The 42841-nt window shown below is 66.9% G+C and carries 36 protein-coding genes (1 of these 36 only partly in view); 20 read left to right on the top strand and 16 right to left on the bottom strand.

Annotated features, from left to right (window positions below; all coding sequences use genetic code 11):
* The 3 genes from AC5P56_RS19545 to AC5P56_RS19535 form a co-directional block, all read right to left on the bottom strand.
* Nucleotides 1–5313 (bottom strand): wall-associated protein (locus AC5P56_RS19545; protein WP_495231869.1); only part of this gene is annotated, 5313 nt, incomplete at its 3' end.
* 220 nt (nt 5314–5533) lie between these two features.
* Nucleotides 5534–6535: a 2-hydroxyacid dehydrogenase gene (locus tag AC5P56_RS19540; RefSeq protein ID WP_049404415.1), complete on the bottom strand. Its 1002-nt coding sequence runs from the start codon at nt 6533–6535 to the stop codon at nt 5534–5536.
* A gap of 97 nt (nt 6536–6632) precedes the next feature.
* Nucleotides 6633–9506 carry an autotransporter domain-containing protein gene (locus AC5P56_RS19535; RefSeq protein WP_495231868.1) on the bottom strand — a complete coding sequence of 958 codons (2874 nt, stop codon included), beginning with the start codon at nt 9504–9506 and terminating at the stop codon, nt 6633–6635.
* Nucleotides 9507–9738: 232 nt separating this feature from the next.
* Here AC5P56_RS19535 and AC5P56_RS19530 point away from each other — a divergent pair, with 232 nt between their 5' ends.
* The 5 genes from AC5P56_RS19530 to AC5P56_RS19510 are packed head-to-tail and all read left to right on the top strand — an operon-like array spanning nt 9739 to nt 15756.
* On the top strand, nt 9739–10272 hold the full coding sequence (locus tag AC5P56_RS19530) for an RNA polymerase sigma factor (RefSeq protein WP_075076110.1): 534 nt from the start codon (nt 9739–9741) through the stop codon (nt 10270–10272).
* On the top strand, nt 10269–11237 hold the full coding sequence (locus AC5P56_RS19525) for a FecR family protein (protein WP_014646384.1): 969 nt from the start codon (nt 10269–10271) through the stop codon (nt 11235–11237). The genes AC5P56_RS19530 and AC5P56_RS19525 overlap by 4 nt, the downstream gene beginning before the upstream one ends.
* A gap of 14 nt (nt 11238–11251) precedes the next feature.
* Complete coding sequence (locus AC5P56_RS19520) at nt 11252–14050, top strand: TonB-dependent receptor plug domain-containing protein (RefSeq protein ID WP_288495141.1); 2799 nt, start codon at nt 11252–11254, stop codon at nt 14048–14050.
* A gap of 45 nt (nt 14051–14095) precedes the next feature.
* Nucleotides 14096–15052, top strand: coding sequence for a hypothetical protein (locus tag AC5P56_RS19515; RefSeq protein ID WP_111206922.1), 957 nt, complete (start codon nt 14096–14098; stop codon nt 15050–15052).
* Nucleotides 15049–15756 (top strand): hypothetical protein, encoded by a 708-nt coding sequence (locus AC5P56_RS19510; RefSeq protein ID WP_197604545.1) that lies wholly within the window; start codon nt 15049–15051, stop codon nt 15754–15756. The genes AC5P56_RS19515 and AC5P56_RS19510 overlap by 4 nt, the downstream gene beginning before the upstream one ends.
* A gap of 59 nt (nt 15757–15815) precedes the next feature.
* Here AC5P56_RS19510 and AC5P56_RS19505 read toward each other — a convergent pair whose 3' ends face one another.
* The 7 genes from AC5P56_RS19505 to murJ all read right to left on the bottom strand — a co-directional run bounded on the left by AC5P56_RS19505 (nt 15816) and on the right by murJ (nt 25541).
* Nucleotides 15816–16505, bottom strand: a complete 690-nt coding sequence (locus tag AC5P56_RS19505) for a lysoplasmalogenase (protein WP_180835885.1) — start codon at nt 16503–16505, stop codon at nt 15816–15818.
* The gene (locus AC5P56_RS19500; protein ID WP_495231867.1) at nt 16502–18385 is read right to left on the bottom strand and encodes a M61 family metallopeptidase; all 1884 of its coding nucleotides are present in this window, start codon (nt 18383–18385) and stop codon (nt 16502–16504) included. The genes AC5P56_RS19505 and AC5P56_RS19500 overlap by 4 nt, the downstream gene beginning before the upstream one ends.
* 198 nt (nt 18386–18583) lie before the next feature.
* Nucleotides 18584–19534, bottom strand: a complete 951-nt coding sequence (ispH, locus tag AC5P56_RS19495; RefSeq protein ID WP_005408565.1) for a 4-hydroxy-3-methylbut-2-enyl diphosphate reductase — start codon at nt 19532–19534, stop codon at nt 18584–18586.
* A gap of 27 nt (nt 19535–19561) precedes the next feature.
* A complete protein-coding gene (gene lspA / locus AC5P56_RS19490) occupies nt 19562–20086 on the bottom strand; it encodes a signal peptidase II (protein WP_032956391.1) in 525 nt (174 codons plus the stop codon).
* Complete coding sequence (gene ileS, locus AC5P56_RS19485; RefSeq protein ID WP_100449617.1) at nt 20086–22917, bottom strand: isoleucine--tRNA ligase; 2832 nt, start codon at nt 22915–22917, stop codon at nt 20086–20088. The genes lspA and ileS overlap by 1 nt, the downstream gene beginning before the upstream one ends.
* Entirely contained in the window at nt 22914–23861 is a 948-nt protein-coding gene (locus tag AC5P56_RS19480) for a bifunctional riboflavin kinase/FAD synthetase (RefSeq protein ID WP_014646375.1), read from the bottom strand. The genes ileS and AC5P56_RS19480 overlap by 4 nt, the downstream gene beginning before the upstream one ends.
* 75 nt (nt 23862–23936) lie before the next feature.
* Nucleotides 23937–25541: a murein biosynthesis integral membrane protein MurJ gene (gene murJ / locus AC5P56_RS19475; RefSeq protein WP_126412567.1), complete on the bottom strand. Its 1605-nt coding sequence runs from the start codon at nt 25539–25541 to the stop codon at nt 23937–23939.
* Nucleotides 25542–25658: 117 nt separating this feature from the next.
* On the opposite strand from murJ, the gene rpsT reads away from it, so the two are divergent.
* Entirely contained in the window at nt 25659–25928 is a 270-nt protein-coding gene (gene rpsT, locus AC5P56_RS19470; protein WP_005408560.1) for a 30S ribosomal protein S20, read from the top strand.
* A gap of 166 nt (nt 25929–26094) precedes the next feature.
* Here the strand turns inward: rpsT and cgtA are convergent, their stop codons facing one another.
* The 3 genes from cgtA to rplU all read right to left on the bottom strand — a co-directional run bounded on the left by cgtA (nt 26095) and on the right by rplU (nt 27931).
* The gene (cgtA, locus tag AC5P56_RS19465; RefSeq protein WP_014646373.1) at nt 26095–27147 is read right to left on the bottom strand and encodes an Obg family GTPase CgtA; all 1053 of its coding nucleotides are present in this window, start codon (nt 27145–27147) and stop codon (nt 26095–26097) included.
* Between the two features lie 193 nt (nt 27148–27340).
* Nucleotides 27341–27604: a 50S ribosomal protein L27 gene (gene rpmA / locus AC5P56_RS19460; RefSeq protein WP_005408558.1), complete on the bottom strand. Its 264-nt coding sequence runs from the start codon at nt 27602–27604 to the stop codon at nt 27341–27343.
* An 18-nt stretch (nt 27605–27622) separates the two neighbouring features.
* The gene (gene rplU / locus AC5P56_RS19455; RefSeq protein WP_495231866.1) at nt 27623–27931 is read right to left on the bottom strand and encodes a 50S ribosomal protein L21; all 309 of its coding nucleotides are present in this window, start codon (nt 27929–27931) and stop codon (nt 27623–27625) included.
* Nucleotides 27932–28251: 320 nt separating this feature from the next.
* Here rplU and uvrA point away from each other — a divergent pair, with 320 nt between their 5' ends.
* The 3 genes from uvrA to AC5P56_RS19440 all read left to right on the top strand — a co-directional run bounded on the left by uvrA (nt 28252) and on the right by AC5P56_RS19440 (nt 32475).
* Entirely contained in the window at nt 28252–31245 is a 2994-nt protein-coding gene (gene uvrA, locus AC5P56_RS19450) for an excinuclease ABC subunit UvrA (protein WP_049441204.1), read from the top strand.
* Nucleotides 31245–31652, top strand: a complete 408-nt coding sequence (locus AC5P56_RS19445; protein ID WP_032956469.1) for an acyl-CoA thioesterase — start codon at nt 31245–31247, stop codon at nt 31650–31652. The genes uvrA and AC5P56_RS19445 overlap by 1 nt, the downstream gene beginning before the upstream one ends.
* Nucleotides 31653–31749: 97 nt before the next feature.
* A complete protein-coding gene (locus tag AC5P56_RS19440; RefSeq protein WP_014646370.1) occupies nt 31750–32475 on the top strand; it encodes a hypothetical protein in 726 nt (241 codons plus the stop codon).
* 72 nt (nt 32476–32547) lie between these two features.
* Here the strand turns inward: AC5P56_RS19440 and AC5P56_RS19435 are convergent, their stop codons facing one another.
* Nucleotides 32548–32994: a copper chaperone PCu(A)C gene (locus AC5P56_RS19435; protein WP_041863160.1), complete on the bottom strand. Its 447-nt coding sequence runs from the start codon at nt 32992–32994 to the stop codon at nt 32548–32550.
* A gap of 34 nt (nt 32995–33028) precedes the next feature.
* Here AC5P56_RS19435 and AC5P56_RS19430 point away from each other — a divergent pair, with 34 nt between their 5' ends.
* From AC5P56_RS19430 to AC5P56_RS19415, 4 genes are all read left to right on the top strand, one after another.
* A complete protein-coding gene (locus tag AC5P56_RS19430) occupies nt 33029–33805 on the top strand; it encodes an enoyl-CoA hydratase/isomerase family protein (protein WP_014646368.1) in 777 nt (258 codons plus the stop codon).
* 87 nt (nt 33806–33892) lie between these two features.
* Nucleotides 33893–34813, top strand: a complete 921-nt coding sequence (gene tesB, locus AC5P56_RS19425) for an acyl-CoA thioesterase II (protein ID WP_005408551.1) — start codon at nt 33893–33895, stop codon at nt 34811–34813.
* A 4-nt stretch (nt 34814–34817) separates the two neighbouring features.
* Nucleotides 34818–35327, top strand: coding sequence for a pathogenicity-like protein (locus AC5P56_RS19420; RefSeq protein ID WP_053494920.1), 510 nt, complete (start codon nt 34818–34820; stop codon nt 35325–35327).
* Between the two features lie 177 nt (nt 35328–35504).
* Nucleotides 35505–36722 carry an RNA polymerase sigma factor gene (locus AC5P56_RS19415; protein ID WP_111205857.1) on the top strand — a complete coding sequence of 406 codons (1218 nt, stop codon included), beginning with the start codon at nt 35505–35507 and terminating at the stop codon, nt 36720–36722.
* A gap of 51 nt (nt 36723–36773) precedes the next feature.
* Here AC5P56_RS19415 and AC5P56_RS19410 read toward each other — a convergent pair whose 3' ends face one another.
* Complete coding sequence (locus AC5P56_RS19410; RefSeq protein WP_014646365.1) at nt 36774–37334, bottom strand: EF-hand domain-containing protein; 561 nt, start codon at nt 37332–37334, stop codon at nt 36774–36776.
* A gap of 156 nt (nt 37335–37490) precedes the next feature.
* On the opposite strand from AC5P56_RS19410, the gene AC5P56_RS19405 reads away from it, so the two are divergent.
* Together AC5P56_RS19405 and AC5P56_RS19400 are read left to right on the top strand one after the other, a co-directional pair.
* Entirely contained in the window at nt 37491–38246 is a 756-nt protein-coding gene (locus AC5P56_RS19405; RefSeq protein WP_046429513.1) for an arginyltransferase, read from the top strand.
* Nucleotides 38247–38284: 38 nt separating this feature from the next.
* The gene (locus tag AC5P56_RS19400) at nt 38285–39499 is read left to right on the top strand and encodes an endonuclease/exonuclease/phosphatase family protein (protein ID WP_075076119.1); all 1215 of its coding nucleotides are present in this window, start codon (nt 38285–38287) and stop codon (nt 39497–39499) included.
* An 83-nt stretch (nt 39500–39582) separates the two neighbouring features.
* Here AC5P56_RS19400 and purT read toward each other — a convergent pair whose 3' ends face one another.
* Entirely contained in the window at nt 39583–40770 is a 1188-nt protein-coding gene (gene purT, locus AC5P56_RS19395) for a formate-dependent phosphoribosylglycinamide formyltransferase (RefSeq protein ID WP_014646362.1), read from the bottom strand.
* A 137-nt stretch (nt 40771–40907) separates the two neighbouring features.
* Here purT and AC5P56_RS19390 point away from each other — a divergent pair, with 137 nt between their 5' ends.
* The 5 genes in view from AC5P56_RS19390 to AC5P56_RS19370 are tightly spaced (at most 45 nt apart) and all read left to right on the top strand, a layout consistent with a single transcriptional unit that may run on beyond the window.
* On the top strand, nt 40908–41789 hold the full coding sequence (locus tag AC5P56_RS19390; protein WP_495231865.1) for an SPFH domain-containing protein: 882 nt from the start codon (nt 40908–40910) through the stop codon (nt 41787–41789).
* Between the two features lie 45 nt (nt 41790–41834).
* Nucleotides 41835–42014 (top strand): type II toxin-antitoxin system antitoxin, encoded by a 180-nt coding sequence (locus AC5P56_RS19385; RefSeq protein WP_014646360.1) that lies wholly within the window; start codon nt 41835–41837, stop codon nt 42012–42014.
* Entirely contained in the window at nt 42011–42190 is a 180-nt protein-coding gene (locus AC5P56_RS19380; RefSeq protein WP_495231864.1) for a DUF4177 domain-containing protein, read from the top strand. Before AC5P56_RS19385 ends, AC5P56_RS19380 begins: the two co-directional genes overlap by 4 nt.
* A 3-nt stretch (nt 42191–42193) precedes the next feature.
* Nucleotides 42194–42787, top strand: coding sequence for a PH domain-containing protein (locus tag AC5P56_RS19375; RefSeq protein ID WP_014646358.1), 594 nt, complete (start codon nt 42194–42196; stop codon nt 42785–42787).
* Between the two features lie 9 nt (nt 42788–42796).
* A protein-coding gene (locus tag AC5P56_RS19370) for a M15 family metallopeptidase (protein WP_140222747.1) crosses the window boundary here: on the top strand, nt 42797–42841 show its start. It continues 765 nt past the right edge of the window; only the first 45 of its 810 coding nucleotides appear in the window; its start codon is at nt 42797–42799; the stop codon falls past the right edge of the window.

Here is a 42841-nt window from a genome sequence, read left to right as displayed (position 1 = left end):
GTCGTAGCCGATGCCTTCTGCCCTATAGGTCGCGCCGCCGCTGCTTGAACGCATGTTGTAGTAGGTGGCACCCGGCGACGCATTCCAGATGACCGAGCAGATGTTGGGGCCGCTCTTTACGATCCTCACACCCGTAGGTACTGCCGGCGCACTGGAAATCGCAACCAGGCCAGCAGCAGAACTGGGGCTGCAGCCTGCGGGATTGCAGGCACGACCACGGTAGTAGAAGTTGCCTCCGCCGCCCTTATTCAGGGAAACGGTTCGATCCCCCGCAATCAGCGACCAGTTGGCGCCGTCAGTACTTTCGTCGATTTCATAGCGCGTCGCGTCCGCCACTTCCAGCAGGGAGATCGAGTAAGCCGCGCCGATTCCCACCCCATCCGGCACGCGCAGGACCGGGGTCGCCGGAGGACCAATCACGCGCACGCCCGCTACCGCTGACCACGGTCCGCAACCGGCGACATTGCAGCCACGCACCTGGTAGTCCCACTGCCCCGGCCAGCGACCGCCTCGGGCCACGGCGGTCGCGCCGTCTTCCTGGGCGAGTCCGAAGCCCCCGCCATTGAGCTGTTCCATCAGCTGGTAGCTCGTCGCTGCGGGGATTGCGCCCCACCACATGCTCACGGTTGAACTGTAGCTCACACCGCCGAGATTGATTCCCGTGGCTTGGACCGGTGGCAATGTCACGACGATCGCGCCTACGGCGCTTGACGCGCTGCACCCGGCGTCATTGCATGCAAAGGCACGATAGGCGTAACTGCCGGCGATTCGTCCACTAATGACCAGTTGATTCCCACTGATCCGGTTGATCTCAGTCCATGCCCCCCCGTTGAACTGTTCTTCAATGCGATAGCTGCTGGCCTGGGCCACGCTCGAAACAGAGACGGCGTAGCTGCCGTTGTAGCTCGCAGCGGGTACCGACAGTGCGGGTACGGATGGGGCATACAGCGCGGTAATCGCCGCTTCGGCCGAGTAGGCGCCGCAGCCCTGTGGATTGCATGCTTTGACCCGATAGCGATAGGTGCCTGCAGGCTTGCTGGTCACTTGATAGGTTCGGCCAGAGCCATCAAAGGCCACATTCCAACCACCACCCACGGCCTCCTCAAGCACAAAGCGGGCGGCCCCCTGCACCGCTGACCAGCTCAGGGAATAGGTTCCGTTGATACCTTGCGCCGGTGCAGTGATCACCGGCGCAGCGGTGGGAGCAAGCTCCACCTGGATGGAGGCTTCCACACCCCAAGCGCCGCAGACAGTGCCATTGCAGGCACGGCCACGATAGCGATAGACGCCGGAGCTTCGCCCGGCCAGCGAAACGTTCAGCGCAGGCCCTTGATAGACAGCCTGCCAGTCACCGCCACTCGACTCCTGCACCTCGTAACGCTGCGCACCGGCAACGGCTGTCCACTGCACCGCAAACGCACCGTCCGCGCTGTAACCCGGAACCGTTACGACCAATGCTGCAGGCGCGATATCCACGGCACGCTTGGCAACGAGGCTGCCGTTGAGCTGGATGTAGTCAAAGCCCTTGGCCTGGCGCTGGTCGTGCTGATAGCGCAGCACGCCATCCTGCCCATAGAGGGAACGAATGTTGCCATTGGTTGCGCTGGCCAAGGTACGACGGCCATGTGCATCGTACTGATAAGCCTCCTTGCCATCGACCTCGCGCAGGCGATTGCCGTAGTCGAACCGGAACGCGACGCCATTGCGGATCTTCAGGTTACCCTGGCTGTCATAGCCAAGCCCGGTCACGGTCGCACCACTGCCGACATCCCGCACGTTCGTCAACCGATTGTTGAAGTCGTACTCAAAGGACTGCCGCCGTGCACCAACGCTGGCGGTGACGATATTGTCCAGAACGTTGTACGCATAGCTTGCGTTTCCGAAGCTGGCCGCCGTCACCGTGGTCAGACGATCCAGGCCGTCGTAACGCATGTCGCGGTTTCCAGGGGCTGCCGGCAGGCCGTCACTGATGGCCGCCACATTGCCATTGGCATCGTAGTCGTAGCCGTCATCGATGACCTTGCCACCTGCACCACTGTCGGTGCTGCGATCGGGCAGGCCGCGCGCGTTCTGCGTCATCTGATGCACGACGCCGTTGCCATAGGTGAAGCCGCTCATGCCGCCGTTCGCGTAATAGCGCACGTTGGTGGCGAAGGCTCCGGCTCGCGTCGGCTGCCCCAGCGCATTCGGGCCGTAGTCGATCGTCAGGCCGGACGGCTGCACATGGGTTGCCAAGGCGCCGTTTGCATCGTAGCCATAGCCCAGCGCCCAGGCCTCGCCACCGTCGTAGGCCACGCTCTCGGACGTGGGCAGTCCACGCAGATTGTAGGTGTAGTCGTTAGTGGTGACGGCGCCGTTGTTGCGCGTCTGCACACGCTTGACTTTCCCGCCCGGCCAATAACTCCAGTCCTGATCACCCTGGCCATCAGAGAAACGCAGGGTCAGCAAGCGATTCATGCTGTCGTAGCTGCGGTCAGCCCGCGAAGGCGACGCATAGGCAGCGTCGCTGTCGCACTGAGGGCCCAGCAACGTCAGGCCCGAGGCAGACCAGAGCAGATTGCCTGCAGCGTCATAGCCCATGCCGGTCGCACCGGTCTCAGGCTCCATGCTCTTGCACAGCCGCTGGGCGCCGTCATAGACGTACTGGCGCCGTACACTGACGCTGCCATCGTAGTTGCGCCTCAGGATCGACAGCGGTTTGCCCAGCGTGTCGCGCTGAATCTCCGTCACTACCCCTTCCGCGTGGAGAATCCGGATGGGCGTGTCCTGGCTGGGCTTGCCGTACATCAAGTAGTCGGTGGTGGTGGCAATGCCGCGCGGATTGGTCACCCTTACGCTGCCTCCGCCGATCTGCTCGGTGGTCGTGACAAGCCGGCCCAGTTCGCTGTCCTGCTCGCTGCGATTGGGGCGCCCGAGCGCGTCATAGCCGGTATGGGTGCCGGGCAGCGCCGAGCGGAAGTCGGACGCCGCGCGCGTCGGATAGGAGGTAAAAACCAAGCGCCCATTGCTGTCATAACGGGTCACCGTCTGGCGCAATGTACCGCCACGGTCCGCAGCGTCGAACGACTCTTCCAATACTGGGCGCCACAACCCATCGTAGTACGTCACCGCGCGTGCGTTGCCGGTACTGGACTCGCGCTTCCAATGTCCCGCTTCCAGCCCGATCTCCGCTCCCGCCACCTGGAAGAATCGCGTTGTAGAAGGATTCCAGGCCACGCTGTCATTGGCGGCCTGGGTCGCCAGTACGATTCGGCCCATCCCGTCGTAGTCGAAGCTTCGGCTGGCACCATTGGGCTCCACCGCTGCGCGCACCCAGCCATTGTCATCGACCTGCAGCGAGGCACTGCTGCCGTCCGGGTACGCGACACTCTGCGGCAGGCCACGCTTCCAGCTGCCAAGCGCAATGGCATTGCCCTTGCCATCGGCCACGGAGGCGAGCGTGCCATCGGCGTGATAGCCCAGCGTCTGCTGCAACGCGCCGAAGGCGTAGGTACGTTGCGGGCGCGCCATCGAGTCGAACTCGGTGCGTTCGGTCTCAATCTCAACGCCGCCAACGCTCTGTGTGCTGCGCGCGACTTGGCTGAGTATCCAACGACCCGTGTCGTCGAAGTAGGTGGTTCTCAGCGTTCGCGCGCGCCCCAACGAGTTACTCTCGGTCTGCACCACCGGCCGCACATGCGCATCGAACTGATCGGTCGTATTGACGAAGTTGACGCCATCCTGGCTGAGCACAGATTGCTTCAGGGGACGAATCTTGACGGCGAAGGGATCATCGGCCGCGGTCATCGAACCGTAGCTGTCCGGGAACGGTCCGGCCTGGACCTCGTCCGAACTCATATAGGTATTGGTGATGACCTGGACGATCTGACCGTCCGGCGCACGCACCGCCTCCTGCAGCAACTGCCCCTCGTTCTCGTCGAGTTTTCGTCCGAACACACTGTGACGGCGCGTACCATCTGGCTCCACAATCGTCGACACTGCGGAGTTGGCCAGGCCCGAGTCATATCCGCCCGACTCGTACGTCCAGGTCAAACTGCCCAACCCGGGCCCCGTCAGCGTCTTGCTGGTGATCGCGAAGAGGTCGAACGCATTGGAGGCGCGTTGCGCGTAGCGCCCACCGCCCATGTCTGCGCAAGCGGTACTTTTTACACCCAGCCGGGTGCGGCGCAGGTACTTGAACTCAAACTGTCCACGCGTTCCTGATGGATGGGTCGCGATCAGGGTGAATCCAGACTGCTCGAACGTGGGCTTGATGCAGAGCTTCGGTTCACCATCCCAGCTCTGATACTCCGGGTTCAGGCCCCCGAATCCGCCGTCCTGCCAGCTGTACTCATAGCCGAAGCGAGCACCATCCGGCTGCTGCACGGCACGCAGCGCAGGCCAGCGTGCGAATCCCATTGCACCGGAGCCCTCGTTGTACTCATAGCTCCAGGTACGGCCATTGGCTGTTGCACTTGCAATACGGTCCCCGGCATAGGCAATGGAGATGGCGCGACCATCACTGCCGCGAATGCCAACCAGCTTGTCGCCCGAATAGTCATAGGCTACCCAGTTGCCGTGGCGATCTTCGACCCGACTGGCCATCAGCAGAACACGCACCAGTTTTGAACCTACGCCCTGGCCGAGATCCATGAAACCGGCTGTTCGTTCAATACCCACATTGAAGAAGTAGCGATTCCCCGATGCATCCACGCCCAGGAATCCCTCACCGGGATAGCCATTGGCCGTCGAGCCCAGGCAACTGAGGCGCATGTTGCCCCGAGTACCCCAGCGATAGGTTTCACCGTTGGTGGGTTTAGGGTTGGAGGCGTTGGCGATCAGCAGCATCTCCTGCTCGCCCTGGTCGGGGACACGCACCTGCACGCCGGTCCATATCTCGAAGGTGCCCACGCCGGTACGCGTCTTGGGGTAGAAGGTCTGCGAGCAACGCTGGGTGGCGCCATTACCCGACTCGTTCCACTTCCAGATGGAGTCGAAGGTGGCGTGCATGTAGGGGACTTCGATGTCCCAGCTGCCGAATCCCCCCAACGGCTGCCGGTCCTTGAAGGACTGCACAGCGAGACGACGCTGCAATCGCACCGGCAGCGCGTTGTTGCCTGGCAAGTCGATGTCGGTAACGACAAATTCGGTCGACCCCGAGCTGGGGCTGATGCTATCCCCGAACAGGCTCGAGGTCAGCGGTGCCAGCCCCTCGCTGTTCTTGATCTTTTTGTAGTACTCGGTATGCGGGGTGACCGGGCTATTCGCCCAGGTCCACCCGGATGACACGACCAATGCCGCGCCCAACAACGCCTGCCACTGCCAGATACGCATGGAACATCCCTTTGTCCAATTGCGTCGGCAATCACCAGACGATCGGTAATCCACCGACGTGTGCTGGCGTCATGTTCCGGCCAGAAAGCAGCTGCGCCGTCCCTTGCGCCCCCTGTACTTCAAGGGAGGACAAGCCCCCCTTCACGACAGCTTCATATGATATTCACCCAAAGTAAATACCCCAGGTGGGGACTGGGTGAGGCCCACTTCCGCAGCGTGTCTACGCTCCCACCCGGTTCGCACACACCCGCCCCTCCGCAAAATCGCGCAGGTTCCCCAACGTGATCGCCGAGATCTCCTGCAGCGCCTCCACGGTGAAGAAGCCCTGGTGGCCGGTCACCAGCACGTTGGGGAAGGTCATCAGGCGTTGGAAGGCCTCGTCGTCGATGATCTCGCCGGAAAGGTCCTGGAAGAACAGCGCGCTTTCCTGCTCGTAGACGTCGATGGCCAGATGACCCAGCCGCCGCGATTTCAGCGCGCGGATCACCGCATGGGTATCCACCAGCGCGCCGCGCGAGGTGTTGACCAGCATCGCGCCGGTCTTCATCCGCGCCAGCGAGGCGTCGTTGATCAGGTGCTGGGTATCGGGCGTCAGCGGGCAATGCAGCGATACGATGTCGGCCCGCGCCAGCAGTTCATCCAGACCAACCCTGTCGCCCACGCCGGCGAAGGCCGGCGACGGATACGGATCATGCCCCAGCACGGTGCAGCCCATGCCCTTGAAGATGCGCGCGGTGGCCAGGCCGATCTTGCCGGTGCCGACGATGCCGACCGTGCGCCCATGCAGGGTGCGCCCGAGCAGGCCATCGAGCATGAAGTTGCCCTCGCGCACGCGGTTGTAGGCGCGATGGGTCTGCCGGTTGAGCGTCATCACCAGCGCCAGCGCGTGCTCGGCCACGGCTTCGGGGGAATAGGCCGGCACCCGTGCGACGAACAGGTCCAGCGCTTTCGCGGCGGCCAGGTCCACATTGTTGAAGCCGGCACAGCGCAGCAGTACGGCGCGTACGCCCAGCGCATGCAGCGCGTGCAGTACCGGCGCGTCGAGGCGGTCATTGACGAACACGCAGACGGCGGCGCAGTCCTGTGCCAACGCAGCGGTATGCACGTCCAGCGCGGCATCGAAATACACGAATGCAAAGCCCTGCCCGGCCGCATCGCGCTGGTTGGCCTCGTCGAGGAAACGACGATCGTAGGGGCGGGCACTGAAGACGGCGATCTGCATGACGGGGCCTGGCGGGAGTTCCCTGCCGACCATACCGCAGCACCTGCCCTGATGGGATGGCCCCGGCGATACGCATATCGCCGGGGCCGGGTACCGCTTAGAACCGGTAGCCCAAGCCCAGCATCACGCCGTTCCGGATCTGCCCGTCGCGGCGCTCACCCACGTAGTCGGCCATGATCGACAGGCGCTCGCTGGCGCGACTGGTCACGCCCACGTTCCAAGCCAGCACCTGCTCGCCCACGGCCTGGCTGCTGGCACCAAACACCAGGTCCGGGGCCGCAGCAAAACCGGTGCTGTAGCGCGCCTGTGAATCGCCCAGCTCCTTCTGCCAGGCCACGCGGGCACGCGGGGTGATGCGCTCGCCGTTGTTGCCCTCGAAGGTCTTGAACAGCTGCAGGCCGGCACCCACGCGGATGCTCTCCAGGCTGCCGCTGCGCCCCACCAGCGCGCCAGCGCCCTGCTCTTCGTTGAAGCGGGTGGCCGAGGTCCGCGCGTAATCCACCACCGGCAGCAGCGGCTGGATCACCAGTCCCTTGCCGGTGGTGAAGGAGAACGCGTGTTCGACCCGCGCCGAGATCGCGTCGTTGCTGTATCGGGCGCGCAGCGGCTGTTGCAGGCCATCGATGGCCGAAAGGCTGCGGCGGGTATCGTGGCGCAGGTCGGTGTAGCGCACGGCCGCCGACAGGTAGCCACGCGAATAGGTCGCATCCAGGTAGCCTCCCACATCCAGCGCGCGCACGTCGCCACTGAAACCGGAGCCATCGCTGGCCTTGGTCGACATGTCCGCGGCGGCCACGCTGACGCCGAGGGTGACGCGGTCATCGGCCACGTGCGTGTCGGCACCGACCACGATGCCGCCGATGTTATGGCTCAGGCCGGCCACGCCACCGTCGGCGTCGATGCGGCCATGGCTGGCGAAACCGCGCGCCCACAGGCCACGGCTGCCACCCGCCGCGCGGCTGTCGCCAGCAGCCTCGCCGGCCGGCTCGACCAGATGCATGGCCAGCTGGTTGAACAGGCTGCCATGGCGCATGCCCGGCTGCGCCGACACCGACTGCGCCGCCTGCGAGGCCAGGCCATCGGCATCGCCGCCACTGCGCATCGCCGCCTGGTGCTGCTGCACCACGTTGCCGATGCTGCCCAGCAGTGCATTGTCGGCCAGGCGCAGGCTGGCGTGTGCATCACCGCGCAGGGCGCCGGCCTGCTGTGCGATCACATCGCGGTCGGCGAACTGCAGTGCGCCGAGCAGCGACTTCAGGCCGCTGTCCTGGCGATCCGATGCGGCTGCCAGCGCGCGCCCCAGTCCATCGCCGGAGGTGCCGTTGGCAAACAGGCCCAGCTGATCGAAGCCCGGGTTGGCGGTCAGCCACAGCCCGTCGGCCGTCTGGTTGACGTTGAAGCTGAGCAGCGAATTGTGGCGCGGGCGGAATACTTCGCCCGCGGTGATGCTGGCGCTGTAGCCGGTGTCGCCCAGTCGCACGGCATCCTGGAAACCGCCCTGGTAGATCGGCCCTTCCACCAGATCGCGGCGGTAGCCGCCGGCATAGAAGCCCTGGGCGACGTTCAACGCCAGGTGTGCGCCCTGCGCGATCACCAGCGCCCCCTCTTCGGCCCCGCCATCGTAGAAGCTGCCGACGCGCAGGCGGCCACTGCCGGTGCCCCCGGCCTCGGTAACATCGAACAGCACCTGCCCGCCGGGCATGATGTTGACGTAGCCGTGGGTCACCAGATCACCGCCACGCGGCATCAGCGTGCCGAACACGCGCAGTCGGTTGAAGCCGTCTTCGCGGTAGGACGGGCCGGTGCCATCCAGCAACGCATCACTGTCGGTGCCGACCGATGCGATATCGCCATGGCCAACCACCACGCTGCCCGGCATCACCCGCAGCTCGGGGGTACGCAGCGCGCCGCCCTCCAGCGCGATGGTGCCGTTGTCGACCAGCATGAAATCGGCGCCGGTGGTTTCGGCGGTGCGCCAGGTGGCGCCGTTGCTGACACGGATCACGCCCGCCGAACTTGCCAGGGTGGACGCATCCAGATCGGCCAGCCGCAACTGGCCGCGCAGCTCATCCTGGAGGTCGGGGTCGGCAAGCAGCTGCTGCAGCGACTGCGTGCCGATGCCGTTCGGCCCCCGCGTGGAGACGTTGTACAGGCTCACCGCGTAGTTGATGTAGGTGCTGGCCCAGTCGGTGTTCCAGCGCGCGAAATCGTCGTCGACGAAGGCCTGCAGCTGGCGCGCGGTGCGCAGGTAGCCCGGATTGATGTCGCCGCTGACGTTGCTGGTCACACGCAGGGTGTCGCCCGGATCGCGATAGCCTGCCGTGTTGATGATGTTGTTGCCGCGGATGTCCTGGCCCGGGAACGACTCCAGCTTGCTGCCGCTGCCATCCGGATCGAAGGTGACCGAGGTACCTGTGGTGCGCGCCGGGTCGCGGAACACCAGCAGGCCATTGGGCTGCACCACCTCATACATGGCCTTGTGCAGCAGGCCCGCATCCATGCCGCCGCCATAGTTGCCGGTGTAGATCTGGGTCATGCGCGGCGACGGTGCGTAGGTGATCCTGCCACCACTGCTGGCGGCATGGATCTGCACCGAATCGACCAGCGGCAGGTCGCCGCCGAGATAACGGTTGACGCCGCCGGACTGCATGATCGAGCAGGACGAAATGCAGTGGCCGGACACGATCGTGTCCAGGCCCTGGGTGCGGATCACCGCCTGCAGCCACTCGCCGGCGATCAGCGCGCCACCGTTGGACGTGCGCAGCACGACTTCGCGGATCGGGCGTCCTTCGGCCTGCGCCTTGGTCAGCAGCGCGGGCAGCGCCACCACATCGGCAACGGTTACGCCGCCGCTGAGGAAGACGCGATCGTCCTGCACGTGATAATTCATTGCCATGACGTCATCAACCGCCGCCATGGCGGTGATGCCCAGCAACGCTGCCAGGGCCAGGCTCAACTTCGAATGCTTCATGTGTTCTCTCTCTCCACCCGCAACGCACGGGTCGAAAGTTCAACGTCCGGACGGTGCGCCCTCCCCCAGTGCAGCGGCCCTCGAAACATGAACGCATTCACAATGGATTCGTGGGCCACGCACACTCTTCCCCATCCGGTCATCGTCGCGTAAAACTCGAAGACGTACCCGCCACCGACGTCCGAGGCCAGCCCTGTCCGCCCCCTCTCCTCTGATCCATCGCGCGCCGGACCTGTCCGCGCCGGCGGACGCGTTCATTGCGTTCGTGCGGGAGGAACGCGCGCCGTTGTGTGCGTTCCTGCGCACGCGCGGTGTCGGGCCGGAGGATGCGGAGGACATCGCGCAGGACTGCATGGAGCGGTTGATCCGCTATCGCGCGCACAGTGCCGACGAGCTGCGGCTGCTGCTGTATCGTATCGCCCGCAACCGCCTGGCAGACCGCGGCCGTTCGTCGCAGTCGCGGCCGCATCTTTCCCTCGCCGAACATGATGGCGGCAACGAGCCTTCCAGCACGTCGCCCGATCCATTGCGCCAGGCCGAGTCCGGGCAGATGCTGTCCCTGCTGCGGCAGGCCCTGTTCAAGCTGCCCGAGCGCGCGCGCGAGGTGTACCTGCTCAACCGGATCACCGGCATGAGCTATACGCAGATCGCGCGGCACTGTGGAATTACTGCCAAGACCGTGGAAAAACACATCGCCCGCGCCCTGCAGGGCCTGCGCCAGGAACTCGGAACGGATCCGCTGCACAACGACAGGGACAACGGATGAGTCACGCCAGGCCCAGGGAAGATACGCAGCTGTTCGAACGCGCCAGCGCCTGGGTGGCGCGGCTGGAGGCTCCGGACTGTACGCCGGGCGAGCGCGAGACGTTCGAGGACTGGTTGGCCGAGGACCCGGCCCATGTCACTGCCTGGATCCAGGCCGAGACCCTGTTCCAGCAGGGCGAGGAACTGGCCGCCGACCCGTGGCTGCGCACCGCCGCGGCACGTGCGGCACGGCCGGCGCCGCGTCGCTGGCTGCCGGCAGTGGCCGCTGCCGCAGGCGTCTGCCTGGCCATCGGGATCGGCTGGATGATTGCCGTCGACGGCAACCCCACGCCGCTGCGCTACGCCAACGATTCCCACCAGCCCCGGCTGCAGACGCTGGCCGATGGCAGCGTGGCCACGCTGGATGCGGGCACCACCCTGCACGCCCGTTTCGGTTGGCGCCATCGCAACCTGGTGCTGGAACGTGGCCGCCTGCAGCTGCAGGTCGCACCGTCGGGCAAGGCCCTGCAGCTACGCGCCGGCGACAGCACCATCCGCGACATCGGCACCACCTTCCAGGTGGAACGCCTGCATGATGGCCTGGTCGAAGTCGCACTGCTGGAAGGTGCGGTGGAAGTCAGCAGCGGGGGCACCCAGCACACCCTGGCGCCCGGCCAGCAACTGCAGGTACTGCCGAGTGGCCGCATCCAGCCCGGTCCGGCACTGTCGTCCAATGCCGCCGCTGAAGGCTGGCTGCAGGGACAGCTGGTGTTCGATGCCACACCGCTGTCGATCGTGGTCGAACGCATGAACCGCTACGGCCACACGCCGCTGGTGATCGCCGATCCGGAAATCGCCAGCCTGGCGGTAAGCGGCACCTTCCGTGCCGGCGACGCGCAGGAACTGCTGTCGGCACTGGAACTGGGCTGGTCGGTGGCTGGCCAGACGCGACCGGATGGCGCGCTGGAACTGCGCCGCACGTACTGAGGAGGCCTGCGGTGATGGCAGTACCGGGCGCGCTGCAGGGGGGGCTGCTGCTCCGCACCCTGTTCTGCCTCGCGTTGGGCATCCCCGCGCTGCCGTCTGCCGCTGCGGCCGAGCAAGCGGGCACCCTGGAGGTCGATGTTGGCTCAGGCCCGCTGGCGCCGGCCCTGCAGCAATGGGCGCGACAGAGCGGCATTGCCCTGCTGTTCGATGCGCGTGAGCTGGATGGCCTGCGCACGGCCGGCACTCATGGCCACCGCGATGCGGCCGCGGCCCTGAAGGAACTGGTCGCGGGCATGCCGGTGAACATCCTGCGTACGCCCGCTGGCGGATTCGTCGTACGCCGTACCCACCCCGCGCTCCCATCGCGACCTTCGGTCGCGGCACGCGCCACGCCCGCAGCACCTTCGCCACACAAATCCGCCGACGCGCCGCCGCAGGTGGAACTGGCGCCGATCCATGTCACCGGCAGCCGGCTGCCGCGCACCTCCGTGCAGACCACGCTGCCGGTCACCATCATCGACCGCGATGACATCCTGCGCAGCGGCTACGGCAGCCTGTTCGACCTGCTGCGGCACTTGCCGGGCATGAACGGCCACCCGGCGATGAGCACCTCGCGCAGTGGCGATTCGCAGTACCTGCCGGTGGGTGCGGCCACCACCACCAGCCTGGACGGCATGGGCCCGCGTGCGACCCTGTTCCTGGTCAATGGCCGTCGCCTGCCACGCTATCCCATGGTGTCGCTGGAACAGGGTGGGCTCACCGATCTTGGGGGAATTCCGCTCAGCTTCGTCGAACGCATCGAGCTGGTACGTGGCGGCGCCTCGGCCATCTATGGCGCCGACGCGATGTCCGGCGTGGTCAACATCATCCTGCGCGACCAGGCTGACGGCCCGGAAGCCATGCTGCAGACCGGCCTGAGCGGGCGCGGCGACGCTGGCCAGTATCGCGTGCAGGCGGCCACCGGCGGCGTGCGCGACGGAGGGGACCGCTGGTTCGCCGGCATCGACCTGCACCGCATCGACCACGTGGCCGGTGATCGCCGCCAATGGCATGCGGAAACCTCGCAGTACCTGATCGGCGCGTTCCGCGATGGACGCTACTGGCCGGCAGAACGCTGCGAAGGCCCATTGACGCGGCGCGATGGTGCCTGCTGGTTCGACAGCGCCCGACCACGCTCGCTGCAACCGGCCTCGGATACCGCCTCGGCCTACCTGCGCTACCGGCATGAGCGCGGCGAAGGTCGCTATGCCTACGCCGAGGCGCGGGCCAGCCACAACCGGCAACGCTTCGACCTTGGTCCAACCGCCGTTGCCATCGGCCTGTACGGGTTCACCTTCAACAGCGTGCTGCGCGAAGCTGGCAACGTGCGTCCGCATGTACGTGCCACCGACGCCGACGTCACCTTCGGCATTGGCCGCGACCAGGGCCGGCGCAGCTGGGATGCCGGCATCAGCGCACAGCGCAGCGATGTCAGCCTGTCCACGTCGGGCACCGTGCGCGCCGAGCCCCTGCTGCGGGTCGCCGAGACACTGGATTTCCTGCCCGGCTTCACCTCGTTGCCGGCGGGCGCGGCCGAGCAGTTGTTCCCGTCGATCCGCAATCGCGGGCGCACCGAGCAGTGGCAGGGCTGGTGGGGCATGCAGCGGGAGCTGATGCCATTGGCCGGCGGTGCTGCACAGCTGGCCACCGGCATCGACCTGCGCCAGGAGCGCTGGACCTCGCATCCCGACGCCCTGCTGAGCCAGGGTGACCTGGCGCTGGGCCTGCCGCAGGAGCAGCGCCACCTGGCGCGCCGCAGTGGCGGCGCCTACGCCGAACTCGGCCTGCCCCTGGCGCACACGCTGCGCATGGACCTGGCCGCACGCTGGGACCGCGATGGCGACTACCAGGCCTTTTCACCCCGTGTTGGCCTGCGCTGGAGCCCCACGCCCCGGTGGTCCTTCCTGCTTGCCAGCGGGCGCGGCTACCGTGCGCCCAGCCTGTTCGAGCAGCGGCGCCCCCCGGGCTATTTCGGTGCGATCGAGCTGCCGGCCTCCAGCGCCCTGCCCGACTGCGCGCAGAGCAGCGGCAACGGGCGCTGCAGCGTCACCGTGGACGTGGTGGAGAACGATGCGTTGAAGGCCGAGCGGTCGCGCAGCCATTCCCTGGCCGCGACCTGGACGCCGACCGATACGTTCTCGCTGTCACTCACCCACAACATCGTCGAACTGCGCAACGAGATCCTGGCCCTGCAACCGGCCGACGCGGTGTGGAACCCCGGCACCTGGGAGCTGGACGAGGACGGCCACCTGAGCAACCTGCGCCTGTCCTTCGACAACATCGGCCGCACCACCTCGCGCAACTTTGTACTGCGCGGGGAGTACCACATCGATACCGGCAGCACCGGCCAGTGGCTGTTCTCGCTCGATGCGCTGAAGCAGCAGGAACTGCGCCGCGAACGTGGCCATGATGCAACGGTGGACCTGCGCGGCCATGTCACGCCGACGATGGCCGCCGTGCTGAACGTGCAGTGGCAGAACAGCAACTGGGACATCGCCCTGCGCGGCAACCAGGTGGGGCGCACGCGCGCCTGGCTGCCCGGTGCGGAATGCCCGGAGGAACAGCGCGAGCAGAACCACTGCATGAACCCCCGGCAGCTGCGCTGGAACCTGCATCTCGCACGACGCCTGGGGCCGCGCGTGGTCGCCGCGCTGGACGTGCACAACGTGCTCGACACGCAACCGGTGAACTATCTGGTTGGCAACGGTGGCCAGATGCCGGGGCTCGACGATCCGCTCGGCCGCTACTTCCTGCTGACCCTGCAGATCCGCTGAGCGTAGTACCCTACGCGCCCTGTTCCATCGGTTCCCCACCACCCCATGAAGGCCTATCTCTGGTTCTGGGGCGCGTTCCTGCTGTTCTTCGCGTTGCCCTTCCCCTGCATCCTCTATGTCGGCACGTCGTGGCCGGTGCAACTGGCCGACCGCAGCGCGCCATGGCTGGCCCTGCTGCTGCTCGCGCTGTCGGTGATCCTGTGGCTGGCCCTGCTGCTCGCCTTCCTGCACTACCTGCTGCTGGGCCCGCCGCGCGCGCTGCATCGGGTGCGCACCATCCTGGCCGGCGGTGAGCCGCGCGACGCGTTGATCGAACAGGCCGAGCCGACCGGCGTGCACGTGCGCGGCTTCGCGCAGTGGAAGCTGCAACTGGGCTTCCAGAACCTGTCCGGCACGCCCATCAACGAACAGATGCTGGTGGTGGACAGCAAGCCGCAGCTGCAGCGTTTCGTGGCCGGCAAGCGTATCGAGGTACGCCTGAGCCGGATGCCGGGCGCGTTCCCCAACGTGGTGCTGGAGGGTGCCCAGCCTGAATTGGATGTCGCCAGCCTCTGGCGCCGTGGTGTCGGCGCAGCGATCGGCATCGTGGCGGTGGCCAGTGCCTATGTGGCCGCCTATCGGCTGCAGAGTGAGGGACTGGGCTGGACCTTCCTGTCGCTCGGTCATCCGCTGCTGGTGTGCCCGCTGGTGTTGTGCGGCTACGCGCTGGGCCTGCGCCTGCTCGGCCGGCTGCTGCAGGCCGACGCCCGCGGTGACGCGCTGAAGTATCGCGGCATCGGCGTGGATGCGAAGGTGCTGAAGCTGCGCCAGACCGGCACCTATCTCAACGAGCAGCCGCAGGTGGAGTTCCAGCTGGAATACATCGACCGCGAAGGTGGCGTGCAGCAGGTGAGCGTGCGCCGCTTCATCCCGTTGATCGAGCTGGCCAATCTTCCGCGCGAGCGGGTCACGCTGTTGTACGACCCGGAAGATCGCCGCAACGTTCGCCTGGAGGGTGTATGAAGCAGCCGCCCTCGACCCGGCTGGTGTTCTCCGTGGTGTTGCTGGTGCTGGCCGGCGTCGCCGTGGCAGGCGGAGCCCTGCAGACGCTGGGCGAAACACTGGGCCATTCGGTGCAGGCCGACAGCGCAAGCGCGCCGATCGCCATGCCGCCAGCGCGCGAGAGGCCCGCTTCGCTCGCGCCGATGACCGAGCCGCGGTTGCCGCCGGTGCCCGAACGCAACAACCGGTTGCTCGATGCGGACTACCTGCTGGCCGCCCGCCAGGCACTGGAACAGATGCCTGCGCTGGCCGGGCACCGGCTGACGGTATTCCACAGCATCCACTTCTACGACGATGGCCGGATCAATCTGGACCTGGTGGATCCGCAGCAGCCGTCACGCGTGGACAGCTACCACTTCGAACGCGGCCAGTGGCGCAAGGGCGACCCGGTCAATCCGCAGCGCTTCGCGCCCACCATCACCCTGCGCCGCAGCAGCACGGCGCTGGCCAACATCGATTTCGAGGCGGTGCCGCGCGTGGCCCAGGCACTGCAGGCACAGCGCAACGCATTGATGGGCACTCCCGGTGAAGTCGGCCACGTCTATGTGATCGTGCGCAAGGGTGGCACTCTGGTCTGGCTGCCGGACGAAGTCGCCGGTGATCGCCAGTCCGCACGCCTCTCTTTCGACGCACAAGGCCGTTCCGGCAACGCGACCCTCCGATAGTCAACGCGAAAAGGGGACGGAGGGGATTAAGTCGTTTGTGCCTTGGTGCCGTCTGCGACTTAATCCCCTCCGTCCCCTTTTTGCTGTTTCACGGAGCGGGCGATGGCGTACTGCGCGCCGTAGTACGTGGACAGCACCAGCAGGCTGGCCAGTGGCAGGCCGCCGGCGAAGCGGTCCCAGGCCAGCAGCGAGTCGCTGGCGACGAACAGCAGCGCACCGGCGGCCGCCCAGCGGGAGCTGCTGGCATCCATTGCATCGGTGTGCGGTCGCCGCCACTGGCGTGCGAGCGCCAGGACCGCCATCGAGGCCAGCACCACCACGTATGCCAGCACCGGAATGCGCATCGGTGCGGGCAGGTGCGGCCACAGACCAAGTACATTCAGTACAGCGAACGCGCCGAGCAGGACGCTGGCGGCAAGCAGGCCACGTCCGGCACGCAGGCCATCGCGGAAGGCGACGATGTAGCAGAGGTGCGCCAGCAGGAACGCGACCAGCCCCGGCACGAACGCATCCACCGGCAACATCAGCGCGATATCCCCCACGCACGACAGCAGCATGCCAGCCAGCACCGCGCGTCGGTAGAACGGCTGCGCTGGATCATGCACGCGCCAGGCGATGGCAGCGATCAGCAGCGTGGTGGTCGGCTTGGCCAGCCAATGCAGCCAGCGCCCGTCGCCGTGCAGGAACGCACCGAGGATGGCGAGGATCGCCATCAACAGGATCACGCCATCGCGGGCGCGCGGTTTCATCGTGCCTTCCACAGGTCCGCAAGGCGGTCAGGCTTGCCGGCGATACGCTCCAGCACCGGGTACTGCAGGCCACCGTGGTAGGCGATGTTCATCGTTTCGATGCGGTCGAACTGCTTCACCAGCAGCACGATCGGCGCCTTGTCCTTCGCCGCCGCAGCTACCGCATCCTTCAAGCGCTGGCTGCTGTACTCGCGCCCGCCAACGGCAATCACCTTCATGCCCGGCGCCAGGCCGGCATTGAACGCCGGGCTGTCCCAGATCACGTCGCCGACCACACCGCTGTCGAGCACGGTCGCACCCAGCGAGTACGCCAGCAGCGCCGCCTTGGCGCGTTTTTCCTGTGCCTTGTAGGCGTCGTTCGGCGTATCGCGGTAGACCAGCTTCCAGCCCGCCAGTTCCAGGCCGCCGGTCAACGAACCGTGGCCGTCCAGGCGCCCGCGCAGGAACGTCGCCCAGTCATACGGCGCTATGCCGTTCAAGGTCGCGACCACGTCGTTGAAGGTGTACGGGTTGACGTCCCAGTCGCCGTTGCCCACGCCGAAGAACGCACGTGCGAAGTCATCCAGACTACGCCGGTTGCCGCTCAGTTCGCGCAGCTTGCCCTCCACTTCCAGCCACAGCATCTGGCCGCCGGAGTAGTAGTCCTCGCTCATCTGATAGTTGCGGTAAGGCAGCGTGCGGCGCTGCGCGATGGTCGGGTCATTGGTGGTGTCCTGCAGCGGCCGCCAGGCCAGGCCCGGGCGACCACGGTCATAGGTCGCGGCCACGTTGGCCAGCATGTCGCGCGCCTGCGCGGTCGACCACAGCCCTGAACGCGCCGCCAGCACCTGGCCCCAGAACTGGGTCTGGCCTTCGTAGACCCACAGCAGGCTGTCGCCCATCGGCGTGTTGAAGTTGGCGGTGGCGAGATCCGCGCCGCGACGGTACTTGCCGTTCCAGGAATGGGTGTACTCGTGCGGCAGCAGATCGCGCATCCACGCGTTGTTGTCCCACTCGGTGAAGTAGCCCGGGTCGGCGCTGTTCTCACTGGAACGGTGATGCTCCAGGCCGATGCCGCCGAGGCGGTCCGTCAATGCCAGCAGGAACTCATAGTGGTTGTAGTGCCGCGCGCCGTAGAGCTTGTCAGCCTGCTGCACCAGCGCGCGGTGCATCGTGATCTGCGCCTCGCTCGGCTTCAGCGATTTGGCGTCGTCGGCAAACACGTTGAGGTGCACCGGCACCTTCGCGCCCGGATCGAGATCGATGCGCTGGTAGTGCTCGCCGGCAAACAAGGGCGAATCGACCAGATGGTCATAGGAGATCGGCTTGAACACCACGGTGTCACCGTCGCGGCGCGCGGTCTCCAATGCAGTGGCGAACGACCAGCCCTTGGGCAGGGTAACGCTGGCCTGCGCCTGCAGCTGGCGCGCGTCGATGCCGGCCGGATACAGCGAGTTGGCGTTCCACTGCAGGTTGAGCATTTCCGGGGTCATCACCACCCGGCCCTGGCTGCCGCCCTGCGAGGACAGGAAATCGAAGTGGGCGACGATCTCGCTCACGCCCTCCGGCACGTCCACCTTGAACGCATAGACGTTGTACTGGTCACGCTGCCAGGCCAGCGGCTTGCCGTTGGCGGTCACGCGCAGGCCGGCCAGCTTGTCGATCGGGCCGGTGGGCGAATGGTTGCCGGGAATCCACTGCGGGTACAGCAGGGTCATCGGGCCGGGCTTGGCCGGCACGGTGGCGGTCACCTTGAAGATGCGCCGGGCCAGATCGCGCGCGTCCACATCGATGCGCAGCAGTCCTGGGGCTGCCGCGTTGGCCGGTGGCGAGGTCTGCGCAAGTGCAGGCGTGGCCGCCAGCGCGAACAGCAACGACATTGCCAGGGCTCGGGTCTTCATCAGGCAGTTTCCAACAACGGGGAATCCTCCGATGCTAGGCCTGTGCCATGGCCGGCCCCATGGCCAAAGGTCATGGGCGGTGCGCCCACCCGGCCATGCCAAAGGCGTGCGAACCAAGGTTCGCACCCACCAGATCAGTTTCGGTTCGCACCCACACCGGGTAGTGGCGGGCCGTACCCTGCAGACGTCCTTCCGCGCTCAGTCGACCAGGCGCAGGCGCAGTTCCTTCGGCAGCGCGAACACCATCGATTCCGGTTCGCCGTCCAGCTCGCCCACGCCGGTGGCGCCCAGCTCGGCCAGGCGCGCCAGCACGCCATCGACCAGCACCTGCGGCGCCGAGGCGCCGGCGGTCACGCCGATGTGCTGCTTGCCTGCCACCCATGCCGGGTCGATCTCGTGCGCACCATCGATCAGATACGACTCCACGCCTTCGCGGCGGGCCAGCTCGCTCAGACGGTTGGAGTTGGAGCTGTTCGGCGAACCGACCACCAGCACCAGGTCGCAGCGCTTGGCCAGGTCGCGCACAGCATCCTGGCGGTTCTGCGTGGCGTAGCAGATGTCGTCGTTCTTCGGGCCCTGCATCGCAGGGAACCGCTCGCGCAGCGCATCGATGATGCCGCGCGTGTCATCCACCGACAGCGTGGTCTGGGTGGTGTAGGCGAAGTTTTCCGGCTGGTTGATCTGCAGCGTCGCGACCTGCTCGACATCCTCGACCAGGTAGATCTGCCCGGTCCCGGCTTCGCGGTTCCACTGGCCCATGGTGCCCTCCACTTCCGGGTGACCGGCGTGGCCGATCAGCACCACGTCACGGCCGGCACGGCAGTGGCGCGCGACCTCGAAGTGGACCTTGGTCACCAGCGGGCAGGTGGCGTCGAACACCTTCAGGCCACGGCGCTCGGCTTCCTGGCGCACGGCCTGGGACACGCCATGCGCGCTGAAGATCACGGTGTTGTTGTCCGGAACCTCGTCGAGCTCTTCGACGAAGATCGCGCCGCGCTGCTTCAGGTCGTCGACCACGAAGCGGTTGTGCACCACTTCATGGCGGACATAGATGGGCGCGCCCAGCGTTTCGATCGCGCGCTTGACGATCTCGATCGCACGATCGACACCGGCACAGAAACCACGCGGGTTGGCGAGCAGCACATCCATCAGTTCAGTCTCCCGGCGGCAGCCGGCTTACGGTTTCGGGTTGGCATTATCCGCCTTTTTGGCGGACTTGCCGTCAAACAGGCCAAACAGCGCGATGCCGACGGCACCCACCACGATGGCCGAGTCGGCGATGTTGAACGAGGGCCAGGTGTAGCTGCCCACGTACCACTGGATGAAGTCGACCACGTGGCCGTGCACCTGGCGGTCGATCACGTTGCCGATGGCGCCACCGATGATCAGCGCATACGGCACCGCGGCCTTCCAGTTGCCGCGGGCGGTGCCGCGCAGCCACCACGCCATCAGCCCGCTGATGGCGATCGCCAGCGCGGTGAAGAAGTACTTCTGCCAGCCACCGGCGTCGCTCAGGAAACTGAATGCCGCGCCGGTGTTGTAGGTGCGGTACCAGTTCCAGAAGCCGTCGATGACCACCACCGGCTGGAACTCCGGCAGGCTGGACAGCACCCAGGCCTTGGACCACTGGTCCAGGCCGATGATGGCCACCGACAGCAGCAGCCAGACCAGGGCGTTCGGATGCGGACGGGGCGCGGCCATCAGAACCAGCTCCGCACTTCGCCGGCGCCGGTCACGTTGCTCACGCAACGGCCGCACAGCTCGGGATGGTCGGCGTTGCTGCCGACGTCGGCGCGGTGGTGCCAGCAGCGCACGCACTTGGCCTTGGTGGTCGGCTGGGCGCTGACGAACACCTCGTCGGTGGTCGCCGGGCGCACCTGCACGTCGCCACTGATGAACAGGAAACGCAGTTCATCGGCCAGCGGCTGCCAGCGCGCGGCCTGTTCTTCGCTGGCGGCGATGGTGATCTCCGCTTCCAGCGCCGCACCGATCGCACCGTTGGCGCGCATCGGCTCGAGCACCTTGGCCACCTGCTCGCGCACGGCCAGCAGCTGGTCGAAGTCGGCGGCATTGAGCTGGGCATCGGCCGGCAACGGCGCCAGGCCGTCATACCAGGTGGTGAACAGCACGTGGCCGGCGCGTTCGCCCGGCAGGTAGCCCCACAGCTCGTCGGCGGTGAAGGTCAGGATCGGCGCCACCCAGCGGGTGAATGCTTCGGCGATGTGGTACATCGCGCTCTGGGCCGAACGGCGACCGTGCGAATCGGTCGGCATGGTGTACAGCCGGTCCTTGGTCACGTCCAGGTACAGCGAGCCCAGGTCCACGCTGCAGAAGTTCAGCAGCAGCTGCACGATCTCGGCCATGTTGTAGCCGTCGTAGGCCGCCTTGATCTTCTCCTGCAGCTCCCACGCGCGATGCACGATCCAGCGGTCCAGCGCGACCATCTGCTCGAGCGGCTGCAGGTGCTGCGCCGGGTCGAAACCGTCCAGGTTGCCGAGCAGGAAGCGTGCGGTGTTGCGCAGGCGACGGTAGGCGTCGGCGTTGCGCTTGAGGATCTCCTGCGACAGCGACATCTCGTTGCTGTAGTCGGCCGAGGCGATCCACAGGCGCAGGATGTCCGCGCCCAGCTTGTTCATGATGTCCTGCGGCTCGATGCCATTGCCCAGCGACTTGGACATCTTGCGGCCGTGCTCGTCCACGGTGAAGCCGTGGGTCAGGCACTGCTTGTACGGGGCGCGCTTGTCGATCGCCACGCCGGTCAGCAGCGAGGACTGGAACCAGCCGCGGTGCTGGTCGGACCCTTCCAGGTACAGGTCGGCCGGCTTGCCGAAGCCACGCGCGGCGAGCACGCCTTCATGGGTCACGCCCGAATCGAACCAGACGTCGAGGATGTCGGTGACCTTCTCGTAGTCGGCCGCGTCGGCACCGAGCAGTTCGGCGGCGTCCAGCGAATACCACACGTCGATGCCCTCGGCTTCGACGCGGTCGGCGACCTGCTGCATCAGCTCCACCGAACGCGGATGGATCTCGCCGGTCTGGCGGTGGGTGAACAGTGCGATCGGCACGCCCCAGGTGCGCTGGCGCGAGATGGTCCAGTCCGGGCGACCGTCGACCATGCTCTGGATGCGCGCCTTGCCCCAGGTCGGGAACCAGCCGACGGTGTCGATGGCGGCCAGCGCATCGTTGCGCAGGTTGGCCTTGTCCATCGAGATGAACCACTGCGGGGTGGCGCGGAACACCACCGGCGTCTTGTGGCGCCAGCAGTGCGGGTAGCTGTGGCGGATCGGATGGAACGCCAGCAGCGAACCGTTGTCGCGCAGCACGCCGACGATGGCCTCCTGCGCCTTCCACAGGTGCTGGCCAGCCAGCACCACGTCACCGGCCGGCGGGGTCGATTCCAGGTACACGCCGCGGCCGTCGATCGGAGTGACCTGGCCAGCGTTGTACTTGTCCAGCAGGCCGTACTTCTGGCTGACCACGAAGTCTTCCTGGCCGTGGCCGGGGGCGGTGTGCACCGCACCGGTACCGTCCTCGTCGGAGACGTGGTCGCCATTGAGCACCAGGATCTCGCGCTCCGGGTAGAACGGATGCGCCAGCAGCTGGTTTTCCAGCGCAGCGCCGGTGGTTTCACCATGCAGCACCACTTCGTCCACGCCATAGCGCTGCAGCGCGCGCTCGGCCAGGGCCGCGGCCAGCACCAGCCAGCGGCGCTTGCCGTTGTGGGCCGGGCCTTCGGCCAGCACATAGTTGATCTCCGCGCCCAGCGACACCGCCAGCGAGGCCGGCAGCGTCCACGGCGTGGTGGTCCAGATCGGTACGGCCACTTCGACGTCGACCGGCACGCTCACGCCGAACGCCTGGCCGATGGCCTGCGCATCGCGTGCAGCGTAGGCGACGTCGATCGCCGGCGATTCCTTTTCCTGGTACTCGATCTCGGCCTCGGCCAGCGCCGAGCCACAGTCGAAGCACCAGTACACCGGCTTGGCGCCGCGGACCAGGTGGCCGTTGGCCACGACCTTGGCCAGCGCGCGGATCTCGTTGGCTTCGAAATCGAAGCTCAGGGTCTTGTACGGGTTGTCCCAGTCACCGGTCACGCCCAGGCGCTTGAAGTCCACGCGCTGGATGTTGATCTGCTCTTCGGCGAACTCGCGGCACTTCTGGCGGAATTCGACGGCGTCAAGCTTGGTGCCGACCTTGCCCCACTTCTTCTCGACCGCGATCTCGATCGGCAGGCCATGGCAGTCCCAGCCCGGCACGTAGGGCGCATCGAAGCCGGCCAGGTAGCGCGACTTGACGATGATGTCCTTCAGGATCTTGTTGACCGCGTGGCCCAGGTGGATGCGGCCGTTGGCGTATGGCGGGCCGTCATGCAGCACGAACAGCGGGCGGCCGGCGGCGTTGTCGCGCAGCTGCTGGTAGAGCCCCTGCTCTTCCCACCGCGCCAGAATGCCCGGCTCGCGCTTGGGCAGGTCGCCGCGCATCGGGAATTCGGTGGCTGGCAGGTTCAGGGTGGTCTTGTAGTCCTGGCTCACGCAGTGGCTCGCAATCTATGTTCGGAAAGGATGGCGCGCGCCTGTTCGGCGTCGCGGTGCATCTGGTCGGTCAGCGCCGCCAGATCATTGAATTTCTCTTCGTCGCGCAGCTTGGCGACGAACTCCACGTCGATGTGGCGGCCGTACAGGTCGCCCTGGAAATCGAACAGGTGGGCTTCCAGCAGCGGCTCCACGCCCTCCACCGTCGGCCGCGTACCGAAGCTGGACACCGAAGGCCAGGGCTGGTCGAACACGCCGTGCACCCAGGTCGCGTAGATGCCCGACAGTGCCGGGGTCTTCGGGAAGCGCAGGTTGGCGGTGGGGAAGCCCAGCGTACGGCCGAGCTGGCGCCCGCGCACCACCCGCCCGCTGATCGCGTAGGGGCGGCCGAGCAGGTCGTTGGCGCGGGCGAAATCGCCCTCCTGCAGCAGCTGGCGGATGCGGGTGCTGGAGATGCGCTCGCCATGCAGGTCCACCGCTTCGATCTCGCCCGCGGTGAAGCCGAGTTCGGCGCCCATCTCCTGCAGCAGTGCCAGATCACCGCGGCGGCGGTTGCCGAAGCAGAACTCGGGCCCGATCCACACTTCGCGGGCGCCCAGCCGGTGCACCAGCAACCGGCGCACGAAGGTCTCGGCCGGCATCGCCGCCATCGCCGCGTCGAAACGCAGCAGGCCGATCGCATCGACGCCGAGCTCGCGCAGGATCTCGACCTTGCTGCGCGCCAGGGTCAGCCGCGGCGGCGGCGTGCCCTGGGCGAAGAATTCACGCGGCAGCGGCTCGAATGCCACGGCCACTGCGGCCACGCCCAAGGCGCGCGCGCGGGCAACCGCGTGGCGGACCAGCGCACGATGGCCCAGGTGGAGGCCGTCGAATGCACCGATACAGACCACGCTTCCGTTGGGGAACAGCTCCCCGCCCTCGACGCTTCTGAACAGCCTGCTCATCAACTCTCGTTCCGGCCCGACCGGGGCCGCCGCTTCAATGGTGTAACCCTGAAGTATAGCCGCCACGGACCGCGATCAATGCCCGCGCAGGTCGCGCGGGCGGAAGCCCATCGCCAGCATGGCCACCGCGTAGGTCGCGCCGCCGCCGCCGACCAGCAGCATCAGGCCACCGATACGGTGCCATTTGTCCATGCCGGTGAAGTCGGGAACCCAGTGCAGCAGGGCCAGCAGCACGCCGACCATGGCCACGCAGGCCACCCCCAGCCGCACCAGATAGCCGCCCCAGCCCGGCCGCCGCTGGTAGACATCGGTCTTGCCCAGCCAGTACCAGAGCAGGCCCAGGTTCAGGTAACTGGACAGCGCACTGGCGATGCCCAGTGCCAGGTGCAGGCCCGGCTGCTTGCCGATGGCCGCCATCACGCCCTGTGCCTTCAGCTCGTCCGGCACCATCACCTGGTACAGCACGGCCAGCAGGGCGAAGTTGAACACCATGTTGGCCACCAGCGCGGCAACACCGGCGCGCACCGGGGTCTTGGTGTCCTGGCGGGCGTAGAAGGCCGGCAACACCACCTTGAGCAGGGCGAACGCCGGCAGGCCGAAGCTCAGGCCGTACACCGACAGGGCGGTCATGCGGGTATCGAACGCGGTGAACTGGCGGTACTGGAACAGGGTAGCGATCAGCGGCTCGGCCAGCAGCACCAGGCCCAGCATCGCCGGCACCGAGATCAGCAGGGTCATGCGCAGGCCCCAGTCCAGCGAGCGCGAGAAGCCCTCGCGGTCGGTGCTGACGTGGTGGCGGGCCAGCGCCGGCAGGATCACCGTGCCCAGGGCCACGCCGAACACGCCCAGCGGCAGCTCCAGGAAGCGGTCAGCCAGCGACAGCCAGGACTGCGAGCCGTCGGTCAGCTTGGCGGCGATGAGGGTATCCAGCAGCAGGTTGATCTGCGCCACCGACGAACCGAACAGCGTCGGCACCATCAGCGTCAGCACCTTGCGCACCCCCGGATGGTTCCAGCCCCAGCGCGGCAGGGTCAGCAGGTTGATGCCCTTCAGCGAGGGCAGCTGGAACAGCAGCTGCAGGAGACCGGCCGCCAGCACCGCCCAGCCCAGCGCCAGGATCTGCTTCTCCGGGGTGCCGCCCAGCCGCGGCGCCAGCCACAGCGCACCGGCGATCATGCACAGGTTGAGGATGACCGGGGTCAGCGCCGGCATCGCGAAGCGCTGGAAGCTGTTCAGCGCACCGCCGGCCAGCGCGGTCAGCGACACGAACAGCAGGAACGGGAAGGTCAGGCGGAACAGGTCGACCAGCAGGGTCTGCTTGACCGGGTCGGTATCAGCACCACTTGAGAATGCCACCGCCAGCTGCGGCGCGAAGATCAGCGCCAGGGCGGTGACCAGCATCAGCACCCCGCCCAGGGTGCCGGCGGTCCGGGACATCAGCTCACGCAGTTCGGCGTGGCTGCGGGTCTCCTTCACCTCGGTGAACACCGGCACGAAGGCGGTGGAGAAGGACCCCTCCGCGAACAACCGGCGCAGGAAATTGGGTATCCTGAAGGCAACCCAGAACGCATCGGTAACCGCATTGGTGCCGAACGTGGTAGTGATCACCTGATCCCGGACAAGTCCGAGAACCCGCGAGACCATGGTCATGCTGCTGAACGACAGCAGGCCCCGCAACATCTTCGGTGAACTCACTCAGCGTCCCTCTTGACAATCGACTTGACGTGCATTTCTCGGGCCATCATACTAGCTAGCTTGCTGTTCCCATAACACCGATTTTTTCAGGAAACCACCACCGTGGCCAATATCAAGTCCGCCAAGAAGCGCGCCAAGCAGACCGTCGTGCGCAACGCGCGCAACGTGGCTCAGCGCTCGATGCTGCGCACCGCTGTCAAGAAAGTGATCAAGGCGCTGGACGCCAACGATGCCGCCGGCGCCGAAGCCGCCTTCGCCGTTGCCCAGCCGATCCTGGATCGCTTCAGCGCGCGTGGCCTGATCCACAAGAACAAGGCTGCTCGCCACAAGAGCCGCCTGAACGACCGCATCAAGGCCCTCAAGGCCGCCTGATCCGGCGTTGCCACCCTGCCCTTCGGGGTTGGGCAGCAGACAAAAGCCCGGCCCCGGCCGGGTTTTTTGTTGCCTGCGGTTCACCGGGATTGCCGGCCAGCGGCCGGCACTACCAAATGAAAAACCCGGCCGAAGCCGGGTTTTCCGCATGGAACCACAACGGCATTCACTGCGCGTTGCGGGCTTCCAGCTCGTCTTCCTTCTGGCGATCGAAGAAGGCCATGATCCGGCTCATGATCGGGAAGGTACCTTCGCGGCCCAGCGCGGAAACCAGGAACCACGGCTCCTTCCAGCCCAGCTCGGCGACGATCTGCTCCGCCGCGGCCTGCGCCTCGTCTTCGAACATCAGGTCAGCCTTGTTCAGCACCAGCCAGCGCGGCTTGTTCAGCAGCTCCGGATCGTGCTTCTCCAGCTCGCGTTCAATCGCACGCACCTGCTCCACCGGCGAAATGCCCTCCACGCCGCCTTCCATCGGCGAGATGTCCACCAGGTGCAGCAGCAGGCGGGTGCGCTGCAGGTGGCGCAGGAACTGCGCACCCAGGCCGGCGCCGTCCGCAGCGCCTTCGATCAGGCCCGGAATGTCGGCGATCACGAAGCTACGGTGGTTCTCCACCTTCACCACGCCCAGGTTCGGGTACAGCGTGGTGAACGGGTAATCGGCCACCTTCGGCGTTGCCGCCGAAACGGCACGGATCAGGGTGCTCTTGCCGGCGTTGGGGAAGCCCAGCAGGCCGACATCGGCCAGCAGCTTCAGCTCCAGCTTCAGCGTGCGCTCTTCGCCCGGCTCGCCTGGCAGCGCCTGGCGCGGCGAGCGGTTGGTCGAGCTCTTGAAGTGCATGTTGCCCAGGCCACCGCGACCGCCCTTGGCCACCAGCAGGCGGTCGCCGTGCTGGGTCAGGTCGCCGATGACTTCATCGGTGGCAACGTTGATGACCACGGTGCCGACCGGCACGGTGATGGTCAGGTCTTCGCCGCCCTTGCCATAGGCCTGGCGGCCCATGCCGTTCTCGCCGCGCTGCGCCTTGAAGATACGCTCATGGCGGAAGTCGACCAGGGTGTTCAGGTTTTCGTCGGCGCGGATGTACACGCTGCCGCCCGCACCGCCGTCGCCGCCGTCCGGGCCGCCGAGCGGAATGAACTTCTCGCGACGGAAGCCAATGCAGCCGTTGCCGCCGTTGCCGGCGAACACTTCGATTTCTGCTTCGTCTACCAGTTTCATTGTTTCGATGCCTGCGATGGGCGCGACCTGGTGGCCGCCACCTTGAATGTCATGCCGGCCGCGGGCCGGCAACCCGGCCCAGCCGGTCTTGCTTCAACTCTAACGAAAAGCCCCGCCGAAGCGGGGCTCTCCATGCAGCGTGCTCTTCATCCAGCACGGCCATGCCGCGGCACGGGTGCCGGCGATGCCTGGATCAGGCGTCGGCCGAGACGATGCTGACGGTGCGACGCTTCTTGGCGCCCTTGACCGAGAACTCCACCTTGCCGTCCACGAGGGCGAACAGGGTGTGGTCACGACCCAGGCCAACGCCGGTGCCCGGGTGGAACTGGGTGCCGCGCTGACGCACGATGATGTTGCCGGCTTCGATGGCCTGGCCGCCGAAGATCTTGACGCCCAGGTACTTCGGGTTGGAGTCGCGACCGTTGCGCGAGGAGCCTACGCCCTTTTTATGTGCCATGACTGCTTCTCCTGATGCTTAGCCGGCGATGCCGGTGATCTCGATTTCGGTGTAGTACTGACGGTGACCCTGACGCTTCATGTGGTGCTTGCGGCGACGGAACTTGATGATCCGGACCTTGTCAGCACGACCCTGGGACAGGACCCTGGCGGTGACGGCAGCGCCCTTCAGCGCATCGCCCAGCTTCACGCCGTCGCTGTCACCCAGCATCAGGATGTTGTCAAACTTGATCTCGCTGCCGACTTCGACTTCGAGCTTTTCAATGCGGAGCTTTTCGCCCTGCGCCACGCGGTATTGCTTACCGCCGGTGACCAGTACTGCGTACATGACCAGGCCTTCCTCTGTAGTTATTGTGGTCTGAGCTGCCGCCATCGAGGGCGGACAGGAGCGGAATTGTACGCAGATCAGCGGGCGCGGGTCAAGTCAACCCCCGAACGCCGCGGGGGGGGACGGCTCCGGAACGGGGTCAGATCCCTTTTCACCCCGTGAAAAGGGATCTGACCCCTGCCTGACGGCCTGTCTCACCAGATGAGACATCGGGCTGGCATTGTCGCCCATTGCCCCCATCTGGTCACCTCGGTAGGCTGACCGATTGCCGTTCCCTGCTGGCCCGGCACCCAGCCAACGCCCCCACAACCGGATCCCCCATGGCGATGGATTTCATCCGCATCCGCGGCGCGCGGACGCACAACCTGAAGAACCTCGACCTCGACCTGCCCCGCGACAAGCTGATCGTGATCACCGGCCTGTCCGGCTCGGGCAAGTCCTCGCTGGCGTTCGACACCATCTATGCAGAAGGCCAGCGCCGCTATGTCGAGTCGCTGTCGGCCTATGCGCGCCAGTTCCTGAGCGTGATGGAAAAGCCGGACCTGGACCACATCGAGGGCCTGTCCCCGGCGATCTCGATCGAGCAGAAGTCGACCTCGCACAACCCGCGTTCGACGGTCGGCACGATCACCGAGATCTACGACTACCTGCGCCTGCTGTACGCCCGCGTCGGCACCCCGCGCTGCCCGGACCACGGCTATCCGCTGGAGGCGCAGACGGTCAGCCAGATGGTCGACCAGGTGCTGACCCTGGACCCGGAACAGCGCTACATGCTGCTGGCCCCGGTCATCCGCGACCGCAAGGGCGAGCATGCCCAGGTGTTCGACCAGCTGCGCGCGCAGGGTTTCGTGCGCGTGCGCGTGGACGGCGAGCTGCATGAAATCGATGCGGTGCCGCCGCTGGCGCTGCGCCAGAAGCACACCATCGAGGCGGTGATCGACCGCTTCCGCCCGCGCGAGGACATCAAGCAGCGTCTGGCCGAGAGCTTCGAAACCGCGCTGAAGCTGGGCGACGGCATGGCGTCGGTGCAGAGCCTGGACAGTGCCGACGCTTCGCCGACGCTGTTCTCCTCCAAGTACTCCTGTCCGGTCTGCGATTACTCGCTGCCGGAGCTGGAACCGCGCCTGTTCTCGTTCAACGCACCGATGGGCGCGTGCCCCGGCTGCGACGGCCTGGGCATGGCCGAATTCTTCGATCCTTCGCGCGTGGTGGTGCATCCCGAGCTGTCGCTGGCCGCCGGCGCGGTGCGCGGCTGGGACCGCCGCAACGCCTATTACTTCCAGCTGATCGCCTCGCTGGCCAAGCACTACCGGTTCGACGTCGACGCGGCATGGAACTCGCTGCCGCAGAACGTGCAGCAGGCCGTGCTGTACGGCAGCGGCGATGAGGCGATCACCTTCACCTACTTCACCGAAGCCGGTGGCCGCACCCAGCGCAAGCACCGCTTCGAGGGCATCATTCCCAACCTCGAGCGCCGCTACAAGGAAACCGAATCGCCGGCGGTGCGCGAAGAGCTGTCCAAGTACATCAGCGAACAGCCGTGCCCGGAATGCCATGGCGCGCGCCTGAACAAGGCGGCACGCAACGTGTTCGTGGCCGACCGCCCGCTGCCGGAGCTGGTGGTGCTGCCGATCGACGAGGCGCTGAAGTTCTTCAGCGAACTGAGCCTGCCGGGCTGGCGTGGCGAGATCGCCGCGAAGATCGTCAAGGAAATCGGTGAGCGCCTCGGCTTCCTGGTCGATGTGGGCCTGGATTACCTGACCCTGGAACGCAAGGCCGACACCCTGTCCGGTGGCGAGGCACAGCGCATCCGCCTGGCCAGCCAGATCGGCGCCGGCCTGGTCGGCGTGATGTACGTGCTCGACGAGCCGTCGATCGGCCTGCACCAGCGCGACAACGAGCGCCTGCTCGGCACCCTCACCCGCCTGCGCGACCTCGGCAACACGGTGATCGTGGTCGAGCATGACGAGGATGCGATCCGCCTGGCCGACTACGTGCTGGACATCGGCCCGGGCGCGGGCGTGCATGGCGGCGAGATCGTCGGCCAGGGCACCCTGCAGGACATCCTGGAGGCACCGCGCTCGCTGACCGGCCAGTACCTGTCGGGCAAGCGCGCGATCGAGATCCCCGCGCGCCGGCACAAGCCGAACCCGAAGATGACCCTGCACCTGCGCGGGGCCAGCGGCAACAACCTCAAGGGCGTGGACCTGGCGATTCCGTCGGGCCTGCTGACCTGCGTGACCGGTGTGTCCGGCTCCGGCAAGTCCACCCTGATCAACGACACCCTGTTCTCGCTGGCCGCCAACGAGATCAACGGTTCCTCGCACCCGATCGCCCCGTACAAGGAGATCGATGGCCTGGACCTGTTCGACAAGGTGGTGGACATCGACCAGTCGCCGATCGGCCGCACCCCGCGTTCGAACCCGGCCACCTACACCGGCCTGTTCACCCCCCTGCGCGAACTGTTCGCACAGGTGCCCGAAGCGCGTGCGCGTGGCTATTCGCCGGGCCGTTTCAGCTTCAACGTGCGCGGTGGCCGCTGCGAAGCCTGCCAGGGCGACGGCCTGATCAAGGTGGAGATGCACTTCCTGCCGGACGTGTACGTGCCCTGCGACGTCTGCCATGGCAAGCGCTACAACCGCGAGACGCTCGAGATCCTGTACAAGGGCTTCAACATCAACGACGTGCTGGAAATGACCGTCGAGGATGCACTGAAGCTGTTCGAACCGGTGCCGTCGATCGCACGCAAGCTGGAAACCCTGGTCGACGTCGGCTTGAGCTACATCAAACTGGGCCAGAGCGCGACCACGCTGTCCGGTGGTGAAGCACAGCGCGTGAAGCTGTCCAAGGAACTGTCGCGCCGCGATACCGGCCGCACCCTGTACATCCTCGACGAACCGACCACCGGCCTGCACTTCCACGACATCGAAGCGCTGCTGGGCGTGCTGCACAAGCTGCGCGACGAAGGCAACACGGTGGTGGTGATCGAGCACAACCTGGACGTGATCAAGACCGCCGACTGGATCGTCGACCTGGGTCCGGAAGGCGGCCACCGCGGTGGCACCATCCTGGTCACCGGCACGCCGGAAGACGTGGCGGCCTGTCCGCAGTCGTATACCGGCCAGTTCCTGGCGCGCATGCTGCCGTCCACCAGCGCGCGCCCGGAACAGCCGGCCGCCGTGGCCAACAAGCCCGACGCCCGCCCGCCACGCAAGGTGAAGCCTGAGAAGCCGGCCAAGGTTGCCAAGAAGGCCGCGGCCGCCAAGAGCACCGGCAAGGCCAGCAAGAGCACATCGAAGAAGAAGGACGCCTGATGAGCAGCGAACACAAGATCCTGGCCCGCATCCCGATCAGCGTGCGCTGGCGTGACATGGACAGCATGGGCCACGTCAACAACGCCAAGTACATTTCCTACCTGGAAGAAGCGCGCGTGCGCTGGATGCTGGGCGTGGACGGCGTATCGATGACCGACCGCATCGCACCGGTGGTGGCCGCGACCAACGTCAATTACCGGCTGCCGATCGTGTGGCCCAACGACATACTGGTCGAGCTGTTCGTCGAGCGCCTGGGCAACAGCAGCGTGACCATCGGCCACCGCATCGTCGACCAGCAGGACGCGTCGAAGCTGTATTCCGACGGCAACGTGGTGGTGGTGTGGATGGATACGCAGACCGGCAAGAGCGCGCCGCTGCCGGAGGCGATCCGCAGCGCCTCCACCTGACGCGCCCTGGTAGGTGCCGACCTTGGTCGGCACGCTTTGGCAGCAATGAGGTTGCCGGCCAGCGGCCGGCACTACCGATCCCATTCAATGGACTGACATGATCCACCAGACTGAACTGCGCGACCTGCTGCCCGGCATGGTCCCCTTCCCCACCGACGTCTTTCCCGCCGACCAGGCCTGGCTCGGCCAGCACCTGCTGCCGCTGCTGAAGATTGACCTGGGCGTGCTGCGGCCGGAACTGGCCGGCCAGGTGGCGACGATGCTGTGCCCGATCGAGCCGTACGACGGCTGCATCGGCGAGACCACCGAAGAACACCACAACGATTTCACCGGCACCAACTGGATCGCCTTCGAACTGACCGCCGGCAACGAGATGCGCTTCCTCGGCAATGAGGGCTATTTCATCGGCGAGGCGGTGCAGGACAAGGATGCGCAGGAGCACATCGCGCAGATGCGCGACAGCTACGCCAAGGCCCGCGATTACCATGCCGCGCACGGCCGTCTCGCCTGCTACTCGCGCTACGGCAAGGGTGAGGCCAGCGAACGCGACTACCTGGATACGCTGGGCGGACCGATAGGCTTCGGCAACTGGACCGAGACCGCGGAGATTCCCGCGGCCTTCGAACTGGGCTTCACCGACGCTGCCGATGACCCAAACGCTGCGGACGATGCCGAAACGGTGATCATCACCCGCAACGGCAACAAGTTCTTCGCCGTGGCCGGCGTAGCCGGCTACAACTGGTGCGCCACCGGCGCCGATGCGATCGTGATGCTGTACGAGCCGGAAAGCCGCACCGTGCTGTTCTCGTACGACTGGTCGTAAGGCCCTGTGGTAGTGCCGGCCGCTGGCCGGCATTGCCCGTGCTGCCGGCCAGCGGCCGGCACGACCATCCCGCTACGGCGCAGCCTTGCGTACGGCCAGCGTCGCACTTGCTTCGCCGCCGCCTTCCAGCTGCAGCCGTAGCGGCACCGCCTGCCCCTCCTTCAGCGCGCCCTTGCCCTGCATCAGCATCAGGTGCAGGCCACCGGGCTTGAGCTCGGCACGTGCACCCGGCGCCAGCGGCAGGCGCTCGATCGCGCGCATCCGGCTGACCCCATCCGTGATCGTGGTTTCGTGCAGCGACACATCATTGAAGCTGCTGCTGGTCGCGCCGGTGATCACCACCGCCTTGCCGCAGCCGTTGTGGATGACGCCGTAGCCAGCGGTCATCGGCATTGCCGGATTCGGTGGCAACCGCGCCCAGCCCTGATCCACCGTGACGCAGCCCGATTCCGCCGCCGAGGCCGATGCTGCGGCCGCACACAGAAGCCACAGTACGCCAACGAATGGTTTGGTTATCATCGCCCAGGTTCCTTCTTCGCAACGAGACCGCAGCATGACGACGCTCATCGAGGTGATCAACCATGGCCCCATCCGCGAACTGCGCCTGGCGCGGCCGCCGGTCAACGCACTGGACACCGACCTGTGCCGGCAGTTGATCCATGCCATCGAGCTGGCCATGGCCGAAGACGCGCACGGCATCGTGCTGTCGGGCAGCGAGCGCATCTTCACCGGCGGCATGGACGTGCCGCACCTGCTCTCGCATGGCGATGACAAGCACAAGCTGCTGGACACCTGGAACGCCTTCTTTGGCGCCGTACGCACGCTGGCCGAGAGCCGCATCCCGGTGGTCGCGGCGATCACCGGCCACGCCCCGGCGGGCGGCTGCGTGCTGGCCCTGTGCTGCGACTACCGGGTGATGGCCCGCAGCGCCGATCCGTCGCGGCCATATGCCATCGGCCTGAACGAGGTGCAGGTGGGCCTGATCGCGCCGGAGGGCATCCAGCGACTGCTGCGCCGTGCGGTGGGCGTGCACCGCGCCGGCGTGCTGCTGACCACCGGTTCGCTGGTACCGGCCGAACAGGCGGTGCAGATCGGCCTGGTGGATGAGCTGGCAGAGGGGGACCTGGTGGTGGCACGCGCGATTGCCTGGCTGCAGGACCTGCTCAGGCAGCCGCGCCAGCCGATGCTGCTGACCCGCGCCATCGCCCGCGCCGACCTGCACGTGGCGCTGCAGCCGGACCTGATCCAGCTCGACCGCTTCGTCGAGGCCTGGTTCGCCCCGGACGCACAGAACGCCCTGCAGGCGCTGGTCGCACGGCTGGGCAAATAGCGGTTGCCCCGCCCGGGGTCAGATCCCTTTCGCCGGGCGAAAGGGATCTGACCCCTGACCGGTATAATCAGGCCCTCTTTCACTGCTGTGGCCGCCCCCTTGAACGACACGCCCGAACCCGTCGTCTCCGAGCTGATCGACCTGCTCACGCTGGAGCGGCTGGAGGACAACCTGTTCCGCGGGCAGAGCCGCGACATCGGCACCAAGTACGTGTTCGGCGGGCAGGTGCTGGGCCAGGCGCTGGCCGCGGCACAGGCCACGGTCGACAACGGCCGCCACGTGCACTCGCTGCACGCCTATTTCCTGCGCGCCGGCAACATCGACCACCCGATCGTCTACGACGTGGACCGTACCCGCGACGGCGGCAGCTTCTCGGTGCGCCGGGTCACCGCGATCCAGCACGGCAAGGTGATCTTCTTCTGCGCGGCATCGTTCCAGCAGGCCGAGACCGGCGCCGAGCACCAGCACAAGATGCCCGAAGTGCCGCAGCCGGAAGACATCGAACCGAACCGGCCGCTGCCGGCCGAAGTGCTGGAGCGGCTGCCGATCAAGGTGCAGCGCTGGCTGTCGCGCGGCGGCCCGTTCGAATTCCGCCACGTCTACCCGCGCGACGAACTGAACCCGCCCAAGCGCCCGCCCTACCACCAGGTGTGGCTGCGCCTGAGCGAGCCGGTCGGCGATGCTCCGGAACTGCACCAGGCCCTGCTGGCCTATGCCTCGGACTTCCACCTGCTGGGCACGGCGACGTTCCCGCACGGCATCAGCTACTACCACCCGCACGTGCAGATGGCCTCGCTCGACCACGCGATCTGGTTCCACCGCCCGTTCCGTGCCGACGACTGGCTGCTGTACTCGCTGGACAGCCCCAGCGCGCAGGATTCGCGCGGCCTGGCCCGCGGCCAGTTCTTCACCCGCAATGGTGTGCTGGTGGCCAGCACCGCGCAGGAGGGCCTGATCCGCGTGGTTCCCGACCAGGCTGCCGCGGCCGCCGTGCCGGCCAAGGAGTAAACCCATGCGCCAGATCTTCAGCAGCCAGCGCGTGGAAACCGTCGAAGGCGTGGCCGAGCTCCTGCGCGGGCATGGCATCGACGTCAAGGTGACCAACGGGCGCTCGTACAAGACCCGTCGCCGCGGCCAGTTCAGCTATACCGACCTCGGCAACGCCAACGCCTACCCGGCGGTATGGATCGTGCGCGCCGACGACCAGCCGCGTGCACGCGAGATCCTGCGTGAGGCGCGCCTGCTCGACACCACCCGCCGCGACCATCCGACCGCCGAGTTCGCCTTCCGCGACACGCCGGAACAGGGCAGCGGCGGCCGCAGCTGGGCCTGGCGCATCCGCATCGCCCTGCTGGTGGTGATCGCCGGCGTGGCGCTGGTGATCGGCCTGCGCCATCGCGGTGCCCCGGCCCCGGCAGCACCGGCCCCTGCCCCGCAGGCCCAGCCGCAGCAGGCGCAACCGGCCCCGCAGGCCGCACCGGAAGAGGAAGAAGTCCGGGTCCGCATCCAGCCATCGAAGTAACTCACGGGTCGTACCCGCCGCTGGCCGGCAACTGCAAAAAGGGGACGGAGGGGATTAAGTCGTTTGTGGCACAAACGACTTAATCCCCTCCGTCCCTTTTTTGTCAGCACAGAAAGTCGGTCACATTGGGCGCGCGGCTCCGTCATGGGACACAATCCCAGCAGGAGAGCCGCCGCCATGACGACGTTCGCCGCATCGATCGACCAGACCCTGGAACGCGAACTGCCCGCCGCCGCCAGCGGTTGCCAGCACGCCTACGGCCGTATCGTGCTGGCCTGCCAGAACACGGTCACCGCCATCGCCCTGGCCATCACCCGCGACCGCCAGGCCAGCGAGGACATCGCCCAGGAGGCCTTCGTGAAGGGCTGGCAGCAGCTGCACCAGCTGCGCAGCGCGACCAGCTTCCTGCCGTGGCTGCGGCAGATCACCCGCAACCTGGCCCGCGACTGGCTGCGTGCGCAACGTGGCCGGCCGCTGACCGGCGAGGCCGCGGAGGTGGCGATGGGCATGGCCGCCGACCCGGCCCCAGGTGCGGCTGATCGCCTGCAGCGGGTGGAAGAGGAGATCGCCGCCGAGGACATCATCTCCGCCCTGCCCGCTGACAGCCGCGAAGTCCTGTTGCTGTACTACCGCGAAGGACAGCGCTCGCAGCAGGTCGCCGACCTGCTCGGGCTCAGCGATGCGGCCGTGCGCAAGCGCCTGTCGCGTGCACGTGCCCTGGTGCGCGAAGGCCTGCTGCAGCGCTTCGGCGAATTCGCGCGCAGTAGTGCACCAAGCGCCGCATTCGCCACCGCCGTGGTGTCGATGGTGCTGGTGGCCGCACCCGGCACCGCCAGTGCAGCGGTGCTGCTCGGCACCGGCGTCGGCATCGGCGGCAGCAAGCTCGGCCTCGGCGGCGCCAGCGTTGCCGGTGGAACCGCGATGGGCTCGTTGACCGCCACCCTGGGCCAGTTGCATGTGCTGCCGGCCGAAAGCTGGGGGGCGGTGATCGGCGGCGTGGTGGGTGGCGCGATCGGCAGCTACCTCGGCGGGCGCTTCCTGATGTCGTACACCGAAACTGCGGCAGAGCGGGCCGATGTGCGCCGCTTCCTCTACCTCAACATCACCACCGGCATGTTCTGGTGCCTGGCGATCCTGCTGGCTGTGGTGCTGCAGGCACCGGTCTGGACGCAGCTGACGGTGCTGGCGGTCGGGTTGGGCGTGGTCAACTACCAGTGCCTGGTGACGCTGCAGCGGGTGATGGCACCGATGATCGCGCGCGATTCGGCGCGGCGCGGGCGAACCGGCATCAACTGGAAGTTCGAATCGATGTACGGCCGCACCGCCATCATCGCCATGAACCTGATGGTCATTGCGCTTGTGGCGTACTCGCTGATGCGCAGCGGCCGCTTGTAACGGACAACGCCGGCAGTGCCGCCGGCGTTGTCGTCATCACTGCATTGACCCTCAGCGCTGCGGCTTCGGTGCGCCGCCGTCGCGCGGACCGCCATGGCGCGGGCCTCCATGCATCGGGCCCTTGGCCGCATCAAACTCGGCCTTGCTCAGCTGGCCGTCCTTGTTGGTGTCGGCGGCGGCGAACCAGGCATCACGATGCTGCTTCATGCGCAGCTCGCGGTCGGCCTTGTCCAGGTAGCCGTCCTTGTTCAGATCAAGCTGGTCGAAGCGCGCGGCCAGGCGCGGATCGGCCTTGGCTTCCTCGCGGCTGATGCGGCCATCCTTGTTGACGTCCAGCGCGGCCCAGCGCTCACCGCCGTGGCCACGACGGCCATGCTGCCAGCGCGGCAGCTCGTCGCGCGAGAGCTTGCCGTCCTTGTTCTTGTCCAGCTCGTCGAACTTCGCGGCCAGGCGCGGGTTGGCGGCCGCCTCGCTGCGGTCGATCACGCCGTCACCGTTGGTGTCCAGCTTGGCCGGGCGCGGTGCCGGCGTGGCCGGGGTGTCGGCCGCCAGCGCGATACCGGATGCGGAGGTGCCGAGCAGCAGGGCCAGCAGCAGGGGGGTACGGATCATGAGGTCACTCCTGGGAATGGGAACAGCGTCGGGGTGATCACTTCACCCTCGGGGGACAACAACGCCCGGGCGCGACGTCGGTTGACGCTACTGCCGATTCCATTCATCCGGCGGACAGTCGCCGCCACTGCGACAACCTGGGGCTATGCTGTGCCCATGGCGATACATGGCGACAGAGACGACGAACTGCGACTTTTCCAGACCGGCGAGCACCCCTGCGGGTACTGGTCGGACCGGGTGGCACGCGACCTGGTGCTGGACCCGAACGACCGCCGCCTCGGCGCGCTCTATCCACTGGCACTGAGCTGGGGCTTCCGCCGCAGCGGCGACCTGGTCTACCGGCCGCATTGCGCGCACTGCCAGGCCTGCGTGGCGGTGCGCATCCCGGTGGCCCGCTTCGCCCCGGACCGCAGCCAGCGCCGCTGTGCCACCCGCAATGACGACCTGGAGGTGCGGATCACCGCCGCCACCGCCCGCGATGACCTGTTCGCGCTGTACCACCGCTACCTCACCCACCGCCATGCCAACGGCGGCATGGACGACCACGGCCCGCACGAGTTCGAGCAGTTCCTGATCGGCAGCTGGTCGCACACCCGCTTCATGGAGATGCGCCTGCCCGGCCACGACGGCCAGCCCAGCCAGCTGCTGGGGGTAGCGGTGACCGACGTCACCGAGCACGGCCTGTCGGCGGTCTACACCTTCTTCGACCCGGACCACCCCGCGCGCGGGCTGGGCACCTTCGCGATCCTGCAGCAGATCGAGTGGGCACGCCGAGAGGGGCTGCCGCACGTGTATCTGGGCTACTGGATCCGCGGCCACCAGAAGATGGACTACAAGCGCCGCTTCCATCCGCTGGAAGCCTACGATGGCCGCCGCTGGCACGATTTCGACAAGGATCTGGACGGGCGCTGACAAACCGCTGACACCGGGCCGGGTGCACAATACGGCCCATGAACATGACCCGCCGCCATCCCCTGATCCTCGCCCTGGCCCTGCTCTGCGGCGCCACCGCCCCTGCCTTCGCCACGTCCCCTGCGATGACCGAAAAGCCGTCCGCTGCGCTGCGCCTGGCCACCTACAACACCTCGCTGTACTCCGATGACGCCGGTGGCCTGATCAAGGAGCTGGAAGGCGACAGCGAACACGCGCGCAAGATCGCCGCAGTGCTGCAGCAGGTGCGCCCGGACCTGGTGCTGCTGAACGAATTCGACTTCGACGACGCCCATCGCGCCGCCGACCTGTTCCAGAAGCGCTACCTGGAGGTCGCCCAGCCCGGTGGCGGCAAACCGCTGCACTTCGCCTACCGCTATCTGGCACCGGTCAACACCGGCGTGCCCAGCGGCCTGGACCTGGACAACAACGGCGTGGTCGGTGGCGAAGGCCGCAGCCGCGGCAACGATGCCTGGGGCTACGGCCTGCACCCGGGCCAGTACGGCATGCTGGTGCTGTCGCGCTACCCGATCGACGAAGCCAGGGTGCGCAGCTTCCAGCTACTGAAGTGGAGCGCGATGCCCGGCGCGATCCGCCCGATCGACCCACGTACCGGCCAGAGCTTCTACAACGACCATGTGTGGTCGCAGCTGCGCCTGTCGTCGAAGTCGCATTGGGACGTGCCGGTGAAGACCCCGGCCGGCGTGGTGCACGCGCTGGTGTCGCACCCGACCCCGCCGGTGTTCGACGGCCCGGAAAAGCGCAACGCGGCGCGCAACCATGACGAACTGCGCCTGTGGCAGGAATACCTGTCCAAGGGTGACAAGCCATGGCTGTGCGACGACAAGGGTCAGTGCGGCGGCCTGGCCCAGGACGCGCGCTTCGTGATCCTCGGCGACCTCAACAACGACCCGGTCGATGGCGATGGCCGCCATGAGGCGATCGTCGAACTGATCGAGAACGCCCGCGTGCTGCGCTACCCCACCCCGCGCAGCGTCGGTGGCGAGCAGACCAGCCTGGCCTATGCGGCCAAGGGCATCGAGCGCAAGGGCGCACCGTTCCATGCCACCGGCGATTTCGGCCCGAAGTCCGGCACCATGCGCCTGGACTACGTACTGCCCTCGACCGGTTTCGAATATGTCGGCAGCGGTATCTTCTGGCCGGCCAATGAAAGCCCGGAAGCGAAGATCGCCGACGGCAGCGACCACCACCTGGTGTGGGTGGACGTGCGGTAGAGTCGACGGCCCTGAAAAGGGGACGGAGGGGATTAAGTCGTTTGTGGCACAAACGACTTAATCCCCTCCGTCCCCTTTTTGCTTTACGGGCGCAGTTCGACGCCGATGGCGTCGGCGGCATCTCGCGCGATGGCGCGCGCCTCGTCGATGGTTTCCGCGCGCGCCAGGGTGACACCGACGCGGCGATGGCCATGCACGCTCGGCTTGCCGAACAGGCGTACGGCAGTATCCGGCACCTGCAATGCAGCGGCGACGTTGTTGAAGTACGGCACGCCCTCGCCGTGTGCCAACAGCGCGCACGACGCCGACGGGCCGCTCTGGCGGATCACCGGGATCGGCAGGCCGAGGATGGCGCGCGCATGCAGCGCGAACTCGCTCAACTCCTGCGATACCAGCGTCACCAGGCCGGTGTCGTGCGGGCGCGGCGACACTTCGCTGAACCACACTTCGTCGCCCTTCACGAACAGCTCCACGCCGAACAGGCCCCAGCCGCCAAGGTCGTCGGTGATCGCACGTGAGATCTCCTCGGCACGTGCCAGTGCCGCGCTCGACATCGGCTGCGGCTGCCAGCTTTCGCGGTAGTCGCCATCCTTCTGCAGATGGCCGATCGGCGCACAGAACGAGGTGCCACCGGCATGGCGCACGGTCAGCAGGGTGATCTCGTAATCGAAATCGATGAAGCCTTCGACGATGCAGCGGCCGGCACCGGCGCGGCCACCGGTCTGCGCGTAGTCCCAGGCCGGGGCGATGTCCGCCTCGCTGCGCAGGGTGCTCTGGCCCTTGCCCGAGGACGACATCACCGGCTTGACCACGCACGGCAGGCCGATGGCGGCGACGGCAGCACGGTATTCGGCCTCGGTATCGACGAAGCGGTACGGCGAGGTCGGCAGGCCCAGGGTTTCGGCGGCCAGGCGACGGATGCCTTCGCGATCCATGGTCAGGCGTGCGGCGCGCGCGGTCGGGATCACCCGCAGGCCCTGCTCCTGTTCCAGCTGGACCAGGGTCTCGGTGTGGATGGCCTCGATTTCCGGCACCACCAGGTGCGGCTGCTCCTGGGCGATCAGCGCCCGCAGCGCCATCGCATCGAGCATGTCGATCACGTGCGAGCGGTGCGCGACCTGCATGGCCGGGGCGTCGGCATAGCGATCAGCGGCGATCACCTCCACGCCCAGCCGCTGCAGCTCGATGGCCACCTCCTTGCCGAGTTCGCCCGAGCCCAGCAGCAGCACGCGGGTGGCGGAGGGGGACAACGGCGTTCCAAGCTTGGCCATGGCGGTTCCAGCAGCGATGTGAAGGCGGGAGGGCATTCTAGCTGGCCGGGCACCCTGACCATGGCATCCGACGAACGGTAGTGGACAGGTGATATCACTTTGATATCTTAAATTTGAACCCTCAAGGACGTACCGCCATGAAAGAGAAGTCGCTGTCTTCCCTCAACGGCCTCGGCACGCTGGTCGGCGCCCTGCTCGTCGGCCTCGCCGGCTCCGCCCTGTTCGTGGTGGGCGTGGCAGCCAAGGCCAGCACCGGCTCGCCCAGCCTGCTGCTGATGCTGCTGGGCGCCCTGCTGGTGGCGCTGGGCGTGTTCATCCTGGCCGGTCTGTACACCATCCAGCCCAACCAGGCGGCGGTCCTTAGCCTGTTCGGCAAGTACGTGGGCACGGTGAAGGACAACGGCCTGCGCTGGAACAACCCCTTCTTTGCCAAGCGCCGGGTCAGCCAGCGCGTGCGCAACTTCGAGAGCGGCAAGCTGAAAGTCAACGAGCTGGACGGCAGCCCGATCGAGATCGCCGCGGTGATCGTCTGGCAGGTGGTCGACGCCTCCGAGGCCGTCTACAACGTGGACGACTACGAGAGCTTCGTGCACATCCAGTCCGAATCGGCGCTGCGTGCGATGGCCACCAGCTATCCCTACGACCAGCACGAAGACGGCCAGCTGGCCCTGCGCAGCCATGCCAGCGAGATCTCCCAGCACCTGAAGAACGAGCTGGCCGAACGCCTGGCCGACGCCGGCGTGCAGGTGATCGACGCACGCATCAGCCATCTCGCCTACGCCGCCGAAATCGCCCAGGCGATGCTGCAGCGTCAGCAGGCCAACGCGGTGATCGCCGCACGCACGCGCATCGTGGCCGGTGCGGTGGGCATGGTTGAAATGGCCCTGGCCGAACTGCAGAAGAACGGCGTGGTGCAGCTGGATGAAGAACGCAAGGCGCACATGGTCAGCAACCTGCTGACCGTGCTGTGCTCGGACCGCGGTACCCAGCCGATCGTCAACGCCGGTTCGCTGTACTGAACCACCCTCGCAACGGGGTGCCCCACCACCCCGCCAGGAGCTTGCATGAGTGAGAAGAAAGCCTACCCGCTGCGCATCAATGCCGACGTCCTGGCCGCCGCGCAACGCTGGGCTGACGACGAGCTGCGCAGCCTCAACGCACAGATCGAATACGTGCTGCGCGACGCCCTGCGCAAGGCAGGACGCCTGCCGAAACCCACGCCATCTTCGGGGGACAAGGAATGAGCAAGCACTGGAGCTACCAGACGATCGAGGTCAAGACGTCCATGATGGGCCAGCTCAAGGCCGAGGACATCCAGAGCGAACTGAGCCGCCAGGGCCAACTGGGCTGGGAGCTGGTCAACATCATCATCCCCGCACCGATGCGCCCGGCGATGCTGGTATTCAAGAAGGAGGCCTGAGCCATGGGTGCCAGCGATCCAAAGCAGTACGAGGTGGCCGAGAGTTCGCCGTTGCGCGTGCTGTGGATCGTGCTGCCCCTGCTCGCCGCCTTCGTGGCCTGCCTGTATGCGCAGTTGTACAAGGCACCGGCCACGGCGCCCTGGATCGAAGTAACGCTGTCGCCGCCCTGGTTCCGGATGGGCGGCAGTGCCGCCTGGAGTCTGCTGGTGATCGCCGCGCTCGGCATCGGGTTGGGCGCGGCGTTCTTCCGCCGCCGGGTGGAACTGGCCGACGACGTGCTGGACGTGCGCTCGACGATGTACCGCCGCCGCGTTCCGGTGGCACAGCTGCGGCTGGACCAGGCCGAGGTGGTCGACCTGCAGCGTGACCGCCGCTATGGCATTCGTTTCAAGACCAATGGCTATGCGATGCCGGGCTTCTATTCCGGCCACTTCCGCCTGCAGGGCGGCGGCAAGGGGTTCGCGCTGGTCACCGACCGCACGCGCGTTCTCGCCCTGCCGGTCAGCGATGGCAGCACGCTGCTGCTCAGCCTGGAGCGGCCGCAGGTGCTGCTGGACGCACTGCGCAAGGTGGCCGCACCGGCGCCTCGGCGGTAAGCTGCGGCGATGCAACGACGCGCCCCCCTGCTGATCAATACCGAGGCCATCGAG

Source organism: Stenotrophomonas sp. YJH_SMC_131, from assembly GCF_059367975.1.
The sequence above is the reverse complement of the archived record's forward strand: the minus strand, read 5'-3'. Positions and strand labels throughout refer to the sequence as shown.

Coding starts and splice junctions, on each gene's coding strand:
- AC5P56_RS19390 (WP_495231865.1), top strand. CDS start 40,908: ATGAAAGAGAAGTCGCTGTCTTCCCTCAACGGCCTCGGCACGCTGGTC.
- AC5P56_RS19500 (WP_495231867.1), bottom strand. CDS start 18,385: ATGAAGACCCGAGCCCTGGCAATGTCGTTGCTGTTCGCGCTGGCGGCC.
- lspA (WP_032956391.1), bottom strand. CDS start 20,086: ATGGCCGCGCCCCGTCCGCATCCGAACGCCCTGGTCTGGCTGCTGCTG.
- AC5P56_RS19440 (WP_014646370.1), top strand. CDS start 31,750: ATGATCCACCAGACTGAACTGCGCGACCTGCTGCCCGGCATGGTCCCC.
- AC5P56_RS19520 (WP_288495141.1), top strand. CDS start 11,252: ATGGCAGTACCGGGCGCGCTGCAGGGGGGGCTGCTGCTCCGCACCCTG.
- murJ (WP_126412567.1), bottom strand. CDS start 25,541: ATGTTGCGGGGCCTGCTGTCGTTCAGCAGCATGACCATGGTCTCGCGG.
- AC5P56_RS19505 (WP_180835885.1), bottom strand. CDS start 16,505: ATGAAACCGCGCGCCCGCGATGGCGTGATCCTGTTGATGGCGATCCTC.
- AC5P56_RS19400 (WP_075076119.1), top strand. CDS start 38,285: ATGAACATGACCCGCCGCCATCCCCTGATCCTCGCCCTGGCCCTGCTC.
- purT (WP_014646362.1), bottom strand. CDS start 40,770: ATGGCCAAGCTTGGAACGCCGTTGTCCCCCTCCGCCACCCGCGTGCTG.
- AC5P56_RS19445 (WP_032956469.1), top strand. CDS start 31,245: ATGAGCAGCGAACACAAGATCCTGGCCCGCATCCCGATCAGCGTGCGC.
- AC5P56_RS19510 (WP_197604545.1), top strand. CDS start 15,049: ATGAAGCAGCCGCCCTCGACCCGGCTGGTGTTCTCCGTGGTGTTGCTG.
- rplU (WP_495231866.1), bottom strand. CDS start 27,931: ATGTACGCAGTACTGGTCACCGGCGGTAAGCAATACCGCGTGGCGCAG.
- AC5P56_RS19515 (WP_111206922.1), top strand. CDS start 14,096: ATGAAGGCCTATCTCTGGTTCTGGGGCGCGTTCCTGCTGTTCTTCGCG.
- AC5P56_RS19405 (WP_046429513.1), top strand. CDS start 37,491: ATGGCGATACATGGCGACAGAGACGACGAACTGCGACTTTTCCAGACC.
- AC5P56_RS19420 (WP_053494920.1), top strand. CDS start 34,818: ATGCGCCAGATCTTCAGCAGCCAGCGCGTGGAAACCGTCGAAGGCGTG.
- cgtA (WP_014646373.1), bottom strand. CDS start 27,147: ATGAAACTGGTAGACGAAGCAGAAATCGAAGTGTTCGCCGGCAACGGC.
- uvrA (WP_049441204.1), top strand. CDS start 28,252: ATGGCGATGGATTTCATCCGCATCCGCGGCGCGCGGACGCACAACCTG.
- AC5P56_RS19380 (WP_495231864.1), top strand. CDS start 42,011: ATGAGCAAGCACTGGAGCTACCAGACGATCGAGGTCAAGACGTCCATG.
- AC5P56_RS19535 (WP_495231868.1), bottom strand. CDS start 9,506: ATGAAGCATTCGAAGTTGAGCCTGGCCCTGGCAGCGTTGCTGGGCATC.
- AC5P56_RS19410 (WP_014646365.1), bottom strand. CDS start 37,334: ATGATCCGTACCCCCCTGCTGCTGGCCCTGCTGCTCGGCACCTCCGCA.
- AC5P56_RS19415 (WP_111205857.1), top strand. CDS start 35,505: ATGACGACGTTCGCCGCATCGATCGACCAGACCCTGGAACGCGAACTG.
- ispH (WP_005408565.1), bottom strand. CDS start 19,534: ATGGATGTGCTGCTCGCCAACCCGCGTGGTTTCTGTGCCGGTGTCGAT.
- AC5P56_RS19525 (WP_014646384.1), top strand. CDS start 10,269: ATGAGTCACGCCAGGCCCAGGGAAGATACGCAGCTGTTCGAACGCGCC.
- AC5P56_RS19435 (WP_041863160.1), bottom strand. CDS start 32,994: ATGATAACCAAACCATTCGTTGGCGTACTGTGGCTTCTGTGTGCGGCC.
- AC5P56_RS19430 (WP_014646368.1), top strand. CDS start 33,029: ATGACGACGCTCATCGAGGTGATCAACCATGGCCCCATCCGCGAACTG.
- rpmA (WP_005408558.1), bottom strand. CDS start 27,604: ATGGCACATAAAAAGGGCGTAGGCTCCTCGCGCAACGGTCGCGACTCC.
- AC5P56_RS19385 (WP_014646360.1), top strand. CDS start 41,835: ATGAGTGAGAAGAAAGCCTACCCGCTGCGCATCAATGCCGACGTCCTG.
- AC5P56_RS19480 (WP_014646375.1), bottom strand. CDS start 23,861: ATGAGCAGGCTGTTCAGAAGCGTCGAGGGCGGGGAGCTGTTCCCCAAC.
- AC5P56_RS19540 (WP_049404415.1), bottom strand. CDS start 6,535: ATGCAGATCGCCGTCTTCAGTGCCCGCCCCTACGATCGTCGTTTCCTC.
- AC5P56_RS19375 (WP_014646358.1), top strand. CDS start 42,194: ATGGGTGCCAGCGATCCAAAGCAGTACGAGGTGGCCGAGAGTTCGCCG.